Consider the following 57,452-nt stretch of genomic DNA (forward strand, 5'->3'; position numbering starts at 1 on the left):
ACCGGCTTGATAAGCAATGGCAATGATATCTGCCTCGCCTTTGACTTTATAAATCGCTTGCTGAGTTTGCACATCACGCAGCAGCGCCATACGATCACGATAAAACACCGCCTTTTCAAACTCCAAAGCTTCGGCCGCAGCTTCCATTTTCCCAATCAGCTCTTGATTAAGCTCTTTAGTGTCGCCTTGTAAAAACCGAATCGAGTTATTGACATCTTCTTTATAATCTTCGGGTGAGATCAACCCCACACAAGGCGCGGAACAACGTTTAATTTGGTATTGCAGGCATGGTCGTTTGCGCTGTGAAAAATAGCTATTTTCACACTGACGCACATTAAACAGTTTTTGCAGCACCACCAAAGTATCACGCGCGTTATAAGCACTCGGATAAGGCCCAAAAAACTTACCAGCTTGATGCTTACCTTTCCCACGTCCTGCGGCAATTCGTGGATAGGGTTTATCGGCAGAGATAAAAATATAAACATAAGACTTATCATCACGCAGCATGATGTTATACGGCGGACGATGCAACTTAATCAGGTTTTGTTCGAGCAATAGGGCTTCCGTTTCAGAACGCACCACCAAACTTTCAATATCATAAATACGGGCAACCAAAGCCTGCGTCTTGGGATGCTCAATGGTTTTCACAAAATAACTCGACACACGATTTTTTAAATTCTTTGCTTTACCCACGTACAGCAACTCACCGTCTTTACCCAGCATGCGGTAAACACCGGGTAGAGTCGTCATATTGGCAAGAATTTTTTCAATATGTTCGCGTGCGTTTTCGTTCACTTTTGCCTTGTTCCATCTTCGATATTGCTCTTTGACATGATGTGATGCTTTTATCTGCATTTTCAAGCAATCCCGCAAATTTATTGTTGCTCATAGCAATGATCTGATTGCTAAAATCTATTAATGCAAAATTCTAAATTTGCTATGCTCAAAACATCCCGCTTTAGGAACATGATGCATGACGAACGCCAATCCCGCCATCCATGTCGTACACCCGACAACTTCGACGCATAGCACTGCTGAAAAAAACCGTTTGATGGGTAAGCCGCGTTTTCATTTTGAACCGCATGACGTTATGCAACGCTTAAAGCAACGGATCATTGGACAAGAAGCAGCATTAGACGAAATTGAAAAAATGCTGCATGTGGTCAAGGCTGATTTTTCCAGTCCTGAACGACCACTCTCCGTAACCTTAATGCTTGGACCGACAGGTGTTGGTAAAACCGAAACTGTGCGTTTAATCAGTGAAGTGATTTATGGCCGACCTGATGCCTTTTGCCGTATTGATATGAACACGCTCGCACAGGAACATTATGCGGCTGCCATTACTGGCGCGCCTCCGGGCTATGTCGGTTCTAAAGAAGGCCATAGTTTATTTGATGAAGTTGCCATTGCAGGTAGTCATACCCGACCGGGCATCGTGCTTTTTGATGAACTGGAAAAAGCGTCAACCGAAGTGCTTCGCGGCTTAATGAATGTGCTGGATAGCGGAAAATTAACCCTAACCTCAGGTACAAAAACCATCGACTTTCGTAATTGTATGATCTTTATGACCAGCAATGTCGGTGCACAAGCGGCACAGCAATATCTAGATAAGTTAAATTTTTTACCCGAAAAAATACAGAAGGTTTGTCTCAAACGCGTGCCGGTCAGCAGCATTATTGAAAAAGTCATGCAACGTAAATTCGACCCTGAATTTATTAACCGTATTGACCGTGTACTGCAATATCAACCCGTTCAAGATGATGCCTTGCCCCGTTTGGTGGAGATTGAACTGGAAAAACTTAATCAACGCCTACAACATCAAAAACGCAGTATCAAACTCACAGATGCAGCCAAAGCACATTTTTATCAGAACCATGATATTCGTTATGGCGCACGACATTTAGCACGAAAAATACGAGTAGAACTTGAGCCAATTTTGGCGATGTATTTTTTACAGTATCCTGAACAAACTCAATTACACTTAGATGCACAACACGACAAGTTGGTGATCACCGACGAACTTAATTCATAAAAAAGCACGTGATCGCGTGCTTTCTATTGATTTTAAGCAACCAAATTGATAATCAACTTAAGTTGATGCCCAATGCCTGCGCAAAAGCTTGCTGGTCTTTGGGTGAAACCATGACAAATTTGGCTTTCCCCTCCTGCACATATTCGATTTTTAAACGTTTAATCGAAAGCGCAGGCGCAGCAGATAAATCCTGACTTGGACTAACGCGCTGAATCTCGACCAATGGAATACGCCAACGCACAAACATGCTGCGGATATTCAAATGTGTTTTCGTGATTTGATAACGCGTATTGAAAGGCCACCATAAAATCAGCACCGTCAACACGTACACGGCGGTATGAACAGGATATTGCTGCATGGTACCTTTAGCTTGCATCGTCAGTAATAATTGAATGAGCAAGCCACTCATACAAATAATAAATGCGACCACCCACCAATCTTTTTTTGAACGAAAAACTTGCATCTTATCCCCCATCAACAGCTTTTATTCTATACAAGATTTTGAAGGATGCATCTGCTATTTCAGCTTTATTTTTTGCAGGAAATAAGCGTATTTATCACATTATTTCCAGGAAGATTAAGACCCATTTAGCTCAAGTTTTGCAATTCATCCATTGTCATTTTTGACATTCTCTAGGCTCAGATCACGCTTCTTTCGACATGGGTTGTTCCTGCAAACGTTTATAATTCTTTTTCTCTTGATACATTTTAGCATCGGCTTGTTGTACTAAGCTCATCGCATCTACATAGCCTTGCTGATGGTCTGTTTGACACAACCCAATACTTAAACTTAAGCCTGCTTCCATTTCAGCCACTGCTTCTAATAAACGCGGGATAAAACTCCCTTCCACATGCTTTTCACTACATCCGGGCAAGACCAAACAAAATTCGTCTCCGCCATAACGGAAGCAATGATCATCCGAACGTGCAACCGACTTTATGGCCGCAGCAACCATTTGTAGTACCTGATCTCCACGTGGATGACCTTGTTCATCATTGATCTTTTTAAAATCATTGATATCAATAAACACTACTGTCACAGGTTCATGATTACGCTGTGCGGTATATAAAATACTGGTCAATAAGGTCGATAAATGCCGGACATTTAACAGTCCTGTTAATGGATCGCGCTGTGAAAGCTCTTCCATTTCTTGTGCACGAAACTCTAGCGCATGCGCATACTGTTCCATTTTTTCACGGGAGATCTTCACCTCATTAATCAAACTCCATACATAGGTTTCCACCACCAATGTAGTATCGAACATAAAGAGCTTTTCCAACGTGTTAATAATCCGCTGATATTGTTCCGTATCATTAAAGGTACGCTGAATTAAGCGAAACAACATGGTCTTTAGGGTATGTACCGCAGAGAGATACAACTTCGGCTCTACACCAATGCGCTTATGAACCAAACCAATCCGTAAACGGTTATTCACATACGCGCTGTCATAGCGCCCGGAAAATAAATCCAATAAATATTGATGCTGCGCGCGTTGCAAACGCTTCAAGGTATCAAGATCACCAATCAAAGTGGCAATTTCTGGAATTGAGGTCTGATTTTCATAAAATTCATCGACCATACTGTCGAGTATCGGCGCCACAATCCCACCAATCGAAGCCAATTCCGCCAGCTCTAAATCAGTCAAGCCAAGCAACTGTTTACGTCGTTCTATATCTTGCATCGAAATATGCATTTGATGCATCAATGTTTGGTTGGTTGCTTTCATGAATCGGATCCCCTTCCCGCCAAATCAATCCCTTCAGGCGTTTAAACAGGGTTTCTATGCAGTAGGTCTTCATGCCTGCATGCAAAGCTTCAACCGTTCACCTTTGGGTTTTGGCTATCATTGATGATGACGCTTTTCTTTCAGCTCAACGGTTTTGCATGGGCTTAAGTTCGGACGTCAACATCATATTCCTCGTCTATTGGCTCATTTTTTCTGGCTTATTCTGATTCTGGCTTATTTTGGCTAACACGATTCCTGTATTTAGCTGATTTGCTCTGCATAATTATTTTTATTCTGCTTCCACGATAACTGATATTTCACTGACTGTCAGCATAAAAAAACGCCCCTAAGGGCGCATTTTTTCGATATTTATTCCACTTTTAAAATAAATATGGACGTACAAAAATCAGGAAGAACAGCCCCAACATCAGGAACCACTTTAAAAAGTAATACAGTGAACGATTGGTTTTTTTCAAGGCTTTGGCTTTTATGCGAATTTGATAGACATAGCCAAATACTTTATTTAAACCACCTGTTTTATCACCGCTTTCATTCGGTGAACTTGCAGCAGTCATGACATTTTTACCAAACCAATGGTTAAAAGCTTCCATCCACTTTGACTTTAATGGCCGTTCAACATCTGCAAAGAAAATGATCCGGTTCTGATCCGTTTTATTTTCAGCATAGTGAATATAGGTTTCATCAAACACCACACTCTCGCCGTCACGCCATGAGTACCGCTGACCATCGACATCAATAAAACAACGGTCATCATTCGGCGTTAGTAAGCCCAAGTGATAACGCAATGAACCGGCATAGGGATCACGATGACGGACTAAACGACTGTCAGGCGCCAACTCAGTAAACATCGCGGCTTTAATCGTGGGTAGATTTTTTAACAAGGCCGTAGTTTTTGGGCAAAGTTCAGCAGCCGAAGGATGGGCTGAGTCATACCATTTTAAATAAAAGCGTTTCCAACCTGTTTTAAAGAACGAGTTAAATCCAAGGTCATCATAAGTACTCGATGCTTTGATGCCCCCTTTTTCATATAAGGCCTTGGCTTCATCACGAATCATTTCCCAGTTTTCATCTAAGACTTTTAAATCTTTAAAATGCTGCGTGTCGATATAGGGTTGGCTCGGCACTTTTGAAAACATGTACATGAGAAAATTGATCGGTGCGAGCAATGTCGAATGATCAAAAAACTGACGATAAAATGAATGACGGACTTTACCGCGTTGCTGGATATAAAACGCAGAAATGACAAAGACCGCCAGGATAATCCACTTAATCATATGAGGACCTGGTGCTAATAAGCATTGTGCTTAATGAAAAATTAACTTTTGAGAACGCGGCGAGTATAGCATAGTGCTCAGTGATGCCTAAATAAGCGGCATAGAACACTGTGTCTCAGCAAAGATGGATGACAATGTTAAAAGTGAATTGACCATTCTGCCGAAAAATATACTTGCTTTTTTCTTGAATTTTTCTTTTGCATCTCAATCTATAGCTTACATTTATAAAAAAATGTGAACTGAAACATAAGCTTCAACATATTTAATCAGAGCGATATCGTTTAAAGGCAGATCCGAAGGCTATTTCCAAAAGAAATTTTGATGACCCTAGCGTCACGGCTTGATACAACTTGTTATGTTCTTTTTAGATATAGTTATCGTAAGATTAGCGAGGCATAAAGTGTACGCAGGAACCGCGTACTCGCTTCACAACATCAACTTAGAAGTCCTCCAAAATAAAGGAGATCAGGCATGATCCACGCTGGCAATGCCATTACCGTCCAAATGCTTTCGGACGGAATTGCAGAATTCCGCTTTGACTTACAAGGTGAGTCGGTCAACAAATTTAACCGCGCAACAATTGAAGATTTTAAAGCTGCAATTGACGCTGTTAAAGCAAACGGTGACATCAAAGGTTTAATCGTTACTTCAGGTAAATCTACATTTATCGTGGGTGCAGATATCACTGAATTCGGTGAAAACTTCGCTCAAGGCGAACAAGCGATTGTGGATTGGGCATTGCCTGTTCACGACATCTTCAATGCGTTTGAAGATCTAAACGTTCCTAAAGTTGCTGCAATCAATGGTATGGCATTGGGCGGCGGTTTTGAAATGTGCTTAGTGTGTGACTATCGTGTGATGTCAGAAGCTGCACAAGTTGGCCTTCCAGAAATCAAACTTGGTATCTACCCTGGTTTTGGTGGTACGGTTCGTTTAAGCCGTGTGATTGGTATCGACAATGCGGTTGAATGGATGGCAATGGCTGCGCCGAAAAAGCCTGCTGCTGCGCTCAAAGACGGTGCTGTTGATGCAGTTGTTGCTGCAGACAAACTACAAGACGCTGCAATTGACCTTGTGAAACAAGCGATTGCTGGCCGTGTAGACTGGAAAGCAAAACGCCAAGAAAAATTAGATCCTGTTAAATTGAACATGCTTGAACAAATGATGGCATTCAATACAGCGAAAGGTGCAGTTCTTGCAAAAGCAAATCCTGCTCAATACCCAGCGCCAAAACTTCTTTTAGACTCATTACAAGCAGGTGCAAGCCTTCCACGTGATGAAGCATTGAAAATCGAAGCGCAAGGTTTTGCTAAAGCGGCTGTAACTCCACAAGCAGGTGCGTTAATTGGTTTATTCCTTAACGACCAAATTGTGAAGAAAACTTCGAAGAAATATGAAAAAGGTGCGCACCCTGTCAACCAAGCTGCTGTATTAGGCGCGGGTATCATGGGTGGTGGTATTGCTTACCAAGCGGCAAGCAAAGGCACACCAATCATCATGAAAGACATTGGTAACCCACAACTTGCTTTAGGTATGAAAGAAGCAAATGGCTTACTGACCAAACAAGTTGAACGTAAGAAGATGAAACCTGCTCAAATGGGTGAAACTCTTGCTCGCATCCGTCCTACATTAAGCTATGACGAATTCAAAGAAGTGGACATCGTGATTGAGGCAGTAACAGAGAACCCGAAAGTTAAGGGTATCGTACTTGCTGAAACTGAGAAAAATGTTCGTGACAATACGATCATTGCTTCAAATACTTCAACAATTTCAATCACACGTTTGGCTGAAAACCTACAACGTCCTGAAAACTTCGTAGGTATGCACTTCTTTAACCCTGTTCACATGATGCCATTGGTAGAAGTGATCCGCGGTGAGAAAACATCTGCTGAAGCAATCGCGACAACTGTGGTTCTTGCTCAGAAAATGGGTAAAACACCAATCGTAGTTAACGACTGCCCAGGCTTCTTGGTAAACCGCGTACTATTCCCTTACTTCGGTGCATTTGACCTTCTACTGAAAGACGGTGCTGACTTCCAGCAAGTTGATAAAGTGATGGAAAAATTCGGCTGGCCAATGGGTCCTGCTTACCTCATCGACGTTGTGGGTATCGACACAGGCGTACACGGTGCGGAAGTAATGGCGGAAGGTTTCCCTGACCGCATGAAGCCAGACTACAAAGGCGCAACTTTAACCATGTACGAAAACAAACGTCTTGGTCAAAAGAACGACGTTGGTTTCTACAAATACGAACTTGACCGTAAAGGTAAGAAAGCCAAAGTGGTTGATCCAGTGGCTTACGAACTTGTGGCTTCTGTTGCAACTGCGGAAAAACGTGAATTTGATGCTCAAGAAATCATTGACCGTATGATGCTGACGTTCTGTAACGAAACTGTTCGTTGCCTAGAAGACAACATCGTAGCGACTGCTGCTGAAGCAGATATGGCGATGATCATGGGTGTAGGTTTCCCTCCATTCCGTGGTGGTCCATGCCGTTACATCGACCAAACAGGTGTCGCTGAATACGTAGCGCTTTGCGACAAATATGCGTATTTAGGTAAGGCTTATGAAGCGCCACAAATGTTGCGTGACATGGCTGCTAACAACAAAAAATTCTACGGTTAAGGAGCAACGTGAATGGCTACTTTAAATCCACGTGACGTTGTCATCGTTGATGGCGTACGTTCAGCAATGGGTAAAACCAAAAATGGTATGTTCCGTAACGTCCGTGCTGACAGCTTATCTGCTGAATTAGTACGCGCGCTTGTTGCTCGTAACCAGTTTGATACCAATGAAGTTGAAGACGTAATCTGGGGCTGTGTAAACCAAACCCTAGAGCAAGGTATGAACATTGGTCGTAATATTGCATTGTTAGCAGACCTACCACGTACTGTTGCAGGTCAAACAGTGAACCGTCTTTGTGGTTCTTCTATGCAAGCAATCCACACAGCGGCTGCGCAAATTGCAACCAACCAAGGTGATATCTTCATCATTGGTGGTGTAGAACACATGGGTCACGTTGGCATGATGCACGGCATCGACATCAACCCTGAAGCGTCTAAGCACTATGCAAAAGCGTCTAACATGATGGGCTTAACGGCTGAAATGTTAGGTCGTATGAACGGTATTTCGCGTGAAGAACAAGATGCGTTTGGTGTTGAATCACACCGCCGTGCTTGGGCTGCAACACAAGAAGGCCGTTTCAAAAATGAAATCGTGGGCGTTGAAGGTCACGATGCAAATGGTTTCAAAATCCTGTGCGATATCGATGAAGTGATTCGTCCTGATGCAAACCTTGAAGCATTCCAAGCTTTACGTCCAGTATTCGATCCGAAAGGCGGTACAGTAACTGCTGCAACATCTTCAGCGTTGTCTGATGGTGCGTCTGCAATGTTGCTGATGTCTGCTGAACGTGCTCAAGCTTTAGGTCTTAAGCCACGTGCTGTCATCCGCTCTATGGCAGTTGCAGGCTGTGATGCTGCGATCATGGGTTATGGTCCTGTACCAGCAACGCAAAAAGCACTTAAACGTGCTGGCTTATCGATTGCTGATATTCAAACTTTTGAATTGAACGAAGCGTTCGCAGCACAAGGTTTGTCTGTTCTTAAAGGCTTAGGCATTTATGATCAACAAGACCGTGTGAACTTGAACGGTGGTGCAATTGCATTGGGTCACCCATTGGGTTGTTCTGGTGCGCGTATCACAACAACATTGTTGAACGTAATGGAACAGCAAGATACGCAAATCGGTCTTGCGACTATGTGTATCGGTTTGGGTCAAGGTATCGCGACCATTATCGAACGTGTTTAATTTTTAATTAAATACTGAGATAAAAGAAACCCCGTTTAGTGCGGGGTTTTTTATTTGTTAACTAAACTCGCATGAATAATACTAGAAGCCCCTTCTCCCTCTGGGGTGAGCAGCATGCACCACAAGAGGATGAGGGGAAATTTTTCATATAAATCCTATCCCTGAGCGGTATTCTGCGCAAGTCTCCTTAAAAGGAGAGGGAAATTTCATAGTGCAATAAATTTTGTTCAAAAATCTTCAACAAAAAACCGTGCTAAACAAACCGTAAAAACGCCTCAGCATATTTTTAAAGTTAATACGTTAATTCTCGATTTTCAGCGATTTTTGAATTATGGTAAGGCCTGAACCAAAACTTAAATATGCATAATAATGATAAATAAACGACTTCACTACCTCTTAAAGATGAGCTGCCTAAGCACTTTTATTTTTCTTACAGCTTGCGTTACAAATAATCAAATCGGTGAACTCTCCCGTGATCTGTTTCAAAAATACGAAACAAAATATGCATGGAGAACAATCCTTGAAGATGATGTGATCGCATTTGGCAAACCCGCTAAAGCAATACCCAATGAACCAATCGATAGCATCGTAGTCGCAGGCAATAAATACAGCTATGTGATTAATAAAGGCGGTGCTGATTTTATTAAACTGATTAGCCAACTCAATCCACAATATATTCGTCTCCATCGAGAACTTGACTTTAATTCTCCGAGCCCGAACAGCACTAAATTTAGCGGAAGCTTTAAATTTTATTATGCGCCTCCCAATGGAACACTAAGTCCTACGGAAAGGGCATTATTCAACCAATATGGCGTAGCACCATGTGATTGTTCAAAGGCAGAACAGCAAGATCATCTCTTTAACTTAGAAATTGCAGGTACGGTTTACCCAAAAGTTGCGAATGCCGCAGATTTAAAGCCCTTAAGCCATCCCTATAAGATCCGTATCCAGCATTACGAAGACCAAAGTGGCTATGTCAAAAAGTCAGGGCAGGAAAAATTGGCAGAATTACCACTATTGCCTTTAACACTCACAATCGACATCATTCAATTGCCTTTAAAAGCTTTAGGCTTTATTTATCAGCCTTAAATCAGAGTATGATCATATTCAATTGGTTGAATTTTCTAAGTACACATACACCCTGACTAGCTCAAAAATGGTTCCCTTTTTCCAATTTAAGTAAAGTAAGTGTTGAGTTGATCACCAATCCTTCAACTCAACATCCTACAATTCTTGGCTTAAATTTTCTGCGCCAACAAAGTCGCAAAATGCTGTTGAATCCGCTGCCCTTCAGCATCCACCCGATGCAGCTCACCGACATTTTCATTGTATTTCACAATATTCCAGCCTTCATACAACGCACTTAACTCTCCTGCTTTAAAGCTAAATGGAAAGTCAGGCTGCGCAGGTAAATCAGGTGTATCCATAGCGCAAACTATCAGGTTATAACCATTGATATTTGTGGCTTGCTGCATCTGCTGAATCAGCGGCTTGACTGTATTGGCCTCTAAAAACATCATCACCACGGTACAGCAAATAAAGTCGTATGTACCTGTAATGCTTGGGTCAGCGTTTAAATCACGCTGCTGTACATGAATATTTTCAATGCCTTCCGCAGCGATTACCTCTTGCAGCTTGTGCAAACTGTGTGGATTGACATCCCAAGCATCCACCTCAAAACGCTGCTCAGACAACTGACTTAAGTACAGCGAATTACGCCCCTGACCACAGCCGACATCCAAAGCTCGACCACCCTGCAAATACGGTGTTGCAGCCAAAATCTCTGAATGTGTTGGGCTGAGCTGATACTTCTTATAAAAATAATCCTGTGCTAAACAATAAAAACTTAACTGACATTGCACATCATCACTCGCAGAGATAATCTTGTGCCACGCCTGTGGTTCTATAAACGGCGGTGGTAGGTCTGGACTAAATACATGCATCGAGAGGACATTTCCAGACGCATCTAACATGGCAAAATTTACTTCACCTTGCAGCACGGTGAGTTTTGCCCATGTGCCTGCTTTGGTATTGTGCTGTTGTTTAAAACCTTGTGGAATCGACTGCTGCGTCCACACAGGGAGCTGTTTATAACAAATAAGCTGCTGCATCTGACGTTATCCCTCATGCGACGTTATTTTTATGCCATACCAATGGCGGAAATGTATATTCACCATAACGGCTTTAACAGTGATTTTAAATCAGCTTTGAATTGAAAATTTCGAATGCTGTGCAATGCACGCTGTTTTTGTTTGTTTTTCTCCGTAACACCATGTTATTCGTTTGTAACATTGGTGGAATATTCACACAATCAAATCACTCACTCTGTGCCGTGTAACCTAAGCGCTGTTGATAAGGCATAAAATTTACAATGCCTTATTTTAACTAAGTTTTATAGAGTGATGACTATGAACGCGATCAAAACTACTTTAGCTGTTGCTTTAGTTGCTGCTACAACTTCTGCTATGGCAACTACTGCTGTAGAACAAAAACCTGTGACTGCTGTTGAAGCTGTAAAAGCTCAAGCTGCACAAGCGAAAACTGCAACTGTAGCTACTGCTCAAGCAACTAAAGATGCTGCTAAAACTCAAGTGGCTGTTGCAGAAAAAGCGACTCAAACTAAAACTTTAACAGTGAAAGAAACTACTAAAGCAAAAACTGCTGACATGAAAAAAGCAGTTGTAGAAAAAGCAGCAGCAACTAAAGAAACTGCAGTTGCAGCAAAAGATGCAACTGTAGAAAAAACTGTAGCGGCTAAAGACGCTGTTGTTGCAAACACTGTTGCAGCAAAAGACGCGACTGTAGCAAAAACTGTAGCAACTAAAGATGCTGTCGTTGCAAAAACTGTTGAAGCAAAAGATGCAGCTGTAGAAAAAGCAACTGATGCAAAAGAAGCTGTTGAAACTAAAACTGAAGAAGTAAAAGCTGAAGCGAAAAAAGACTGCGCTAAAAAATGTGCAGAGAAAAAAGCTGAAGCAGCTAAAGCTGAGAAAAAAGGTTTCTTTTCTTGGTTCAAAAAAGCAGCTTAATCGTTGATTAAATGCAAAAAAAGATGCCTTCACGGCATCTTTTTTTTGCCCATTTAGACTGCAATACTGCTTTCTGCCAACGGAATAATCTTTTGATAAACAAACTGATTTTTCCCTTGTGATTTCGCCTGATATAGGCAGGCATCGACATGTTGTAAAGTCGTGGAGTAATTGGACAAACTCAACTGTTGAAACTCGGCCAAGCCCATACTAAAGCTGACATCTAGCCTTAATTGATCTTTTCGAAACGGCACATGTTCGCAGCGTTCCAAAATTGTTTCACACAACATTTTACCCTGCTCCAAATCGGCACCTTCGAGCAAAATTAAAAATTCTTCACCGCCCCAACGACTAATAAAACTCGCGCGTGGACTACAATTTTTTAAGATTTTTGCCAAATGCACCAAAACACTGTCCCCCATTTGGTGTCCATATTGGTCATTAATTTTTTTAAAATTATCGACATCGAGCAAAATGACACAGCCTTTATCAACCGCACCCTCTATAAATATTTGTTCTTTAAAGGCATGGCGATTTTTCAGTCCCGTCAACTCATCGCAAAAACTTACACGTTGCAAAGCCAAATATAGACGTTTATTTCGTGCATACAGCTCACAAATAAACAGAAAAATGATCAAATAAATACCCAATGCCAAACGATAAGAACTGATCCGCGAGAGCATATGTACCTGTGCATCCGACCAATATTCCCCAGCCAATGGCATGGCACCATACCAGCCACAGATCAGCGTCATTAAGCCAATCAGCCAGCAAAAGGTTTTGAAGTCATATTTGATCGCGTAGTAACACATCAATAAAGGCAAGACCATGCAAGCATAGAAGATCTGATCATTTGAGATCACATATTGGACGGCCAGTGCCACGATCAGATAGCCATAATCCACCCACGGCACATTTATCCAGCGCTGAACACCAAACAGTAAACACACCACAGCCAAACTTGTTGCAAATTGCTCTAGAAAATAATCAACAAAGGCAAAGTATTGGTTGTCCATCTGAAAGTACGCCACAAACAAGAGACTGCCTGCAAAAGCACTCACGATACTCGGAACAGCTAACATTAGGGTTCGCTTAAAGCGGCGTTTTTTTAAATGGCTCAGCGCTAAATAGGCTTTAATAAATACCCAAATCTGAAATGCCGAAATCGCACACAGGAGAAATTTATCTTCTAAGATTTTGGCAGGATCGACCATCAGCGAAGCCACAAAGATCGCACTAAAAGCATAGAGCACGATCAGTAAATCGTGGCTTAAATGCTTCCGCATTAAAATCATGCCATAGGCAGCAAATGCATTTACCACCCAAACAGGGCTAATGAATAATTCATAGGTATAGCCTATCGACACCAATGAAACCGCACATATGGCAAGCCATAGCAGTATTAATTTTTTCATACGCTAAAAAAATCATCTCTAAAGATGGCGATAAACCTTTCATTCAAAGCCAATCGGTCTAAGGTTAGAATGTTTGCAAGTTCAATACAGCTCAGCTTCTTATGAGTTATGGGCTGCTGGCTAAAAATTTATGTTTAAATTTTCGGCGTATTTTAAGTGATTTAAGTCACACTATTGGTTGATAGTTGTATTAAATTTGCAAATCCAATGCCTCAGGACAATTTTAGGGCTCACGTTTTCTGCGCCATTCATACTAGCTCAGACCACGCTCCCCCCAATTAAGTTCGCTAGCAACAAAAAAAGCCATCCGCTAAAGGATGGCTTTGAATTGCATAACATATCTCGAAGCTGTGCTGAATAATTTGAATGAAAAGGACTTATTTTAATATTTGTAATTGTTCCATCAACCAAGCCATGTATTTGTCTTGATCCATAAAGTCAGGCGCCATCCCTGTATCCAAACTATAAAATTGTTGATTAAATTCAATCACAATCTGTTCAGTCAGATGCCAATCTTCAATCATGCGAAAATATTGACTGAAGAAAAAACGGTTCTTACCCCAATTGTTTAAACTTTCCAACCGTGGATATTGGCGGTTCGCGATAAAGTCGATATAGACCTGCTGAATATCATCAAAAATCTGAATAGCTCGCATGAGCATGGACCTCTATATGATGTAAAACCCTGCTATAAGCCACTTTATCGCGCAAATTTGAAAGAGTGATGACAGTCAGTTAAAGCTTTTGTTTCAACTCTGAACGGTTCTTTTGGCGGATCTCATCCATTTGTGCATTGAGTGCTAACATCTCTGTATAAAGCTGATTAAACTGCTTTAAAGGCGCATCTTCATAGAACATAAATAATTTATTTTTCTTTTCCCATTTATTGGCTTTCAGCACAGCAAAGAGCTCATCAGCCTTCGCCAAGCTTTGCTTTTCTAACTCAAATAAAGCATGCGACTCATCACTATCACGACTGTCTCTTAAACTCTGCGCAATTTGCTGACGAAACACCTGTTTGACCGCCAACTGTTTGGCCTGCGCTAAACCATTTTCCTCTTGCTGTGTGGTTTTTTGTTCATAAGCATCGACCACTGCATGCACCTGCTGCAGCATTTGCTCAGTCTCTTGATATTGGTTTTTTTTATCTTTTAATAAGCGATCGATATCGAGAAATTTATCCCAATTCAGTGCTTTAAGATCACGAATATATTGATTCCGCGCTTCTGCACGCTGCAGCATTTGGCTCAAAATAAAATCCGACATGATTTTATAATCCCCCGTTAGCCGTGCATCTGTCACATTGAGTTGTATCGGCTCTTCCCAGTGCTGAGCTTGCTGAAAAATTTGCTCGGTTTTTTCACGCAAAACCGTTTCATAGGTCGAGAGTTGCACAGCTTCTTTTTGCTGTACTGAATATTGATAAAACATCCATCCAAAGACCAATACCGTAGCACTGGCCAAGACAACAAAGATACGCGGCATAATGAGCTCCGAATGCCCTTTTATTCAGTTTAACCAAAAGTTTGAAGATTGACGATAAAATAGCCATGCTTTTTAAGAAGGCTATTTGAAAACATCAATGTAAATAGACTTAAATTGCGCATGCCATCAAAACGAAAATTCATGGATAAAACATGAATTTTCGCCTTCAATGTACTGTAGAGATGTATTCGATTATGGGGTCTTAATCGGATTGGTATTTAACTGACGGTCGATGTTTCCGAGATTGATTTGCTCACGACTGATTTGCACATTGGTCGCATTACGGTCAATCCCAAAGGGTTGCAACATAATATATAAACCATTGCGTGGGTCAGAAGACTGCAAACCTGCGGCAATATTTAAAACATGCTGTTGCATCAAAGGCGATAAATTCGACATATCTGGCACTGCTGTGGCAGGTAAGATATCAATATTTGACACGATTGTTGCATCGACACCTTTGTTTTGAGTATCACGCTCAAGTTGCATCACCCGTTGCTGTAAGGCTTTACGGCGATCCACCTGCTCTTGATACTCAACAATGCCCGTCTCTGCACGCATTTCACGCTCTGCCATAATGGTTAAAGCAGGCATCTGAATAGCTTGTTGTTCGGTTTCATCAGCTTTTGTAGTGGCTTTTTCCGCAGCCAATGTACTCATAGCCGTCATTGCTGCACTAACAAAAACCAAAACGGAAACAGATTTAGGGAGATTCATCATGTTCATTCCAAGAGATTTAAAAATAGAAAATTGAAAAAATTTACACTGCTATTATTGTACAACAATTAATCAATTTACCAGATTTAACCCCGACAAACGGCAGGATAGCACAGCTAGTTTAAACCTCACGTTGCTCATTCTGGACTTGAGATATCATCCTTTACCTATCTGCATTACCACTGCTTTTTCTTTTTTATACTGTTCCAATTCTTAACAGCACAGGAAATGACAAAGCAAACTCTTGCTGCGGATGACGGCTAAAGAAGTCGTGCAAAGCTGCACATGGTTGAAGTATCGGATGTTGCTGTTGATAATGTTTTAACCCAGACCATGTTTGCAAATAGTCCAAAATTTGCTGTGAACTCCACCTGTAATTTAAAAACAGCTGAGGTGTCGCTAACTCCTGAAATGGAAACGGAATACTGCGATATTCTTCGTCGATGTAACAACGTTCAGTATCCCAATAGCCTTTTAACGTGACAAAATACAGATCCTGTAAAAGCTGGTTCAATTCCGCGTGTTCAAATTGAATCAGACCATAACCCACAATGGCGATATGACCTTGGGGTTTCAATACGCGTCGTACTTCTGCATAAAATGCAGCAAAATCGAACCAATGAATCGCTTGCGCGACTGTGATTAAATCCGCTGAATGGTCGGCAAGCGGACAATGTTCGGCGCTAGCTTGCTCATAACGCACATTGTCTAAATTGGGTGCTTGTGCCAATTGCTCAGCACTCAGATCTGTCGCTAAAACCTGTTGAAAATAGGGTGCCAAACCTTTGGTAAATTGACCTGAACCTGCACCGCAGTCCCATGCCAGTTCACGCACGGCAACATGCTGCAAGATGCTATCGACGACTTCAGCAGAATAACTTGGACGTGCTTGTTGATACAGCGCACTCCCTGTAGAGAAAAGGTCTTTCATTGTAGAAATTCATTGGTTATTTTTTATCAGTTTAATCGAATTTTTAGGGTCGGAAACTAGCACTTAAGTCATAGCTTCAGCGATAAAATTTGAGCTTCAAATATTTACTCAATCACATGCTGTATATAAAAACTGGTCTGCGCAATCGGGCTTAATTGATCATTCATTTGATAATATTTCACATCATAGTGCCCTGGCTTCCAGCCAGCGACAGGACTAAAACTGACCCAATTCTGTTCACGCTGAGCACTAATCCGTTGAGGCATAAAAAACAGCACTTCTCCAGTAGATTGATCGCTCCAACGTACAAAAACCTGCTCATTATTCGGAGTTTTTCCTAAAGTATCAAAGTGAGCAAACAACTGCTGCTCTGCATAAATGTCACGCGGCAGTACATTTTCAACCCCGTATTCTTGCTGTGCCATAACCGCGGCTCGTCCACTCATAGGCTCATGAGGATTATTTTTTGCATCAACAAATTCGCGTACAAGATGCTTCGCAAATTCGCGTTTGTTTTTTATTGCCGATAAATCATAGCTGGGAAAAGCTTGTTTTAAATATTGATCCAACTGTTGTGGTGTCGCCTGATCAATGACGGCATTCACCTGAGTCATTTGATTTTTAAGTTGCTGTTGTAATTCGATATTATTTTCAGACTGCTCAGGTATATTCTGCTGAAGGTTTTGAATAAACCTAATCCCTGTCTGATCTCTATTACTTTCTATAACTGTAGGATCATCAGATACAGTATTAGACGGGGCTATTAAATAGCCCAATCCAAAACAGACGAGTCCAATCAACATTGGCACAATGAATTTCATCAGCATTAATTACACGTAATCGTTTCAGTCACGTTATTCGCCAGCGTGATTTTCAAACTTCCATTTGTAAATAATGCCCCCTGATTCACTTCTTCTTTAGTTCGATTACTGCCTGACAATAATCTTAATCCTTCTGATGTACAGATTCCTGTCTGGGTATCATTTGTTAGCTTTAATACACAGCCTGCTGTTGTCACTTTATGGGTATTTGCTACAGGTTGAGTACATATTGCCGTGATCACATTTGTAGACGGTGTTTTAAGATCACACGCTGAACAATCTCGACTTGCACTACCGCATGCATTTGCTGCTTTTTCACTGCGGCAAATATAGGTTTGAGTACCAAAAGTAAATTCTTTTTCATAAGATGAATTAAAACTCCCACTGCTTCCACCACCACATGCTGTTAATAAAGCACTTGTCATTACAGTTAAAGCCATTAACATTTTGTTCATATGCATTGTCATACCTTTTATTTTTAAAAATTTTTTTAACTATTAGTCAAATTATATTCGGTAGATTGTAGCAGTTAAACTGTGCGAAATATCAACAACTAAAAAACAGCAGACGAAAAAAAACCTCAAACAATCGTTTGAGGTTTTTTTGAATATGGTGGCGAGACCCAGGATCGAACTGGGGACACACGGATTTTCAATCCGTTGCTCTACCTACTGAGCTATCACGCCGATGCGGTGTATTAAGCCGTATCTCAGTTAATTAGTCAATCATATTTATAAAAATATTTTTCGTATGCATATTTTTTAGGCAAAAAAAATCCCTGATGGGATCAGGGATTGATAAACTGAAAAATCAGTTTTGAATATGGTGGCGAGACCCAGGATCGAACTGGGGACACACGGATTTTCAATCCGTTGCTCTACCTACTGAGCTATCACGCCGATGGGGCGTATTAAACAATTTCAGTCTCATGGCGTCAAGCATCCGTTGCGATTTTTTATGCAAATGTTTATTTTTAAATCAATATTTCACATTATTTGCTTATTTTTTGAGTGATTTCAAATTTTCACAGCTGAAATCACTGTGACGACGATGTATTTATCCCAAAAAAAAGCAGCTCAATGGCTGCTTTATATTGGAGGGCAGGTTATTCTGCCGCAGTAATTTTTCCAATGTGTGCCAAACAGCGATGTATCGCGCCACAACCTGGTTCAAAAGTTTTCACCCCTTTTTCTTCTTCCATACGGGTGGCCTCACTGACTAAGCGCTCTGCAACACCACGCCCACGATTTGCAGGGTGTACCACAATATATTCAAGGGTTTTGCTTTCACCTTGGCCTGTACACCAAATCGCGCCAATCAATTTTGTATTAAATTCTGCAGTATAAACTAAGGTATACTGAGCTAAGTTCTGCTCAAGTTGTTCAATCGCATCGGAACCGTCGCTAAACTCAGGGCTGGTGTCATACAGTCGCTCAAGCTGGCTGCGCACTTCATCATTTTCCAAAGAAGTATAGGCATGTACGGTAATAGGCATTGATAAACCCTCCTGAGCAATCTAATATGCGGTGACTTTTCGTCACAGCGAAAATATTTTTACATCAATCATTTTGACGTATTTGAGGAACGTGTCTATGACAGATCGTATCAGTGAAGTGGTAAGAAACACCAACGAAACCAAAATTCGAGTTCGTGTGAATCTTGATGGTACTGGTCAAGGCACTTTAAACACTGGTGTTCCATTTTTAGATCATATGATTGATCAAATCAAGCGACATGGTCTGTTTGATATTGATATTCATTGTGATGGCGATCTTGAAATTGACGATCATCATACTGTAGAAGACTGTGGGATTACACTGGGTCAAGCTTTTGCTCAAGCACTGGGCAATAAAAAAGGTTTACGTCGCTACGGTCACTTCTATGCGCCACTTGATGAATCACTGAGTCGTGTTGTGGTAGATTTATCTGGCCGTCCGGGTCTTTGGATGGATATTCCATTCACTCGCGCGCGCATCGGGACTTTTGATGTGGATCTTTTCTCTGAATTTTTCCAAGGTTTTGTGAACCATGCGTTAATGACGCTGCACATCGACAACCTAAAAGGTAAAAACAGCCACCACCAAATTGAAAGCGTATTTAAAGCCTTTGCCCGTGCATTACGTATGGCGTGTGAAGTTGACCCGCGTGCCGAAAATACTGTTGCGTCTACCAAAGGAACATTGTAATGACCCGTATTGCCCTTCTTGACTATGGCATGGGAAATCTTCACTCAGCAGCAAAAGCCCTCGAACACGTGGGCGCAACTGTTGATGTCACCAATGATCCTAAGCTGATTGCACAAGCAGATAAAATTGTGTTCCCCGGTGTGGGAGCAATGCGTGACTGTATTCAAGGCATGCATGATGCAGGCATTGATGAAGTTGTCCGTAAAGCGGCATTTAATAAACCTGTGCTTGCGATCTGTGTCGGTATGCAGGCCCTAATGCAGCATTCCGAAGAAAATGGCGGTGCAGATGCATTGGGTATTTTTGAAGGTTCGGTTAAACGCTTTCCTGATGTAGAGGGATTAAAAGTGCCGCACATGGGCTGGAACCAAGTGCATCAGGCAGACCCTAGCCACCCGATGTGGAAAAACATTGAGCAAGATGCACGTTTCTATTTCGTACATAGCTTCTATGTAGAGCCGCAAGATTCAAGCATTGTCGCTGCAACCTGTGACTATGGTTTGGAATTCTGTACCGCAATTCACAAGGAAAACTTGTTTGCGACACAATTTCACCCAGAAAAAAGTCATACAGCCGGTCTGCAATTGCTGAAAAACTTTGTGGAATGGGATATTTAAAATTCCTTCACCGCAAAAAAGCCCGCTCCTTGTGGGCTTTTTTGTACAGTTTATTTTTCATCCTTTTATTTTCTACATATTCATTTTAGAATTTGCCTACTTATAAAAATACCAACGCCTAGGAATAATAATGAATACCTTCACATCTGACTCACCGACCCAAGCCAGTGGTCGCTTTAGCCGTCGCGCATATCTTGCATGGAATCTACTTCTCGGCATTATTTTTACGCTAATTGCTGTTGTGGTCGGCCTGCTCATACCCGGTGCGCAAAATGCGCTGACTGAGGGTGCTATGTCAACGCCACTCATGATTATTTTCTTTATCATGTATGCCATCGTCATTTATTACAGCGTCATTTTCTTAATCCGTCGTTTACATGACCGAGACCATTCAGGATGGCTTGCACTGCTGATCTTAGTTCCTGTAGTGAATATATTGTTTGCGCTCTATGTGTTATTTGCACCGGGTAATAGCGGTAGTAATAGCTTTGGACAACCACGCCCGACCAAAGGCTGGGAAACAGTGCTGGCTGTTTTGTATATCGTGGTGTTTATAGTCGGGATACTTGCTGCGATCATGATTCCGTCTTACCAAAACTAAGTGATCCGCTCTCAACAAGCCACGATTCAACAACAATAATGATAAATCATTAGATGCCGCCTAGATCGCTCTAAACAGCAATACATCTACTCAAACAAGCTCACACAAGTGGGCTTTTTTTGTACTTTACCTTTATAATCAACGCGCTTTTTTGGTACAGGATCAAATCCTGTACTTTTTCACATTTTTATGTCGTTTTTAGCTCAATTTTTGCGGCTAAAAATGAATGATAACAATACTTTTTACGATAATTTAAGATCATTTAATATGAATAATTCACCCAATATTAACTCTGGCTGGAACCGTGACGGTCGCTTTAATCGCATGTCATTTATCGGTTGGAATGTCTTCTATGGCCTCATGCTAAGCATACTGATGCTGCTGATTGTCAGCATGATGCCCAATACTCTCAATGCCCTAATAGCTCACGCTGAAAATCCAATGACGCAAGTGATTGGATTTATCCTAAATGTTTTAATGCTGATCCCTTTGATGATTTTTTCAGTGCGTCGTTTGTATGACTTTAATCTCTCAGGCTGGTTTGCACTCTTAGAGCTGATTCCGTTGCTCAATATCGTCATGTGCATTGCGCTGATGCTCATCCCCGGGTCTGCAAATGCCAATCAATATGGTGAGCCACGTGCATCCAAAACATGGGAGGTGGTTCTCGCCTTTCTCTTTATCGGTTTATTCTTACTGATCTTGGTAAATGTATTATTTACTGCGCGTTTTCTATTTTAAGTCGTCACTGACTTTAAGTCTCTTGGTCACTGTGTTTAAGTACCCTCGTCACTGTCATAGCAACGCGCTATGACAGGCCGATGAGTCAATCGCTCATGCTCAACGCCACATCTCGGTATTTGCATTTCCGACCTAAACGCTCTAGGCTGCAACAACAAGCCTTTGAATTGAATCACAATGACTGATGCTCTACTGACACCTATTTTGCCAACAAAAGAACAGATTAAAGATTTTCCATTGTTCCAAAATTTAGTGCCAGAGCAGATCCATGTCATTCACAATGCAGAACAATGCCAACACTGGGCCGATGAATTGCAGACGACTGCCTTATTCGGTTTCGACTCTGAATCTAAGCCGACTTTTCGTAAAGGTGAGGTCTCTACCGGTCCACATTTAATCCAACTTGCGACGGCGCAACAGGCGTGGTTGTTTCAAATGAACGAATGCACTTGGGATTTTTTAAGACCAATCTTGAGTAATCGGGATCAAATTAAAGTAGGTTTTGGCTTAAAAAATGATGCGCATTTATTTCGTAAAAAAGGCATCGAACTGAATAGTGTCTTGGAACTCTCCAAGTGCTTTGCTTCTTTTGGCTTAACCCAACCCGTCGGTTTAAAAAATGCCATGGCACTGCTTTTTCTTGTAAATTTTCCAAAATCTAAATCGGTCAGCACCTCCAATTGGGCCAAAAAGCGCATAAGTCCGGAGCAAATTCGTTATGCCGCTGCCGATGCTTATGCCCCTGTTTTGGTCTTTGAAGAATTATTACAACGTGGCTTATTACCTAAAACCATTCCCAATACCTCCCTCAAACTAAGAATTCGTCCGCACATGAAATTATAAACCCTTAATTATTTTAATGATTTAAATTATATTCAGCGATGTAACCGCTCTGTAACTGGATATTGCCCCAATCTATGGCATGACCAAGTGCAAAGGTCGGCTGAAGAGTGCCAATGAATTTGCAGTTTATTTGCACTAGAGATTTAAACAGTACGTTATTGCCTTAAAAACAGCCGCAGCACAGCCTAAAAACGATAAAATCGCCCCATTTAAACACATTTATACCTTTGATTTAGCTCATTTTAATTACATTAATATACATTTATATTTTTTATTTAACTAGGGTTTTGATCTCTCTGAGTTTTGTAGCAGAATTACATGACTTATCTCATTCTTTCTATGCTTTCATAATTTATTTTCATCAATCTCCTTTTGCTAAAACAAATCTGCCAAATACATAACACATCATAATTTAAAAGCTTGGAGAACCTGACATGTTGAACTTATTTACAGGAAAAATCAGCGGTGTACTCAGCCTGACTTTACAAGGAATCAGTAAAGCGATTGGACTGGTTTTAAATACTGTTTTGGATACTGTAGACAGCGTTTTAGAGACCGTGAGTAGCTTAACAGCCCCCTTAACGGATGCACTGACTGAGCTTCCACTCATTGGGGGGACCATCGAAAAAGTACTGGCAGTTGAAAATCAGTTGATCGGCACTTTAGGCGATGGCTTACATGCGGTAGCCGATCAACTCGCGACAGGTGATCTTCTCGGCGGTGTACAGACCGCTCTCAATGGCATAACTGGTGTGGTCGGTCAAACTGTGACTGAAGTTGCAGGTTTGGTTGATCATCTCAGTGGGGGGCTGCACCAATCACAGACGCACTTTCTGACCTGCCATTGCTGGGCGGTCTATTGGATGCAGTAGGCGAAACTACAGGCAATTTAACAGGCTTGTTGGCTGAAACGGGCGGCTATGTAGCCAGTATTGATCCTACCGAATTATTAACAGCTGTCCTGAATGCTCCTTTAACAAGTGTAGGTGGTGTCGTGCAAGATGTTTCAGGCACTTTAGATGCCTTACTGGATGACATTGCACCGATTACATCGATTGCCACTGAACTTCCTGTGGTCGGTGATCTTGTTCAAGTGGTCGGTGAAAGTACCACAGTCCTCAATCATGGCTTGTACGATGTCGGTAGCTTACTTCAGTCCGTAAACAGCGATTTATTACAAACAACCGCTTATATTTAATGACTCAAAACGCTAATACACAGCGCATTTTTATAGATCAAGAATAAAATCCAATCCTTTATTCGCACTAGCCTGACACATGTCAGGCTTTTTTAATTCATCAATTCTGATATTAGCATTTAGTGAATAGCCGTTTATTTGATAAGATTAGGCACAAATTCATTCTTAATTTGATTGAGCAAGGAGCGAAAGCATGCTGATCATCCCTGCAATTGACCTGAAAGATGGCAAATGTGTCCGTTTAAAACAAGGTCGTATGGAAGACGATACCGTATTTTCTGACGATCCAGTGGCAACTGCACAGCATTGGGTAAATGAAGGCGCGCGTCGCTTACATTTGGTAGATTTAAACGGTGCTTTCGCTGGTACACCGATTCATAAGCCTGTGGTTGAAGCGATTGCTAAAGCACAGCCTGAATTGCCAATTCAAATTGGTGGTGGTATCCGCTCTCTTGAAACCATTGAACACTACCTTGATGCAGGCGTATCGTTTGTCATCATTGGTACAAAAGCGGTAAAAGAGCCTGAATTTGTTGAAGAAGCGTGCAAAAAATTTGCAGGCCATATCATTGTTGGTATCGATGCCATGAACGGCATGGTGGCAACAGATGGTTGGGCAAATGTCACAGACGTGAAAGCTACTGATTTGGCAAAACGCTTTGCAGATGCTGGCGTATCAAGCATTGTCTACACCGACATCGCACGTGATGGCATGATGCAAGGTGTGAACGTTGAACAAACCGTTAACCTTGCAACGTATTCAGGCTTACCTGTTATTGCATCGGGTGGCGTGACCAACCTTGACGACGTGCGTAACTTAAAAGGCCAACCGGGTATTTTAGGTGCGATTACCGGTCGTGCAATTTATGAAGGCACATTGAACCTTCGTGAAGCTCAATTACTGCTTGATCAACAAAGCTTGTAATTTTCCCGAGCAGAAAAGAGGTCTTCGGGCCTCTTTTTTTATTTCTCCTCTTCAAACAATCAAATACACATGTCAACCGTCCAATCTGCTTGGAAAGCCAAGTTTCCGCAGCTCGCACTCATCCTGATTACCATGATTTGGGGCGCCAGTTTTATCACCGTGCAATACGGTTTAAATTTTAGCAGTCCAGTGCTGTTTGTCGGTCTACGTTTTGCCGCAGCTACACTGGCTGTGAGTCTGTTATCGCTCAAATATCTTAGACATTTTTCTCAATACGATGTCATTGCGGGCGCAAGTATTGGCGCGGTAATTGCGATCGGCTATGCGACGCAAACAGTCGGCTTGCAAAGCATCAGCAGCAGCGAATCGGCTTTTTTAACTGCGCTGTATGTACCGCTGGTTCCGATTTTTATGTGGCTCTGTTTTCGGCATAAACCACATGTGATGACATGGCTAGGTGTAAGTTTGGCTTTTGTCGGTTTGGTCTTTTTAACGGGTAATGGTTTTGGCGCTATTCAGCTCAATTTTGGACAAATCATTACGCTGCTCGGGTCGATTGCCATTGCCTTTGAAATTATCTTGATCAGTTATTTTGCACCCCGCGTCAATCTGCGCAGAGTGACGGTTCTACAGTTGGCATTTGCCTCTCTGTTCTGTTTCTGCTTCGCTCCACTGGTGGGTGAAACCACTTTGCCAACATTTGAATGGCCATTAATCGCTGTACTCTGCGGATTGGGGCTGGCCAGCGCCGTAATTCAACTGGTGATGAACTGGGCGCAGCGCATGGTCGATTCTGCACAGGCAGCAATCATCTATGCAGGTGAACCGGTTTGGGCCGCTATCATTGGGCGGCTTGCAGGTGAACGCTTAACACCGCTCGCTCTCATTGGCGGACTGTGTGTGGTGCTCGGTGTGATTGTGAGTGAATGGCGGCCGAAATGGTTAAAGAAACGCTAATTTCAGCTTCCTCTCTTAAATCAAAAAAGCGGCCCATACAGCCGCTTTTTTGATGCCAAGATTTTTATGCCAAAAAGTTCTGAACTCGCATTAGTCATACATCGGTCTGTTGTCATTGACACGGATTAAACCTTTAATCGCGCGATACACAATCCATAACCAAGACAGTCCGATCACCGTGACGCAGAAGGTACTCGCTCCCAGTGCCACACCCGCAAAGGCATTGGCATTATTGCCAGTAAAGAACAGAAAAATAAAAGGCACGAAAGCAATGATATTCCAAATGAGATACCACCAAAACGTACGGATCTGCCAAGTAAAATGGCTTTCAAAAATCGTACCACGCACATCACTGCGTTTGACGTAATTGATAATCAGCGCGAGGACCGCAAGCAAGCCGGCAGAAAAAATCGCCACAATATAAAGAATATACAAAATAATCGTGAGCAGGCGGTTTGGATCTTTATCAATAGAATAATTCATTTCGCTCTCCGTCATGATGATTTTGCGGATCGTTCCACCCTAAATATGTAGGATATTAAATGGTGAAATTAGCCATAAAATCAGTAATATGTTAAAGGCTATAGTACAGAAATATATTTTTCGAAACGGTTCTTTTTGTGTTTTATGCCGCAAACGTTGCTGAGCCAGCCATGCCGCTGGCCACCCACCTAAAAAAGACAAAAGATGCAGTGTATTTTCTGGCACGCGTCGATTCCCCATTTGCGCAGCTTCTTTATCCTGCGCATAGAACCAATAGGTCAGGACATTGATAATACTCACAAAAAGCAGCACCATGCCACTGAGTAAACCCGCCACAGACAAGCCCGCCAAGGCGAGGATATACATAATGCACAAGATTTGCATCGGCTCTGCCTGACGCGGCATCTGCACCACATTTTTTTTATTGGGACGTTGTGCAGCTTTGGTTTGTGAGGCTTTTAAATAATGCACTTGCTGCGCACGAAAGCGTCCGCGTTCGTCTAAGATCACAGCATAATCCAACGCGCAGCCCACGATTGGTCGTGGGCCGGGACGGGAAAAGTCTTTAATGTGCAAAAATACGCGATCTTTGGTGCTATCGTTCGGTTGAATGAAGCCGTAGCCCTTATCATCAAACCATTCTACTAAGCGTCCTTGATCACGCATGCTTTTCCCTCTCGTTGTTTTTAAAATTTATGCTGTGACGAATTTTAATCGTTCAATCAGCATATTACGCATTTCAGCAGGGTTTTTCTGCAAAATATCATCACCTGTACGGCCTTCTGCCGCATTTTTCTGTGCCACCTGTAAACGCATCATCCAGAAACGACCTGCAGCCATTGCCAAATATAACTCTAGACATGATTTTTCATCTGCGGTTAATGGGCGCACGCTTTCATAGGCATTTAAAAAGGCAATGGCTTTGTCTTCATTCAAATGCACATCCGGATATTCAGTACAAAAGTCATTTAAAGTAATAGCAATATCAAACAAGAGTTCGTCTTTATTTAACTCATAAAAGTCTAAAATGCCGTTGAGTTGATCGCCTTCAAATAGAGTATTGTCACGGAACAGATCAGAATGAATAAAACCGGTAGGACGGTCTGGATACATCGCCGTTAAGATGTCATATAAGCCCAACAGATTGTTAAGTAACGTGGTATCTGCTTCATTTAATATTGGACGAATATCACGTGAAACTTGTAACCAATAAGCATGATCACGATATTCTGCACGTTCCAAAGGGAAATCTTGTAAAGCCACATGCATTTTCGCTTGGGCTACAGCAATCGCTTCTGCTTGCGCTAAGCTCGCAGGCATGGGATGTTGACCTTGCATGCGTGGCGCAATCTGTGCAGGTTTATCCTTTAAGCTATGAATCGCTTTACCCGAATGATTCAGCGGTACAGGCACAGCTAGACCAGCCTGCCCCAAATGTTCAAGTACAGGGACCAGTTCCCCTGCACCTTGCTCGTCCATCTCTTCAAAAACAGTTAATACATACTGCGTGCCATTTTCGCAAACAATAAAATAGTTGGTATTTTGAATACCGCCTTGAATCGGAATCAGGTCAATCACCTCCAGTCCATAAGGTGCTGCAAAATCCTGAACTTCCTTTAAAGTCAAAGTGGTATAAACCGACATAGAAAACCTGCGAAAAAACTTACATATTTTTGATAGAATAACCGCTCCGACTACTAAGGTGTAGCATCTAAGTCGCGAAGTTTCATAATCGGCTGTTATTTTTGGAAAAAATTATGCTTGCTAAACGTATTATTCCTTGCCTCGACGTGGACAACGGTCGTGTAGTGAAAGGTGTTCAATTTCTTGATATTCGTGATGCAGGCGATCCAGTTGAAGTTGCACGCCGTTATAACGAACAAGGTGCGGACGAAATTACCTTCTTAGACATTACCGCAACCTCAAATGGTCGTGATACCACTTACCGTACGGTAGAGCGTATGGCTGAGTCTGTATTTGTGCCATTAACAGTCGGTGGTGGCGTGCGTAAAGTAGAAGATATCCGCCTGTTATTAAATGCGGGTGCGGACAAAGTTTCGATTAACTCTGCGGCTATTTATAACCCTGAATTTGTACAAGAAGCCTCTCAGCGTTTTGGCGCACAGTGTATTGTGGTTGCTATTGATGCAAAAAAAACTGGCGACAATAAATGGGAAATTTTCACCCACGGTGGTCGTAAAGAAACCGGTATCGATGCCATCGAATGGGCAGTAAAAATGGCGGACTTCGGTGCAGGTGAATTACTCATCACCTCGATGGATGCTGACGGAACCAAAGCCGGTTATGACCTTGAACTGATGCGTAACATCAATGACCGTGTGACCATTCCAACCATTGCTTCTGGTGGTGTCGGTAATCTCCAACATTTGGCCGATGGCATTTTAAAAGGTGGCGCAGATGCGGTGCTTGCAGCCTCTATTTTCCACTTTGGTCAACACACCATTCCTGAAGCGAAAAAATATCTTGCAGAACAAGGCATTGAAATGCGTCTTTAATTGATTCGTTTTCAATGAGGATTGAAAAAGAGCGATGATTCGCTCTTTTTTTGCTTTGGTGTTTTTGATGCAACGCCATGGAGTTGTAGCAGCGAATCGTCAATTTAATTCATCCACTATAGACATAAAAAAAGGAGCCTTGTCGGCTCCTATAAACCAAGAAAAACTACAGCACTTGGTCTGATACTTAAAACAAATGAAAAAATATACATAGCAACTTCATCAATCAACTCGTCGTGTACAAGCCTTTTGATGATTTAAATATAGGGCATTTGCACTGCATTTGATTGACAGTAGATTCATAATTTGTTGACAAATTGCGACAACTCAATTGGGTAGAAAAGCTTGTTGTCACAACGTACAACGCTTTCACATTAGACCGTTTCAAGAAGTGCAACTGGCTTTTCACGCTCAGCGACCCACTTTGCAGGAAATACCCGATTGACCCAGTGTGACAATGGTTTCGCAATCGCTGTCGGTAGTAACACACCCAATGGGTTCTGTTCCTGTAATTTTGCCGAGGAGATCACTCGAGTCCCTAAAATATAATCAAACCACGGCTTAGTCACACACCAATTGGCATCCTGATTTGAGTTCATATGGTGGTCATAGTGCCATGGAATCTTTTTCATCGCCCACTCTGGCTCAAGATGTGCGCGACGATGGATATAATAATAATTCCCTGCGCAATACAGCACAGACAAACTCATTCCTTTGGAAATGGGATAAAACAGCGGGACAAATACCGCTGAAACTGCCACCAGTGACAATATTTCATTTTTCGTGCGCCAGTTCTGTACACCTTCAACATAGCCATGATCATGAAAATCTGTTTTTCGAACTTCACGATGATGTTCCCAATGTGATTTCATGCTTTTCGGTACTGGACTAAAACGTGGCTTGCCTGACCGATGTGTCCCATGCAAAACATATTTATGCGCGACCCATTCAAAGGCATTGGCGACGACCAACCCTGCAATAAAACCTTTTAACATGACCAATATCTCCTTTTCTTAGCTCCACTATAGGTAATGAAGAGGGCTAGATATTGACCGTTTTTTTTAATATTATTGACAAAACACGACAAAATTTAGAATTAAAAAAATATGCAACAACTCAAGGACTATACAGGATCGGTCTATGGAGGACTGGGCCATTTGCTCTATGCTTATCACCAAGCTCAAGGCATTGCTATTCCTGAAAAACTGAATAAAGTTCAAAACTTAGAACGTTTTGATTATGCCGTTTGGCGTGATTTATTGATGGATTTAGATCAAAAGATCCAAAAGCCAGCGCTGGGTTTAGAAATTGCAGAACATGTGCAACCCAAACATATTGGCATCATTGCGTATATTGCCCTGTCCTGTGAAAACTTAGGCGAAGCGCTGCTCCGCTACCATGATTTTCATCGCTTAATCTTCGATGGTAGTCCATTGCTGATTGATATTCAAAATGATTTTTTCTCGATCGGTTGGAATGATTTACCCATGAATATGGCCAATCAATTGACCGATGAAATTGCGATTGCCTTAATGCTGCAGTTTCTAAAATTATTCATGCGTTTTGAAGATATCAATTTACACGAAGTGCATTTTCATAATCCTGCACCGAAAAATGTCGCTCAGTATGAACAATATTTTCGCTGTAAAGTTCGATTTTCCCAAGAAAAGTCGAAGGTTATTATTCCCATTCAAGAACTGTCTCGCCCCTTTTCCCAAGGCGATCAGACCTTACAAAAACTGTTAATGCAACAGGCACAGTCTTTATTGGAAAAGCTGCCGAATACCACGCAAATCGACCAACGCTTACAGCAAGCCATCTTAATGGGTTTACAAAAAAATCAGTTCCAAATTGAACATGTCGCTACTCAACTGAATCTGTCCGTCCGACAATTACAACGCCATTTACAACAACAAGGCAGCACCTATCAGCAACGTATGCAGGAGGTCCGCTGCATGATGGCAGAAGAATTTTTAAGAGACCCGCATTTAAGTTTGCAGGAAATTGCTCTACTGCTGGGTTATTCAGAACAGAGTGCGTTTCAACGCGCTTTTAAACAATGGCGAAACTTGACCCCACAGCAATGGCGCTTATCGCAAATTGAAGCAGTAAGTTAAAAATGTGACACAGTTATCATTTTATATATTGTGATTTTCAGCAAAATCCATTAAATCTATGCATATTCGATAAATGAATAAATATTTAGCAGAACTGATCGGTACATTTTGGCTGGTCTTTGGTGGTTGTGGTAGTGCGGTCTTGGCTGCGGCCTTTCCTGAACTTGGCATTGGCTTCGCAGGCGTGGCACTGGCCTTCGGTTTAACGGTGTTAACGGCTGCTTATGCGCTGGGTCATATCTCAGGGGGACATTTTAACCCTGCCGTGAGTATCGGCTTGTGGGCCGATGGTCGTTTTGAAGCCAAAGAACTAGCACCCTATATTATTTCTCAATTGCTGGGTGCAACCCTCGCCGCATTTATTCTATTCATCATTGTACAAGGTCAGGCCGGATTTACAGGAGTCGGCGGTTTTGCCACCAATGGCTATGGTGAATTATCTCCAGGTAAATACTCTATGCTCTCAGCGTTAGTCATTGAAATTGTGCTGACGGCTGGCTTCCTGATTGTGATCATGGGAGCAACGGATAAACGTGCTCCTGCCGGATTTGCCCCAATTGCGATTGGTCTTGCGCTTACATTGATCCATCTGATCAGCATTCCCATCACTAATACTTCGGTCAACCCAGCGCGTAGTATGGGTGTGGCATTCTTTGCTGAAACTGCTGCGCTATCACAAGTTTGGCTATTTTGGGTAGCCCCAATCATTGGCGCGGTGATTGGTGCGGTCATCTATAAACTGATGGCAAAAGACGCATAAATAGAAAAATACGCCACAAAAAAAGCTCACAATCTGTGAGCTTTTTTCATTCATCCCGAATTGAGTTTTGCTTCCTTCGACAGCCGGTGAAACAACATTAAAGAAATGGATTTTCCACTTCGTTGTCTTCACCGCCCTGCACTATTTTTTCAGCTAAGTTGGTATCCGCCTCAAGCGTTGTCACCACATCATTGAAAAATGCCTGTAAAGCTTTCGCTGCAGCTAAACCTGCTTGGTCTTTCGTCACCTGTAAGTTGCCATAAATATTAATTCGATCTTGGCCATTTTCTAGTGTTAAGTCATGAATTGCATGCGACGCAGTGTCATTTTCAAATGCTTTGAACATGATGGATATCCTTCTTTTTTGTTGTAGTGATGCAGCAATAGAAATACGTGAAAAAGATTTCAACTGCAAGCAATGATCCTCTTCATCGCTCGCAGTTCAGCGCTATTATCTACTCAATTATTTCAAAATCTGTAGCAGATATTGCAGAATTTCTTCAATCAATTGTTTGACCAAGGCATCTTGATTGTTGTCATTTTCACTGCTTGCCATGGATGTCTCTCCCACAGAACCACCACTCGATTTAAACTCTTTTTGCAAACTTAAAATCTTGTCTTCTGCGACATCTGCAGCACACTGGCTTTCAGCATCCCAATGCAAATAAGCGATATCTTGATTTGCTTTTACTTGGGTGGCTTTGAGTGGCAAACGGTAGGTATTACGCTTTTGGTCTTCAGTTAATTCTGGAAAGAAATTAATTCCAGTCAGTTCTTCTAGCGCACAAATACTCATGACTTTGACTGTCGGTGCCGTATCACGCAAGGTATTGTCCGCATAGTACACGCCTGCAACACCTTTTTTCGGCAAATAGATCGCCTTATAAGTAGCGGTCGGCACGATGACCCCTTGCCCGATGGTTTTTAATTTTTTCGCACTATATACCGGCCCCGTTACCACATAGACATCTTGCTTTTGTTTGGTCACTATCGCCCGTGTGGCTTCTTCTAACTCACGCCACACTTGCTGATTATTTTTTGGAGCTTGCGGCACCATATTGGCCAAAGAAAAACTATCTAACTGCGCAGCTTTATTGGGCATATCGGCATTTGGCGCCATGTGTCCACGGTCATAGCCTGAAGATTTATAGTCTGACAGCAAAGCCCGATATTCAGACGGCACGCGAGTCTCTTCATGAAAGTTATCTTCACGCGGAATTTTTTGACTCAGGCGTGCGGGGGTTAATGCTTCTGCAACCCAAAGCGGTGTCTTGGATATCCCTGAATACATGACATTAAAGCCATTAAAACACAGTGGAAAACTGTTTTTATGTAGGCTTTCACGGACCAAATAAGGTGGCACTTCACGGTAAAACTGGTCCAAACAGGCGCTATTTGAAGTGCTGCTCATAGAAACAAGTTGTTGAATTTTTTCTTGCCCGAAAGCAATAGCAAAGCTTCCTGTTGCCACCAGACCCAACAGCACTTTTATGCCATTTTGCCCAAATAACTGTGAAAGTGGATTTGCTGAATTGCGTTTCTTTTTGACCATGACTTACAACAATGACTTTTAAAAGGACTATTTTTCCGCAGCTTAGCAAGGGTGCATATTTTAGTACACTTTTCTTTTTTAATTTGCTTAACAATCACACAAATATTGTTTAACAAAGCAGCAGTTGATGTAACTTTATGTCGCAGTTGTGCAGTTCTTTATAGGAGGTCATGAAGCAGTTGCGTATGTTTCATTGAATTCGCCTCAAGAATTATGACAAGGTAAAAATACGAAAAATTGCGATAAAAATATACGGAGTGATTATGCATTCTAAAATTTTAGGTTTAGGTTTAATTTCAGGTTTAATGAGCGCAGCAGCATTTGCAGAGCCGCCGATTCAACCCGGTGACACTTTAGAAAGCTTGTCTAAAGTCAGAATTGTGACCACTGTGAATGGTCAACCCGGTTCTATTCAGGACTTGGTATCAAGTGGTCAAGTTCAATTGCTTGAAGCACCTGCCGGACAAGTCAATGCCGCTGCAACAGAACAGCCCTTAAACCCTGAACAGGCTCAGGCAAACCAAATCGATCCGAATGCCCCTGCAGTCCCTGCAAATGCTGAACAAGCCGTGACTGAAGCGGAAAATGCACTCGCAAATGAACAACAAAGTGTAGCTGCTGCACCTACAGAGCAGTCCGTTCCAACTGAACAAACAGCAGTGGCCAATACACCTGAAGCCGCGGTAACTGAAGCACCTGTGGAAACAGCACAGCAAGCACCTGAAGCCGTATCAGCGGATAACAACGCTGCACCCGTCATTGCCTCTTCTGCAGAAGCGCCAGTGAATGCCGATAGCGCATCGGCTGCATTGCCTGAAGCTCCTCAAGCACAACAAGATGCTTTTATGGCAGCACCTGAGACTCAAAGTGTAAATCCTGCAGATGCATCAATTCAAGCCAACCCAGAAGCACCTGTTGCTGACGAAGCCATCCAAGCTGCGCCTGAAGCCTCTGCAGATGTAGACGCGACAATCAACTAATCAGCGTATTTTCAAGGATCAAATAACGCAACATCTTCATTCTGTTGTTTTGCTCGCATACTCCTCCCAGGAAAAAGCAACAGAATGATCTCTATGTCTTTGGACTAAAAAGTTTAATTATTACAGATAAAAAAAAGCCAGAATTGATCTGGCTTTTTCGTGTCTAACTTTTAAATCTATGCCTAAAAGTTCAATCTACGTCTTAAATTTCAATCTGACTGCCCAACTCAACCACACGGTTGGTTGGAATTTGATAAAAATCGCTGACTGGACTGGTATTTCGCTGCATAGAGATAAACAGCTTTTCTCGCCAAGGTGCCATGCCTTCACCCAAGGTATGAATAATACGGTCTCTGGAAATAAAGAAACTGATTTGCATTAAATCAAATTCAAATCCCAATTCACGATACGCATGCTCCAAAGCGGCAGGAATATTCGGCTGATCTTTAAACCCATAAAACATCGTGATTCGATAGAATCGATCATCTAGTTTTTCCGTGATCACCCGCTCATTTTCGGGTACAAATGGCACATCTCGGGTGTTGACCGTAACCATAATATTGCGTTCATGCAGAACTTTGTTGTGCTTGATATTATGTAACATAGCATGAGGCACGATCTCAGGCGTTCCTGTCAAGAATACGGCATCACCTGGAACAAACTTGGTTTCACTACCCATGCTAACACTGCGAATAAACAGGTCAATAGGCAAAGCATCTTTACCGAGCCGATTGAGCACCAATGCCCGTCCATCTTTCCACGTCATTAAAATCGTAAACAATACCGCACCAATCAGGATTGGAACCCAACCGCCCGCTGCGATTTTTAATGATGTCGATGCAACAAAAATCAAATCAATCAATAAAAATGGAACTGCAAAAATCGCCACTTTCCAAACCGGCCAACGCCATAAACCATAAGCTAAAACTGAGATCAAAATCGTACCGCAGAGCATGGTCATGGTCACAGCTACGCCGTACGCACTGGCCAAATTCGCACTGTTTTCAAACAGCAAGATCAAGATCAGCACCGAGATAAACAATGCCCAGTTAATAAATGGTAAATAAATCTGACCACGTTCAACTTCAGAGGTATGTTTCACTGTCAAACGCGGCAAGTAACGCAATTGAATCGCCTGATTGACCATAGAGAATACCCCTGTGATCACCGCTTGAGAGGCAATCACCGCGGCCGCAGTTGCCAAAGCAATCATTGGATACAGTGCCCATTCAGGAATCAGCATATAGAATGGATTGGCTAAAGCTTCAGGATTACGCAGTAGCAAAGCACCTTGACCCGCATAGTTCAACAGCAAGCACGGCATCACCACAATAAACCATGCCAAGCGGATTGGGAGTCGGCCAAAATGTCCCATATCGGCATAGATTGCCTCACCACCCGTCATCGTCAAGATAACCGCACCCATAGTCAAAAATGCAACATAAGGCTGCTGTACCACAAAATTGAAAGCCCAATGCGGACTGATCATGGTCAACACAAATGGCGTTTGCGAAATACTCCATAATCCAAATCCGCCAATGGATAAAAACCACATGAGCGTCAATGGACCAAAGAATTTACCCATCGTGCCTGTGCCATGGCGTTGCACTAAAAATAGCCCCGCCAAAATACCAATCGATAAGGGTTGCAGCCATTGGTTAAACATCGGCGTCGCAATACTTAAACCTTCAATCGCAGATAACACGGAGATTGCGGGGGTAATGATCCCATCACCAAAGAACAAAGATGCCCCAATAAAGCCAAGGGCGATCAGGTAGATTTTTTTGTTTTCGGCAATTCGTGTGGTTCGTAGATTCAAGGCCAACAGCGACATAATACCGCCCTCGCCATTGTTATCTGCACGCATGATGATGCTGACGTATTTAAAACTAATCGTCAGCATGATGCACCAGAAAATCAGGGACAGAATACCCAGCACAGACGCTTCGCTAATCGCCAAGTGTGCTGTGAGGAAACATTGGCGCAGCGCATATAACGGGCTCGTCCCAATGTCTCCGAATACTACGCCCAAAGCTGCCAAGGTGATGGCAGGCAATGCGGCTTTTTGTGCAGTACTTTGCATATAATTGTCTTCAATTTAGACAGGATTTTTGCGAATCATAGCACCGCTCAAGATGTTTTTGTCTAATTCAATTGTTTCTCTTGGCAGAATATATTTTTTTCGCTATTATCCACCGCGCAAAAGGTGAAGTGTCCGAGTGGCTGAAGGAGCACGCCTGGAAAGTGTGTAAACGTTTATAGCGTTTCGAGGGTTCGAATCCCTCTTTCACCGCCAGAATAAACTGCAATGCCAAGCAGAACGAAGGTCTAAATTAATAAAATTTAGGCCTTTTTTAATTTTATTGTTCTCAATATTAAATATCCCCCCTAATTGATCTTCTATTTGTTTAGCTCAATAACTTCACAGTATTTGAGTCCTGATTGATGGATTTAAATCACACGTTTTTTTCCTAATGCATGACTTATGGATATTTTATTGGCAGCAAGAAAGACACGTTTATTTACAAATACAAATTTTATATTCTAAAGACAATTCCTTAAGCCTATGCTAAAAATAAATCATCCTCTCAATATAAGTGCTATTCAAAAAATTATTCATTAATTTAAACATCATAGAACTGAAACGCGATTACGGTACTTTTTACTTGATCAACGAAAAACTTAAAAAAACACCTTTCATATATCACTGCTATTCCGGAGAGAACATGAATAACAGCCAGAATTATGTTAAGCAGATCAAGAACGCCAAACGTGGTGGCTATACCCCAACCCTTGCCAAAGATATCAATAAACATAAAATTCAAAAAGCACAGCGTCTGATTGACGAATGGCGAAAGCTCGCCAATGAACTCCGCCCCCAAATGCAACTGGAGATGGCATATACACTTGAAGAATGCGCACAGGATCTAGACCAAATTTTAAGAATGAAATAGCACACAACGTTCATCCATCCTATTTTTTCGCCCACATCTTGTGGGCGAAATATTACCTAATTTTATTTCTCTGGTTTTTAGAGCCAAACATCGGTCGAATACTGAATAAATCAAACGTATAAATTACATTCGATTTGCTGTTTTTTTAACTTGCGCCGCTTCAAAAAATCTGTAGAATGCATTCCACAACGCCGGCATAGCTCAGTTGGTAGAGCAACTGACTTGTAATCAGTAGGTCCACAGTTCGAATCCGTGTGCCGGCACCATTTCTTAGCCTCGCTTTTTTAGTGAGGCTTTGATGTTTTTAGAGCCGCTCTTTTATGGCTTCCTCGCGCTAATCTGCACATAACGAATCAGTCCGTCTCGATACAACTTTTCGCACAATTTTGCCGTCATCTTGATTTTGAATTGATCCACATGACTCAGGCTCATCTGACTTTGTTGTTCTTGAATATAATCGGCAAAACCCTGAAATACGAATTCGCTGATATCTTCGATCTGGATATTTTCGAAACCTGCCTGTTGCACTTGGTGTTGTAAATTTTGCTTTGAATTTAAATTTTTCAAATTCACATCTGCTGCTTTCAACAGACTTTGATATTTCAGTCGCTGTAATGAATTTAAATTCAAAAACGCATCGGACAACATTAAATAGTGAAAAGCAAAGCGCCCTTTTGAATTCAAAACATCAACGACTGATAAAAGCAATGAATTCAAATCACTATGATAAGCCGCATCAATACACAGCACCGCATCCATAGCGTTTTGTGGATAAATATTTTTTAAATTCAAAAATGTATCTTGCTGGATTTTAATCTTTGAATTTAAATTTTTTTGGATTTTTTCCACACATGCGGTTTGCAATTCGACTGCGGATAAGTTTTGAATTTGAAAATGTTCCATCCAAAAAACCAAGCTCGCACCCTGCCCACAACCGAGGTCTAAAACACGATCTGTAGATTTTAATTGAATGGATTCGGCAAGATGGAAAGCGAGTTTTTGACAGGCCGCAGGATAGGATGATTTTGCATCATCCCAATAGCCCAAATTGCTCCAAGCAAGTTCCGCATCATCTCCGAGTAGTCGACTGTTAATCGCATATTTATGGCTAGGGATGTGCTGACGAATTGCTTGAAGCCATTTCATGTTAGTAACCGAGTTGAGGGGCTACCTCCACTTTAGGTTTTAAACCCACAAACGGCAATGGTGCACCAAAAATTTCTGCAATATGCATAGCAGACGTTACCGCAGACTCTAAAATCGGCAGACCGTCACAAGACCATGAACCACAGAAGAAGACTTTACGTTCAGGGGATAAATGTCGTTGCTGTAACTCTTTATTCAGCGCCACGGTATGTGAATCCACCACTGCACGTGTCAAACTGACCGAAGAGATCACTTTTTTAGGATCAATCGGTGTCACTGGCTGCCAAGTTTGGAACACAGGGGTTTTACCCACCAAGCTCGGCTCAATGGAGTTGAGCCATACGGTAAATTGCTGACGGGTAAATTTACGGTCCATCATATAACTTAGTACAGACCAATCTTTACGCTTCGGTGGCATCACGGTTTGATCAGTGTGAATCACCAATTGACCTTGCTCAAATTTAAATTTCTTTAAGAGCTCAATATCGTCAGCAAACTGGGTTGAATCTAAAAATTCTTCCGTTTTGGTGGTTGGTGTCGCGACTACCACACGATCGAATAGATGATGTGCTCCGGCCTCAGTTTCCACCAAGACCTTATCGTTTTGCTCGTGCACTTTGGTAATTGCCGTACCACTTTGAATATTTAAACCTTCAATCAGCTTATCAACCAACGCAGGTGTACCACCTTGGATACGCAACAAGGCATCGCCATTGGTCAATTGACGCAAGAAAATCAACAACGGTTTCGCAGGCCATTCCCCAATCGTTTTCGGGTTACAGGTGCAAATGGTATACAACACAGGCATGACCGCACCATGCCAAAATACTTCTTCAATTTCATTTTTATTAATGAACTCGGCAAGCGTGATGTCCTGATTTTTTGATTTAAAAAATCGAGTGATCGCGGCTTTAAGTTGCAACATTCCTTTGACTAAACGCCAGCCATATTGTTGTAAGCCTTTACGGTTATTAATAATTGGGAAATTACCAATACGGCTACGACTGGTGGTCAACCACGTTTCTGTACGATCTTCAAATAGCCAACTGCATGCCATATAGGTACGGACTGGGAAAGTTTTAATCCCTAAATGGGTCGCCAAACTTAAGGTATTTTTCCAGAGGTGTGGATTCATCACACGCAAAGGGGCATCGATCAAGCCGCCTTCAAACTCAGTGCTGTGGCTATCCATACCACGACCCGGCAGAGCTTCGAAAATTGTAATGTTATGCCCTGCGTCTTTAAGAATTCTTGCGGTAGCCAGCCCAGCCATGCCACTACCGATGACTGCAATTTCCAATTTTCTTTTCCATCTATAAAACACAGTTTAAAAGTATGACTGATCAGAAGTTAAAAATAGCTATTAAAAAATACCAGATTCGCACTTTTTGTATGGATTTCAGTGCAGCCGTTTTTAAGTTAAATTTACAAATATTTACAGTCAAAAAGCACATAATTTAAGCTTTGTTTTTTAAACATATTTTTCTTTAAAATTTTAATTACCCTATAAAACCAAACAATTAAATTAACCATTTTTATAACTTTCGGTTTACTTTAAAGCCAAGTCTCGCTAAGATGCGCCACATAAGAAAGTGATAAATTCATCACAATTTATAAAAAGTAAAATGATATTTAAATCATGACAACTATAAATACTACAGAGCTCAATAAAAAAGCCTCTGACTGTTCAGAGGCTTTTTTTTCGGCTATTTCAATGTCATGAATTTCGCTTAAGCTTCATGCGCTAGCGCAATTTCACCAAATTTTCCGTTATTGAAATCATCAAAGGCTTGAATAATTTCAGCTTTGCTATTCATCACAAATGGGCCATAACCTTGAATCGGCTCATTTAGTGGCTCACCGCTAAGTAACAGAAATTGTGTGTCCTGCAACGCTTGTAGCTGAATGGCGATATCATCTTTGGCAAACATGACCATCGAACTGTCTTGAACTTTATGGCTTTCATTCACCACAACCTCACCCTTCAAGACCACCAAAATGGTGTTATGCCCTTCAGGTACATGTAAGGTGGTTTCATATTGAGCTTTCAATTCACCATCCCAGACATTCACTGGACTAAAGGTTTGTGCAGGCCCAAGGTGACCACCCATTTCACCAGCAATCACCCGAATATGCCCTGCACCTTCATCCATGTCTATGCGAGGAATATCTTGGCGTGTGATCGCTTGATAACGAGGCTGGGTCATTTTGTCTTTTGCCGGTAAATTCACCCACAATTGAACCATTTCAAAAAGACCACCTGCTTGAGCAAATTCAGGCGAATGAAATTCTTCATGCACCAGACCCGACCCTGCGGTCATCCATTGCACATCGCCTGTTTGAATTGTGCCGCCACCACCACTTGAGTCCTTATGAGTCACTTCACCGCTGTAGGCGATAGTCACCGTTTCAAAACCACGATGTGGATGTGAACCTACACCATGCCGTGCAGTGGTGGGATCGAACTGATAAGGTGCCGCATAATCCAAAAGCAAAAATGGGCTAATCGCCTGACCTAGACGATCATAGGAAAATAAGCTTTTGACTGGAAAACCATCGCCCACCCAGTGCATTTGCTGATTACGATAAACACCAATTACTTTTTTCATTTCTTAGCTCCTATATTCATACGATAGGATGAACATAGCGCTTATTTTAAGCTTTGAAATACTTACTGACCATCTTCCAGATAGCATTCTATATCTCAAAATTAGAACAATACTCAGACATAAAATCTGCACCTCACTCAAAACCAAGCATTAATTTCGAAATTCTAAGCTTTAAGTCATATACAACGATGAATTATCCCAATTTTATGATTGAGCTTCTCATTTAAACCCATTTCATTGTCTCATTTTTACAACTATTCTAAATCTAGTTAACACGCAGATTTCATCTGATCCTGCGTAGTTGCAAACAGGAAAGAGGACAATAAAATGGGGCAAACCTTACGTTCGTTTAGACAAAGATAATGCCGCGGTACTTTTAGTTGACCATCAAACAGGTCTACTTTCATTGGTTCGCGACATTGATCCAGATAAATTTAAAAATAATGTGCTCGCACTGGCTGCAGCCGCAAAATATTTTAATCTTCCAACGATTCTCACCACCAGTTTTGAACAAGGTCCAAACGGTCCATTGGTTCCAGAACTCAAAGAGATGTTCCCTGACGCACCTTATATTGCACGCCCAGGTCAAATTAATGCTTGGGACAATGAAGACTTTGTGAAAGCCGTCAAAGCAACAGGCAAAAAGCAATTGATTATTGCCGGTGTAGTGACTGAGGTTTGTGTTGCATTTCCAACCTTGTCTGCTTTAGAAGAAGACTTTGACGTCTTTGTGGTGACCGATGCTTCAGGTACATTCAACCATTTAACCCGTGACTCAGCTTGGCAACGTATGACGCAAGCGGGTGCGCAGCTTATGACGTGGTTTGGTACCGCGTGTGAATTACACCGCGACTGGCGTAATGATATTGAAGGTTTAGGTGCGCTTTTCGGCAACCATATTCCAGACTACCGCAACCTCATCAACAGCTATACGCAAAATACTGAAAAGAAATAATCCTTCAGTAGTAAAAAGCGGCTCCGAGCCGCTTTTTTTATACCTGATATATAAATTGACGTATGATGATTTGAATTGAAATAATTTTTCACTGCATAAGGTGATCCATGCATTCATTTGATGACTATTACTACTTTTACTTGGTGGTGAAACATGGCGGTTTTAGCGCTGCAAGTGAAGCATCGAATATTACAAAATCAAAATTAAGCCGACGCATTTTAGATCTCGAAGCCAAATATAATGTCACCCTTATTCAGCGTTCTACCCGACACTTTAAGGTCACGACATTAGGCCAAGAATTGTATGAAGAATGCATAAAAGTAATCGAACAAGTTGAATGTGCGCATCAGGTGCTCCTGAAGCAAAAAAGTGAACTTGAAGGCTTGGTTAAAATTAGTTGTCCACCGGTCATGATGGAACATCAAATTCGCCCCTTGTTAAATCAATTTTTAAAAGATCATCCCAAAGTTCAGGTCGAACTTGAGCTGTCTAGCCGCCGTGTAGATGTCTTGCATGACGACATTGATTTAGCGATTCGTACCAATTTTAGTAAAAATGAAGACTCGAGCATTATTGTACGTGACGTGATTAAAACCGTGCATTGCTTAGTGATTAGTCCTGAACTTTTACAAGGACGCGAGTTAAAGCATATTTTCGAATTGACAGAATTTCCGAGTATCGTTTTGGGTACACAGAAAAACCGCTATCAATGGCATTTGCATCATACGGGACAGCAAGAGCAGATTGAAATTGCCTTACAACCTCGGATTAAAAGCAATGACTTAGCCGGTGCTTATTATGCGGTACTCGATGGTTTAGGCATCGCAGACTTACCGTATTTAACGGTACAAGCAGATATTGAGGCAGGTCGTTTAATTCACCTCTTCCCCGAATGGTGCTCAAATGTCGGTACGGTACAATTGGTATATGCTTCGCGAAAAGGTCAGCGCCTAGTCATGGAAAGATTAATTGACTATTTAGTCGCTGGAATTCGTGACTATGCTCCGGAGCTTGATGGCTATTTAGTTTAATGTTCTAGACCACAAAAAAGCCAGAACTGAGTTCTGGCTTTTTTAAATCTACGGTTGGATCACTAAATTAGATTTTACCCACTAGGTCGATCGATGGTGCAAGCGTCGCTTCACCTTCTTTCCATTTTGCAGGACATACTTCACCTGGGTGTGCATGTACATATTGAGCAGCTTTTACTTTACGCATCAATTCAGAAGCATTACGGCCGATACCACCTGCGTTGATTTCAACGATTTGGATTTTACCTTCAGGGTCGATCACGAAAGTACCACGGTCAGCAAGACCATCCGCTTCAATTAAAACATCAAAGTTTTTCGCAAGTGTCCAAGTTGGATCGCCAACCATTGGGTATTCGATTTTCTTAATTTCTTCAGAAGAATCGTGCCAAGCTTTATGCGTGAAGTGTGTATCAGTAGATACTGAATAAATTTCTACGCCCATTTTTTTGAATTCAGCATAGTGATCAGCAAGATCGCCTAATTCTGTTGGACATACAAAAGTAAAGTCAGCAGGATAGAAAAACACCACAGACCATTTACCGTAGAAGTCTTTTTCTGAAACTTCAATAAATTGACCGTCTTGGTAAGCGGTAGCGTTAAATGGTTTTACTTCAGTATTAATTAAACTCATTTGATATTCCTCTAACTCATTTCAGGGATTGCTTATCTGTTGAAGCTAGAATACGACTTATCAAATCATAGGTAAAACCGAACTTTTTTATAAAAACTATCGGATTTTTAGATTTATTATTTAAATCAATCTTTGCCTTTCCATCGAGCAAACCAATCAATTTCAATGAGAGCAAGGCTTTATATCCATACAGAGGGCCTGCCAAGCAGCCTGTATAAACTGTTGTTTATAGTGTGATGGTGGCGTTTTGACTTTATGTGATAACCATGCCCGACAATAATTTTCCGTTGCCCCTAAGACCAATGACATCATTAATTCTTTGGGTAAATGCTCAATCAAATGCCAATCGGGTTGTGCGGTCAACCAATCCAGTAGTGCGCTATTGCGTTGCAAATTATGTTTTTTTAACTCGGCTTGTAGCGTTTCCTTACGCATACTAAACCCTGCCGCATACAAGAATCCTGCAAAATCTGGATAGGCTTCGACCCAGTCTATATACGAGCACAAAATGGCTTGAATGCCTTCCTGCAGCGATTGGGCCTGTGTCAATGCATCTGCCCTTTTCACAAATTGATCTTGCAACGCCGCAAAATACAATGCCGCCACTAAACCATCTTTATTTTTAAAATGATGGTAAATCGCGCCAACACTGGTCTCTGCACGGTCTCTCACATGTTCAATCGTCGTCGTTTCAATCCCTTGCTCTAAAAAACATGCAAGGGCTTCTCCTAAGATCTGCCGTTTAAGTTCCGCTCGGCGACCACTGTAAATTCGTTGCAATAATGCTTGATTTGACGACATCGATACCTTCCCTTTGATCGGGTCATTTTAAAACAATGTTGGCTTTTTTTAATAGCTGTGACGTCATTTACGCCATTAACAGAACAATATTCTGTATTAGAATTATATTCTGAATAATGACGGATAATTAAGCATGAGCCAAGCATTAAAATTATGGAAGACCTTCCAAAACAAACCCGCAGGGAAATGGACTTTTTCAAAATTGCTGTGTTTGAAAGCACCGTATTTCAGCAGTATTTCGCCTGTTTTTGATGAATTAAAGCCCCAATACTGTGAACTACATATAAAAAAACAGCGCAGCGTGCTGAATCATATTGGCACTGTCCACGCGATTGCCATGTGTAATATGGCTGAATTGGCTGGCGGAACCATGACCGATGTGACCGTTCCGAGCAGCCATCGTTGGATTCCCAAAGGCATGACTGTGGAATATTTGAAAAAAGCCGATACAGATTTAACAGCCATTGCCACGCCTGTCGATGTTAATTTTACGTGGAATGCAGGGAGTGATTATTTGGTGAATGTCGTGGTGAACAACACACGTAATGAAGCAGTTTTTAAAGCCGTGATTACCATGTGGGTTTCTGAAAAAAAATAAGTCGTCGACTCAATTGCAAAATGAAACTGATCTTTCAAGATGAGACATGCGAAAAAAACCCTCAAGATTGAGGGCTTTTTTTGATGATGATCTACCGTTTTAAACGCTGTGTTTAAGGTTCATTAGAACGGTAAGTCATCATCTAAATCTGCTGCTGCAGGAGCCGGTGTCGGTGCAGGCTGTTGTTTTGGCGCAAAACCACCTGGGTTGTTATTGCCATAGCTATTGCCTTGAGCCGGTTGGTTATTGCCATAACCGCCTTGGTTTGAGCTATTACCGTAGCCACCTTGGTTTTGGTTATTGTTATAACCACCTTGTTGATTATTAAAACGAGGCTGACCAAAATCACCGCCTTGACCTTGTTCGCCTTGTTGGCGATTATTGTCAAGCATTTGCATTTGTTCACCACGAATTTCAGTCGTGTAACGCTCTTGACCGCCTTGATCTGTCCACTGACGAGTACGTAATGAACCTTCAATATAAACTTTAGAACCTTTGCGCAAATATTGCTGTGCAATTTCACCTAAGCGGTTATGTAACACAATACGGTGCCATTCTGTTTGCTCTTTACGTTCACCTGTATTTTTATCTGTCCATGAATCACTCGTTGCAATTGAGAACTGAGTGAGAGAACCACCATTTGGGAAAGTTTTTGTTTCAGGGTCACGACCCAAAGTACCAACTAAAATGACCTTATTTACACCACGCATCAGACGTATTCTTCCTATTTGTTTCTATTATTTACTTTATAAGAGTTATGGTTAAATGGCTACCTCTTTCCCTAACAAGTGCGTTAAATGTTGTCGCGCAGATTCATCCATCTGCTGCTTATCCACTTTTACATAAGCCACTTGCTGGTCAGACATCACCACAACTTCTTCAATACCACGAATTGCTAAAAGCTGAGAAGTCCATTCATCCGTTTCTTTATCTTCAGGCAAACTGAAAACCATAGACGATAAATAACGCGGCTGAGCCAACCCAAAACTAATGATCAACCATAAAATGGCTAGCCCTGTCAGGATGCCCCATCCCATTGCCGTATCATTTAGCAACAAAAGTTGCCCGCCAATCATACCACCAAAAAATGCCCCCAGAAACTGACTGCTGGCGTTCACCCCCATGGCAGTCGCTTTGGATTGAATTGGAGCTGCTTTCGATAACCATGACGGTAATAATGCCTCCATCACATTAAATGCGATAAAGAATAATCCTAAGCCAGTAAGCAGAATATATTTTGATTCGAAACCAAAAATTAAGATGCCCAATCCTAAAATAATGCCACCAATGGCGGTCAAGAAAATGCCGCGCATTTTGCGATATTTTTCCGCCAAAATAATACTTGGAAAGGCAAAAAACAGGCTCACGACCAAAAGCGGCAAATACACCAAACCATGTGAATGTAATGGAATATTGGCAAAGTCAATCAACTGAGACGGTACATAAATAAACATCGCGGTGAGCAGTAAATGCAATGAAAAGACTGAAACATGTAAACGATTTAGATCAGGCATTTTCAGTACTTGCTTTAACTGCGTCAGATAACCTTGTTGAAAATTTTTATGATGACGCGTTACTTTCGGTACCAATAGCAACATCGCAATCGCGGCAAGTCCCATGATGGTGGTCACCCAAAATAAACCCGAGATGCCGACTAAACCTGTGAGCCAAGGCCCAAGGCTGAACGCGACCACAAAGGACAAACCGATACTCATCCCCATCATGGCCATGGCTTTAGTACGCTGTTCTTCACGTGTGACATCGGCTAACAAAGCCATCACTACGGCAGATACAGCACCACCACCGGCAATCGCACGCCCGATAATTACGCCGTAGATGCTATCGGACATCGCCGCAATTGCACCGCCTAAAGCAAACAACAGCAGCCCGATCACCACCAACGGTTTACGGCTATAACGGTCTGCAATCAAACTAAACGGAATCTGTAAAATCGCTTGGGTCAACCCATAGACACCCACCGCTAAACCAATGAGTGCCGGTGTTGCCCCTGCATATTGCTGACCTGCCACAGAGAAAACAGGAATAATCATGAACAGCCCCAGCATACGTAAGGCGAAAATACTACTCAAAGCAAAAGTTGAGCGTCGTTCAAGAGCATTCATCATAGCTGGTTAAAAATTCATTAATCTTGGAATGGGATTATAGGACATTCAGCTTAAAGCGAAGCAGGATTTTTATTGATTTTAAATATCCTGATGATTGGACAAATAAAAAGCGCAGCTGACGCTGCGCTTTTTGGGAGATTTTAGGCAAATTTAAATTAGCCTAGACTTTCTTGACGCTTTTTATATTGAATTGAGGCAATCACAGCCCAAACAATAAATGCCACACCAATCAGACCCGTTACCACTTCAGGGACATGCAGACCTGTGCCACTCGCCAACATAATGAAGGCCAAAGCACCAATCGCATAATGCGCACCATGTTCAAGGAAGATATAAGCATCTAAGGTGCCTTTATCCACCAAGTATATGGTCATCGAACGCACGAACATAGCACCAATAGCAAGACCGAGCATAATGATTACCACATCAGAGGTAATCGCAAATGCACCAATCACACCATCAAAACTGAATGAGGCATCGAGTACTTCAAGGTAAAGGAAACCACCAAAACCTGCTTTGATCACGCCCGTCGGTACGCCATTTGCGTCATGTCCAACCGCATTACCGTTTTCATCAACTTCAGGTTCACCACCCAATAAATGACTCAGTACTTGGACACCGATATACACCACGATCCCCCAGATACCCGCCATCACTACCGCTAGACGAGAGGCTTCGGCCACGTTTGCTGCCATTACCAATAACGCAATTAGGGCAATAAACACGGACATCGCAGGAACGTTTGCAAGATTAGCTAAACGGCGCTCTAGCCAACGGAACCAATGGGTATCTTTCCCTTCATCTAAGAAGAAGTTCAGGAACACCAACAATAAGAAAGCACCACCAAAGGCCGCAATTTCTGCATGATGTGCCATCAATTTTGCAGAGTATTCAATTGGATTATTCAATGCCAATTGCACCACTTCCATAGCGCCCATGTCAGCCGTTACAGCAACAATGACGATTGGGAAAATCAAACGCATACCGAATACAGCAATCACGATCCCGACAGTTAAGAAAATCATTTTCCAGAAATGATCCCAACCACGGAGTACCGATGCATTCACTACAGCGTTATCAAATGACAATGATACTTCCATCACTGCCAAAATTACAGTAATGGTCAGTGCTGTCAGCATGGCTTGCACACCTGCATTTGGGCCATGATTCAGACCCCAATATGCAGAAATGGCAAGACACACGATTGTAAAGACGATTGAGAAACCAAAATGTTTCATCATGATAGATCGACCTATTCATTCAATAAGATTTCAAAATGAGGGAATACCCAGTTTGAAGCTAAGTTTATGGCGCAATTATGCCGCTTTTCAGGATTGAAACCAAAAATTATTCGTTACATTTTGAATAAACACTCTAAGATGGAGTCTCTCAATTACATCGCATCATGGTGTAGACCCGTCTTTCATTTTTAACGACAGGAATGTTCAATGCGTTTTTCTGAAGAAGTTTGGCAACGTAATACCGCGTTATATCAGCAGATACTCCATCTACCGTTTAATCAGGAATTGGCTCAGGGCGGCTTAAGCCGCGACGCCTTTTGTCACTTTGTCATTCAGGATGCCCATTATTTATTGGCCTATGGTCGTGCACTTGCAGTGTGTGCAGCCAAGGCATTTGATGCCGACGATGTGATTCAGTTTTCTGAAGCGGCAAAAATTGCCATCGTGGTGGAACGCAGTCTGCACAATGACTTTATGCAAGGTTTCAACATCAGCAAAGAACAGTTTGAAAATACTCCACTGACCCTTGCCTGTCATCATTACACTTCGTTTCTAACGGCAACAGCATGGTCAGAAAGTTACCCTGTGGTCCTTGCCTCACTCCTGCCTTGCTTTTGGATCTATGCGGAAGTCGGCAAAGCCATTGTCAGCCAATCTGTACCGAATAACCCTTACCAAGCATGGATCGATACCTACTCAGGTGAAGACTTCAATACTGCTGTGCAAAACGTGATTCAAACTATTGATCGAGTGGCGGCTCGCTGCGATGCAGATACACGTGAAAAAATGCATGCGGCTTATACGAACGGCGCAAAATTAGAATGGATGTTCTGGGACAGCGCGTATCAACAGCGGACATGGCCTGTAGAATAAACCTTTGATTTAAACTGTATAAAAAATTAAGGATCTAAAATTGCTTTTAGATCCTTTTTTAATATGGTTAGATTCGGTTTTTAGAATGACCATGCACGATCATTTCAGGCATTAGCGTTTAAAACGATACCATCCGAGAAAAATCCCCATCGCGATAATCACCAAAAAAATCGCAAAACGTGCTTCACGCAACTCACTGCGTGCTGCTTTGCGTTCCTGCATCTCTTCTGAATGAAATTGTGATTTGACCATCGGATCTAGTTGAGCAATAGCCAATAAATCTTTGGGCTTTTCACCTTTGCCTAAAATGAAATAAAGCCCTTTGACTTGCATTTCATTGAGTTTTCCCAGTTCAATATTCAGTTGAGTAGCTTGTGCATTATAGTCAGGCACCCAATCTTCTACGCGGGCATATACATGGGCACGACTAATATCAAAGATTGATGCATCCTGCACTTTCTTGCCAGTTTGATCTTCCAGTTGTTCACTCAAATCTGAGAATTGGGACAGTACATAGTCTTTTTTCTGTGCCAACTGTACACCATCAAAAGCATACTCTTGTATTTTTTGTGCAGGATTATTTTTCAACAATAAACCTTGCGGAACGACTTTAAAGTCCAGAACAGTATTGTCAGGGACTTGGTTGGTTTGCAGTACCATATAGACCACAGACCATAGCTGTTCATTTTGCCCGACCGCAGGCACGCTCACGCTATAACGCTGCTCGGCTACCGGGTCAATAAACTGTTCAAACGCGAGGATTTGACTGTCTTCAGCCCACAGGATTTGACTTGAAAACATGAGGCAGATGATCACCCAAAATTGTTTTAACATTATTTGCTCTTATCATGATTATTTGCTGTTCTGGCAGAATTATAATTAATTATTCAAATACTTACATTTTAAATCACACATTTAGTGATTGGAAATTCATCATAATTTAAAGCAAATCTATTGTTTTATAAATGATCTAGAACCGATAAAAAGTTAATCTGAAACAGCATCGATATAGGCTTTTGATGCTTACTGAAAACTCTGCCATGCATAAATCAAAACAGCCGCAGCAAGCACCCAACTCAAAGTTGCTACACTCAAACATGCCGTTAAGCTCAAACGTGTTGCGAGCAGGTACACCATCAATAAATAAATGAAATATGGGATGAGAGACCAGAGTCCAAACAGCGCAGTTTTTTGTAATGCGGCTGCACCCTGATCATTTGCCACAATTACATGAGCAATCAACGCAAAAGTCGGAAACAATGGAACCAAACCTGCAATATAAAACACCTTACTTTTAGACAGCAAAGCAATTAATACCACAACAAAGGCACCCATTAAGCTTTTGAGAAATAAGGACAACATGGCATTCTATGGTTTCGATAAAACTGCATTTTACGCCTTTTCTGCGATAGTCCTGAGATTTTCTAATGCATTTTTATGCGCATAGCACAGGAGATTTAAACGATGAACTTAAAACAGTCATAGTGCCGTGATCTTTATGCACCTTTACACCATAGGCTAGATGTAAAGCGCGCTTTTTGTTGCTCAGCCATTTGCTTAAACTGCGCTTGAACTTTTAAATCTTCAGCACTCATCAAATGTTGATTGTTTTCAACAATTGCCAAAACCAAATCAAACTGTTGAGGAATTTTTTCGCAAGCCAGATGCTTTTTTTCAGCTTCTGTTTTGGCTTGACCTAATTTTGCAATATACAGATCAATTTTTTCACTTTCGGTATTCAGCGCCAAAGTTGCTTGTTCTAAGCTGTCATAATTTTGCGCTTTCGGTGTTTGGTTCGGGGTACATGCACTCAAAAACACACTACACATCAATAAACCCATCACACCTAATGTTGGATTGAGATGAAGTTGCCATTTCATGTTAAAAGTCCTAGATTGCTGATTTGCGGATGTTTTAGGGCATCGGCACAGACAGCTATATTTTGATTCGGCCATTTTTCTCACAAAGTCACGCATAAATCTAGGTTTAAATTACACTTGAACATTTTTCATGCGCTATCATATATAGGTTTTTCGATGAATATTTTAGGACCCCTTGCATGAGCCAAAGCCATATCCGTATTCGAGGCGCACGTACCCATAACTTAAAAAATGTGTCACTCGATATTCCACGCGACAAGTTTGTGGTCATTACGGGTCTTTCTGGTTCAGGGAAGTCCTCTTTGGCTTTTGATACCTTGTATGCTGAAGGTCAACGTCGCTATGTTGAGTCCTTATCTGCCTATGCACGCCAATTCCTTTCGCAAATGGAAAAGCCCGAAGTTGACTCGATTGAAGGCTTAAGTCCCGCGATTGCCATTGAACAAAAATCAACCAGCCACAACCCACGCTCGACGGTGGGAACAATCACCGAAATTTACGACTATTTACGTCTACTCTATGCACGTGTCGGCACGCCGTATTGTCCTGAACATGACCTCCCGATGGTAGCTCAGACTGTGTCTGAAATGGTCGATACCGTCAAAGGTCTAGAAGAAGGTACGGCGCTTATGTTGCTTGCCCCTGTGGTCCGTGACCGTAAGGGTGAATACACCAACTTATTTGAACAATTACAAGGTCAGGGTTTCGTCCGTGCCCGTGTCGATGGTGAAGTTATTGATATCGACACACCACCCGAATTAGACAAAAAGAAAAAGCACACCATTGAAGTGGTGGTCGACCGTTTTAAAGTACGTGATGATCTTGGCAACCGGATTGCAGAAAGTTTTGAAACGGCTTTACGCATGGGCGGTGATATTGCCATTTTGTCGTGGATGAAAGGCGAACAAGAAGATCGCGTATTTTCTGCGAAACACTCTTGCCCTGAATGTGAACGTGCCGTTGGTGAACTTGAACCACGGCTATTTTCCTTCAACAATCCATTCGGTGCATGCCCTGTTTGTGATGGTTTAGGCACACGCAGCCATTTTAGTGCTGACAAATTGATTCCCAATAATGAAGTTTCGATTAGCCAAGGGGCAATCCGTGGTTGGGACCGTCAACGTCCGTATTACTACAGCATGATCCAAAAAGTTGCCGATCATTTTGGTTATTCTCTAGACACACCGTGGAATGAACTCGATGCCGAGACCAAAAAGAAATTCCTTTATGGTACAGGCAAGGAAAAAGTTGACCTCAGCTATATTGATGAACGTGGTCGTTCGCACAAACGTGTGCAAGCCTTTGAAGGGATTCTACCTCACCTAGAGCGTCGCTATCGTGAAACGGAGTCGAACTATGTGCGTGAGGATTTAGCACAGTATTTATCCAATGCCGCATGTGATGCTTGCGGTGGCTCACGTCTCAATGAAATTTCACGTCATGTTCGAGTTAAAGATAAAACCATCGCGCAAATCACCAAGATGTCGATTGGCGATGCTGAAAGCTATTATCAAGACCTCAACTTAAGTGGTGCCAAAGGCGAAATTGCTGACAAGATTTTCAAAGAGATTCGTGAACGTTTGCACTTCCTAGTCTCTGTCGGTTTGAACTATTTAAGTTTATCGCGTTCGGCAGAAACACTGTCGGGTGGTGAAGCTCAGCGTATTCGTTTGGCTTCGCAAATTGGCGCGGGCCTGATGGGCGTAATGTACGTGCTGGATGAACCCTCTATTGGTTTGCATCAGCGTGATAATGACCGCCTATTGGAAACCCTAGTACGTTTGCGTGACTTAGGTAATACCGTATTAGTTGTAGAACATGATGAAGATGCGATCCGTGCCGCCGACCATATTATTGATATTGGCCCCGGTGCAGGTGTGCATGGCGGTCATGTGATTGCCGAAGGGACGTATGATGAAATTTTGGCAAATCCAGATTCATTAACTGGTCAATATCTATCAGGAAAGCTCAGTATTGATGTGCCGAAAACACGCACACAACCGCCAAAACCTGAAGAGCAAATTAAGTTAATGGGCGCTGCGGGTCATAACCTGAAAAATGTCGATTTGACTATTCCTTTAGGTGTGATGACCTGTGTGACAGGTGTATCAGGTTCAGGTAAATCGACGCTGATTAACCGGACATTATTGCCGCTTGCAGCGACTCAATTGAATGGTGCAACCACATTAACGGCTGAGAAATTTGATTCGATTGATGGCTTACAGTTCCTCGATAAAGTCGTTGATATTGACCAAAGCCCAATCGGTCGTACACCACGTTCAAACCCTGCAACATATACCGGTTTGTTTACCCCTATTCGTGAACTGTTTGCGCAAACCCCTGAAGCCAAAGCACGTGGCTATGCTGCAGGTCGATTCTCGTTTAACGTGAAAGGCGGTCGCTGTGAGGCCTGTGAAGGCGACGGTATGATTAAGGTTGCAATGCACTTCTTACCTGATATGTATGTGCCTTGTGATGCCTGCCACGGCAAGCGCTATAACCGCGAAACGTTAGAAGTTGGCTATAAAGGTCGTAACATTTCTGATGTCTTAGAAATGACGGTTGAAGATGCGATGCATTTCTTCGATGCCATTCCTGTGATCCACCGTCGTTTGGAAACCTTGAACCAAGTGGGCTTGGGCTATATCCGTTTGGGTCAGTCTGCAACCACACTTTCAGGTGGTGAAGCGCAGCGTGTCAAATTGGCTCGTGAGTTGGCGAAGCGCGATACAGGCAAAACCTTGTATGTGCTTGATGAACCAACAACTGGTCTACACTTCCATGATATTGCCAAGTTGCTCGACATCCTGCATGAGCTGCGTAATAAGGGCAATACCATTGTAGTGATTGAGCATAACTTGGATGTGATTAAAACTGCCGATTGGATTGTGGACTTAGGCCCTGAAGGTGGTGCGGGTGGCGGTATGATTATTGCCGAAGGTACACCTGAAGTTGTTGCGAAGAATAAAGTGTCGCATACAGCGAAATTTTTAAAGCCGATGTTGAAATAAGATTCTCTTTCCTTTAAGTGCATGATAAAACGGTGATTCATTCACCGTTTTTTATTTATATGACTTTATTAGAGATAATTGATACAGCCGTAAAAATTGGTTTAGGAGCACTGATAACTGGCGTAATTACCTACTTAAATCAAAAGGCAAATATTTCAGCATCAGTAGCAAAAGATAACCTTCTATATAATCGTAATTTATTGACCAATATTTCCAAAGATCTCGAGGAAATAAATCATCTCGTTTTAAAAATTTGGGCAATTTTTGAATTTGAAACAAAACAATCTCAACCAGCTCTTAATGAGATTTCAGACAGACTTAAACCTCTAAGACACGCACTTTTTAATGACTTTAATTTACTTAGCAAAAATGAAGGTTTACTTCTTTTACATGGATATATTGAACAACAAGAAAAGCTAAGAATTTATGGCGAATTACTCAGAAAATTTAACGCTTATACACTTTGTAAAAATGGATCTATCAATGTTGAAACAACTGCTCAATATAGATTTGAAATTTTAGAAGCTAGAAAATCACTTTATACGAGCTTAAACAAAGCCATTTCTAAATAAATTCTTGTTCTTCACAACATTCAATCACATGACGGCGACATGGATGTCGCCCGTTTGACTGGGACAGCACGGATGTGCCCTCAGTCAAACAAAAGCATTTTGCCTACTTTTGTGCTTTCAAAAGTGGGAATCTCCTACGCAATGGAAACTCAGCCCCAATGCAAAGTGAGGACGTTTAGAAAGCATATTTTTTGAAAATAATCTTAACTAAATCCATCCACAAAATTCGTACCATCATTTTATACATTCAACAGCAACCGTTCGGACTTACCTTCAACCAAACAAAAGCATTTTGCTTATTTTTGTGCTTTCAAAAGTATGAATCTACTACGTAATGGAACTCAACCCCAATGCAAACTCAAAACTCAAAACTCAAAACTCAAAACTCAAAACTCAAAACTCAAAACTCAAAACTCAAAACTCAAAACTCAAAACTCAAAAAATTAACGTAAATAATGAAACACACCTAACTTATCCAACACATCCAACGTCAACTGCTTACGCTCCGCCACATCATCCCCTGCAGCCATCTGCATATTCAAACTAAACGCTGTAATCTTGCCATGACCATCATCTACCCAACCGGTATACCACCCAACTTGCGGCTCTACATCCATACCCCAACCACTTTTGGCATATAACTTCGCATCCCCACGGCTTTCAATATAAAGCATGTCTTTGACTTGCTTCTGTACAACAACATCAAAAGGCAAGGTTTGTGTGGCAAGTTGATAAGCAAATTGGACTTCTTGCTCGGGCGTGATTTTCAGCGGCCCGACCAACCAGAAGTTATCAACTTGCTGGCCAATATTACGATTTCCAAAACCTAACCGTTTAACTTCCTGTTGCATTAACGCCAAGCCAATTCGCCTTGCCAGTTCCTGATATACAGGAACCGCAGACGCTTGCATGGCTTCACCCAAAGTCAGGTCTTTTTCCCAAGTGGGAAACGCACGCTTTTCGCCATTCCATTTAAAAACTTCATTGGCTGTCGCCTTCTGATGCTGCAAACCAATTAAAGCATTTAACATTTTAAAGGTAGATGCAGGAATGTATTCAGTGTGGGCGCGCTGTAAGTCATTGCCATAATGGCTCATGCGCTGACCATCAAATGTGACAATTACCGCCTGTGTCTGTGCTTGATTAAATAAAGACGGAATTTCACTCACCCGTGAATTTGCTAAATTGGCTTGAGCGGTTTGTTTTAAGTGTTGAGATGAATCCAACATGCCTTCATTTGCTGTACATGCGGACAAACTCAGGACAGTCATCAACGATAGATATATTTTTTTCATTGCACTATTTTTATGGTATTTAAAGCCCATAGTATAAGATGAAGTTCAAATCTGAATTGTTTACTTTTCAACAGTCTTCTATCTGTTGCAAACTTAGCGCATCCACTATTTATTTTTAAACAAAACATCCTTATGATGACGCCTATCGTGGACTCAACAACGAATAATTTTTAATTTTTTAAATATAAAAGCATACTAACAATGAATAAATTTATCTTAAGTTTCAGCCTCTTATTATGTCCAATATATAGCTTTGCCGATGGCTATCTAAACGAATACATGGTGCTGTTTGTCTCACAAGAAGACCCCGATCTTAGCCCATGGAAAGATAAGCCGCAATGTAAAGCCCTCAGTACCCCGACTCAACACAAAGGAATCTTTGAAAATCAATATGTCTATGCCAATGGCAATGCCCTGACCACCATCTTTCTGAGTAATAGCAAAATTAAAAACGGTGAATGTGAACATTTAATTCACTTTCCAGATGGTATTCAAGGCTCAGGCGTATTTGAAAGTTTCTTCCCCAACGGCAAACCCCGTAGCCGCATTGCTTATAAAAATGGGGAGTACGAGGGCAAACTTGAGTTTTGGTTTGCCAATGGGATAAAAGAGCAAGAAAGTAGCATCATCAATGGTGAATCTCAGGGGGATTACAAAATTTGGCATCCGAATGGCCAACTGGCTTTTTCTCAAAATTATAAAAATGGTCTCGAAAATGGCCTGCGCCAACGCTGGTATAGCGATGGTAAACCATGGACTTATGCCAATTTTCAAAATAATAAACTGATTGGTGAGCTGAAAATGTGGTTTGAAAACGGCAAACTAGAACGCCAAGGTTATTATCGTAATGGCGTTCGTCATAACAGTTATAAAATTTGGTATGACAATGGGCAACCTGAAGCGGTGCTTCAGTACAATTTAGGCAAAATTACCCAAGCCCAGTGTTGGAATGTAGATGGTAGTCAAATGAACCAACAAGCCTGCAATAAATTATATAAAGATGAAGATTAATTCATTTGTCTGGCTAACTTTATGAATCTGCCAAGCTGCGTTTAGACTGAAACACGGTCACGCCCCGCAGCTTTGGCTTTAAATAATGCTTGGTCTGCGCGCTCTAATAAATCGATCCAGCTTTTGGCACCCACTGCAACACCAATACTCACCGTCACCATGAGATCTGCTTCGTCTTCTGCCAAATTGAAATTCACATGCTGAATATCATGCCGTATGGTTTCGGCAATGTGCTGGGCTTTGAGCATATCAATCCCCTCGATCAGGACTAAAAACTCATCTCCACCATATCGCACCACCAAGTCGGATGAACGAATATGTTGTCGTAATTGATTGGCAACATGTTGAATCACCAAATCGCCGACAATATGCCCATAGCGATCATTCACCTGTTTAAAGTGATCAATATCAATCACGATCAGTGCTGTATGTAAAAAGCCTGAATTTTGGCTGTCGCGAAATTTAATATATTCATCTAAGGCAAAACGATTGGCGACATTGGTGAGTGAGTCAGTATTGGCAATATGTTTAAGCTGAAATTCAAAGGCATCACGTTGTTCTAGCATATTTTCAATATGCTGAATGGCATCAAATAAACTGAGATAACCTACTTTGGCAGGTTCAATCACGCCTTGATCCATTTGTCGGTGCCGAGCCAGTTTAAATAACTGATTACGAGCACGAATTAAAGGTTCAAACACCCATTTCTTGGCATAGAACATCGTTAATAATGCAGTCAGTAATGACACGAGCGAGACAAAAAGCGTGAAAATCAATTTATTTCGCGCTTCACGTTGTTCATCCGCAGCTACTTTGAGACTGTAATCTAAAATATAACTTTGCAATTCCACCACTGTGACAAATTTATTGACCATTGCATCAGTGAGCTGGGTGCCATCCATGTGATAACGCTGATGTTGAAGAATTTTTTGAGCCAAACCATCAATAATTGGCAAACCTTTATCTAAAAATTCCGTTCG

General features: G+C 41.8%; 59 protein-coding genes and 4 tRNA genes (2 of these 63 cut by a window edge). 28 read left to right on the forward strand and 35 right to left on the reverse strand.

All coding sequences use genetic code 11. The features are described from left to right. Positions 1-795, reverse strand: the 5' end (the start) of a protein-coding gene (gene uvrC / locus MST17_RS14845; protein ID WP_078193131.1) for an excinuclease ABC subunit UvrC. The gene continues 1,005 nt to the left of window position 1, outside the view; the window shows 795 of its 1,800 coding nt (coding positions 1-795); the start codon lies at positions 793-795; its stop codon lies off the left edge, out of view. Between the two features lie 178 nt (positions 796-973). Between uvrC and MST17_RS14850 the strand changes: the two genes are divergently transcribed. Beyond that, complete coding sequence (locus MST17_RS14850) at positions 974-2,032, forward strand: AAA family ATPase (protein ID WP_180025936.1); 1,059 nt, start codon at positions 974-976, stop codon at positions 2,030-2,032. Positions 2,033-2,084: 52 nt separating this feature from the next. On the opposite strand, the gene MST17_RS14855 is transcribed toward MST17_RS14850, so the two are convergent. From MST17_RS14855 to lpxO, 3 genes are all read right to left on the reverse strand, one after another. Further along, positions 2,085-2,495, reverse strand: coding sequence for a PH domain-containing protein (locus MST17_RS14855; protein ID WP_180025935.1), 411 nt, complete (start codon positions 2,493-2,495; stop codon positions 2,085-2,087). 181 nt (positions 2,496-2,676) lie between these two features. Further along, the gene (locus MST17_RS14860) at positions 2,677-3,759 is read right to left on the reverse strand and encodes a diguanylate cyclase domain-containing protein (RefSeq protein ID WP_180025934.1); all 1,083 of its coding nucleotides are present in this window, start codon (positions 3,757-3,759) and stop codon (positions 2,677-2,679) included. A gap of 380 nt (positions 3,760-4,139) precedes the next feature. Next, positions 4,140-5,054: a lipid A hydroxylase LpxO gene (gene lpxO / locus MST17_RS14865; protein WP_078190472.1), complete on the reverse strand. Its 915-nt coding sequence runs from the start codon at positions 5,052-5,054 to the stop codon at positions 4,140-4,142. A gap of 471 nt (positions 5,055-5,525) precedes the next feature. On the opposite strand from lpxO, the gene fadB reads away from it, so the two are divergent. The 3 genes from fadB to MST17_RS14880 all read left to right on the forward strand — a co-directional run bounded on the left by fadB (position 5,526) and on the right by MST17_RS14880 (position 9,953). Then, positions 5,526-7,679, forward strand: coding sequence for a fatty acid oxidation complex subunit alpha FadB (fadB, locus tag MST17_RS14870; protein WP_078190473.1), 2,154 nt, complete (start codon positions 5,526-5,528; stop codon positions 7,677-7,679). A 12-nt stretch (positions 7,680-7,691) separates the two neighbouring features. Continuing rightward, positions 7,692-8,864 carry an acetyl-CoA C-acyltransferase FadA gene (gene fadA / locus MST17_RS14875; protein WP_180010561.1) on the forward strand — a complete coding sequence of 391 codons (1,173 nt, stop codon included), beginning with the start codon at positions 7,692-7,694 and terminating at the stop codon, positions 8,862-8,864. 369 nt (positions 8,865-9,233) lie between these two features. Further along, on the forward strand, positions 9,234-9,953 hold the full coding sequence (locus MST17_RS14880; RefSeq protein WP_180025933.1) for a hypothetical protein: 720 nt from the start codon (positions 9,234-9,236) through the stop codon (positions 9,951-9,953). A 149-nt stretch (positions 9,954-10,102) separates the two neighbouring features. On the opposite strand, the gene tehB is transcribed toward MST17_RS14880, so the two are convergent. Beyond that, the gene (gene tehB, locus MST17_RS14885) at positions 10,103-10,975 is read right to left on the reverse strand and encodes an SAM-dependent methyltransferase TehB (protein ID WP_180025932.1); all 873 of its coding nucleotides are present in this window, start codon (positions 10,973-10,975) and stop codon (positions 10,103-10,105) included. A 297-nt stretch (positions 10,976-11,272) separates the two neighbouring features. Here tehB and MST17_RS14890 point away from each other — a divergent pair, with 297 nt between their 5' ends. Then, the gene (locus MST17_RS14890) at positions 11,273-11,893 is read left to right on the forward strand and encodes a hypothetical protein (protein WP_180025931.1); all 621 of its coding nucleotides are present in this window, start codon (positions 11,273-11,275) and stop codon (positions 11,891-11,893) included. Between the two features lie 53 nt (positions 11,894-11,946). On the opposite strand, the gene MST17_RS14895 is transcribed toward MST17_RS14890, so the two are convergent. From MST17_RS14895 to MST17_RS14940, 10 genes are all read right to left on the reverse strand, one after another. Next, on the reverse strand, positions 11,947-13,308 hold the full coding sequence (locus MST17_RS14895; protein WP_180025930.1) for a GGDEF domain-containing protein: 1,362 nt from the start codon (positions 13,306-13,308) through the stop codon (positions 11,947-11,949). Positions 13,309-13,685: 377 nt separating this feature from the next. Further along, complete coding sequence (locus MST17_RS14900) at positions 13,686-13,964, reverse strand: hypothetical protein (protein WP_180009286.1); 279 nt, start codon at positions 13,962-13,964, stop codon at positions 13,686-13,688. A 79-nt stretch (positions 13,965-14,043) separates the two neighbouring features. Further along, positions 14,044-14,793, reverse strand: a complete 750-nt coding sequence (locus tag MST17_RS14905; protein ID WP_111885958.1) for a hypothetical protein — start codon at positions 14,791-14,793, stop codon at positions 14,044-14,046. Positions 14,794-14,985: 192 nt separating this feature from the next. Next, positions 14,986-15,513, reverse strand: a complete 528-nt coding sequence (locus tag MST17_RS14910) for a hypothetical protein (RefSeq protein ID WP_373683023.1) — start codon at positions 15,511-15,513, stop codon at positions 14,986-14,988. A 193-nt stretch (positions 15,514-15,706) separates the two neighbouring features. Further along, positions 15,707-16,441, reverse strand: a complete 735-nt coding sequence (locus MST17_RS14915) for a class I SAM-dependent methyltransferase (protein ID WP_180025929.1) — start codon at positions 16,439-16,441, stop codon at positions 15,707-15,709. Positions 16,442-16,545: 104 nt separating this feature from the next. Continuing rightward, entirely contained in the window at positions 16,546-17,268 is a 723-nt protein-coding gene (locus MST17_RS14920) for a hypothetical protein (protein WP_180025928.1), read from the reverse strand. After that, the gene (locus MST17_RS14925; RefSeq protein WP_257246874.1) at positions 17,268-17,723 is read right to left on the reverse strand and encodes a hypothetical protein; all 456 of its coding nucleotides are present in this window, start codon (positions 17,721-17,723) and stop codon (positions 17,268-17,270) included. Before MST17_RS14925 ends, MST17_RS14920 begins: the two co-directional genes overlap by 1 nt. Positions 17,724-17,872: 149 nt before the next feature. Further along, positions 17,873-17,948: transfer RNA gene (locus tag MST17_RS14930), tRNA-Phe, on the reverse strand. A 137-nt stretch (positions 17,949-18,085) separates the two neighbouring features. Continuing rightward, positions 18,086-18,161, reverse strand: a tRNA-Phe gene (locus tag MST17_RS14935). 206 nt (positions 18,162-18,367) lie between these two features. Then, positions 18,368-18,757, reverse strand: coding sequence for a GNAT family N-acetyltransferase (locus MST17_RS14940; RefSeq protein WP_078190486.1), 390 nt, complete (start codon positions 18,755-18,757; stop codon positions 18,368-18,370). A 97-nt stretch (positions 18,758-18,854) separates the two neighbouring features. Here MST17_RS14940 and hisB point away from each other — a divergent pair, with 97 nt between their 5' ends. From hisB to MST17_RS14985, 9 genes are all read left to right on the forward strand, one after another. Further along, the gene (gene hisB / locus MST17_RS14945; protein WP_078190487.1) at positions 18,855-19,448 is read left to right on the forward strand and encodes an imidazoleglycerol-phosphate dehydratase HisB; all 594 of its coding nucleotides are present in this window, start codon (positions 18,855-18,857) and stop codon (positions 19,446-19,448) included. Then, the gene (gene hisH, locus MST17_RS14950; RefSeq protein ID WP_180025926.1) at positions 19,448-20,065 is read left to right on the forward strand and encodes an imidazole glycerol phosphate synthase subunit HisH; all 618 of its coding nucleotides are present in this window, start codon (positions 19,448-19,450) and stop codon (positions 20,063-20,065) included. The genes hisB and hisH overlap by 1 nt, the downstream gene beginning before the upstream one ends. A gap of 130 nt (positions 20,066-20,195) precedes the next feature. Beyond that, a complete protein-coding gene (locus tag MST17_RS14955) occupies positions 20,196-20,666 on the forward strand; it encodes a DUF805 domain-containing protein (protein ID WP_168378999.1) in 471 nt (156 codons plus the stop codon). Positions 20,667-20,933: 267 nt separating this feature from the next. Further along, positions 20,934-21,407, forward strand: coding sequence for a DUF805 domain-containing protein (locus MST17_RS14960; RefSeq protein WP_180025925.1), 474 nt, complete (start codon positions 20,934-20,936; stop codon positions 21,405-21,407). Positions 21,408-21,584: 177 nt separating this feature from the next. Further along, positions 21,585-22,250, forward strand: coding sequence for a 3'-5' exonuclease (locus MST17_RS14965; RefSeq protein ID WP_180025924.1), 666 nt, complete (start codon positions 21,585-21,587; stop codon positions 22,248-22,250). A 434-nt stretch (positions 22,251-22,684) separates the two neighbouring features. Further along, positions 22,685-23,122: a hypothetical protein gene (locus MST17_RS14970; RefSeq protein WP_257220775.1), complete on the forward strand. Its 438-nt coding sequence runs from the start codon at positions 22,685-22,687 to the stop codon at positions 23,120-23,122. Then, positions 23,110-23,448 carry a hypothetical protein gene (locus tag MST17_RS14975; protein ID WP_257223971.1) on the forward strand — a complete coding sequence of 113 codons (339 nt, stop codon included), beginning with the start codon at positions 23,110-23,112 and terminating at the stop codon, positions 23,446-23,448. Before MST17_RS14970 ends, MST17_RS14975 begins: the two co-directional genes overlap by 13 nt. Before the next feature lie 193 nt (positions 23,449-23,641). Next, positions 23,642-24,373, forward strand: a complete 732-nt coding sequence (gene hisA, locus MST17_RS14980; RefSeq protein ID WP_078190493.1) for a 1-(5-phosphoribosyl)-5-[(5-phosphoribosylamino)methylideneamino]imidazole-4-carboxamide isomerase — start codon at positions 23,642-23,644, stop codon at positions 24,371-24,373. 69 nt (positions 24,374-24,442) lie between these two features. After that, positions 24,443-25,330 carry a DMT family transporter gene (locus tag MST17_RS14985; RefSeq protein ID WP_180025923.1) on the forward strand — a complete coding sequence of 296 codons (888 nt, stop codon included), beginning with the start codon at positions 24,443-24,445 and terminating at the stop codon, positions 25,328-25,330. A gap of 90 nt (positions 25,331-25,420) precedes the next feature. On the opposite strand, the gene MST17_RS14990 is transcribed toward MST17_RS14985, so the two are convergent. From MST17_RS14990 to MST17_RS15000, 3 genes are read right to left on the reverse strand one after another with little or no spacing between them, the layout of a single operon-like run. Further along, on the reverse strand, positions 25,421-25,813 hold the full coding sequence (locus tag MST17_RS14990) for a hypothetical protein (protein WP_078190495.1): 393 nt from the start codon (positions 25,811-25,813) through the stop codon (positions 25,421-25,423). Between the two features lie 39 nt (positions 25,814-25,852). Beyond that, complete coding sequence (locus MST17_RS14995; protein WP_180025922.1) at positions 25,853-26,479, reverse strand: DUF1294 domain-containing protein; 627 nt, start codon at positions 26,477-26,479, stop codon at positions 25,853-25,855. A gap of 27 nt (positions 26,480-26,506) precedes the next feature. Further along, positions 26,507-27,457: a homoserine kinase gene (locus tag MST17_RS15000; RefSeq protein ID WP_180025921.1), complete on the reverse strand. Its 951-nt coding sequence runs from the start codon at positions 27,455-27,457 to the stop codon at positions 26,507-26,509. A 110-nt stretch (positions 27,458-27,567) separates the two neighbouring features. On the opposite strand from MST17_RS15000, the gene hisF reads away from it, so the two are divergent. Beyond that, positions 27,568-28,329: an imidazole glycerol phosphate synthase subunit HisF gene (gene hisF, locus MST17_RS15005; RefSeq protein WP_306674445.1), complete on the forward strand. Its 762-nt coding sequence runs from the start codon at positions 27,568-27,570 to the stop codon at positions 28,327-28,329. A 374-nt stretch (positions 28,330-28,703) separates the two neighbouring features. On the opposite strand, the gene MST17_RS15010 is transcribed toward hisF, so the two are convergent. After that, positions 28,704-29,324 (reverse strand): hypothetical protein, encoded by a 621-nt coding sequence (locus MST17_RS15010; RefSeq protein ID WP_180025920.1) that lies wholly within the window; start codon positions 29,322-29,324, stop codon positions 28,704-28,706. Between the two features lie 111 nt (positions 29,325-29,435). Here MST17_RS15010 and MST17_RS15015 point away from each other — a divergent pair, with 111 nt between their 5' ends. After that, positions 29,436-30,446, forward strand: coding sequence for an AraC family transcriptional regulator (locus MST17_RS15015; protein ID WP_168378986.1), 1,011 nt, complete (start codon positions 29,436-29,438; stop codon positions 30,444-30,446). 73 nt (positions 30,447-30,519) lie between these two features. Continuing rightward, positions 30,520-31,206, forward strand: a complete 687-nt coding sequence (gene aqpZ / locus MST17_RS15020; protein ID WP_180025919.1) for an aquaporin Z — start codon at positions 30,520-30,522, stop codon at positions 31,204-31,206. A 97-nt stretch (positions 31,207-31,303) separates the two neighbouring features. On the opposite strand, the gene MST17_RS15025 is transcribed toward aqpZ, so the two are convergent. After that, positions 31,304-31,552, reverse strand: coding sequence for a hypothetical protein (locus MST17_RS15025; protein ID WP_180025918.1), 249 nt, complete (start codon positions 31,550-31,552; stop codon positions 31,304-31,306). Between the two features lie 117 nt (positions 31,553-31,669). Beyond that, positions 31,670-32,758, reverse strand: coding sequence for a DNA/RNA non-specific endonuclease (locus MST17_RS15030; protein ID WP_078193159.1), 1,089 nt, complete (start codon positions 32,756-32,758; stop codon positions 31,670-31,672). A 263-nt stretch (positions 32,759-33,021) separates the two neighbouring features. Here MST17_RS15030 and MST17_RS17245 point away from each other — a divergent pair, with 263 nt between their 5' ends. Beyond that, the gene (locus MST17_RS17245; protein ID WP_180025917.1) at positions 33,022-33,738 is read left to right on the forward strand and encodes a hypothetical protein; all 717 of its coding nucleotides are present in this window, start codon (positions 33,022-33,024) and stop codon (positions 33,736-33,738) included. A 202-nt stretch (positions 33,739-33,940) separates the two neighbouring features. On the opposite strand, the gene MST17_RS15040 is transcribed toward MST17_RS17245, so the two are convergent. After that, entirely contained in the window at positions 33,941-35,821 is a 1,881-nt protein-coding gene (locus MST17_RS15040) for a potassium transporter Kup (protein WP_078193161.1), read from the reverse strand. 122 nt (positions 35,822-35,943) lie between these two features. Between MST17_RS15040 and MST17_RS15045 the strand changes: the two genes are divergently transcribed. The 3 genes from MST17_RS15045 to MST17_RS15055 all read left to right on the forward strand — a co-directional run bounded on the left by MST17_RS15045 (position 35,944) and on the right by MST17_RS15055 (position 36,958). Next, positions 35,944-36,034 (forward strand) — tRNA-Ser (locus tag MST17_RS15045). Positions 36,035-36,464: 430 nt separating this feature from the next. Next, positions 36,465-36,692 (forward strand): hypothetical protein, encoded by a 228-nt coding sequence (locus tag MST17_RS15050; RefSeq protein ID WP_078190515.1) that lies wholly within the window; start codon positions 36,465-36,467, stop codon positions 36,690-36,692. Between the two features lie 190 nt (positions 36,693-36,882). After that, positions 36,883-36,958: transfer RNA gene (locus MST17_RS15055), tRNA-Thr, on the forward strand. 52 nt (positions 36,959-37,010) lie between these two features. Here the strand turns inward: MST17_RS15055 and MST17_RS15060 are convergent. From MST17_RS15060 to MST17_RS15070, 3 genes are all read right to left on the reverse strand, one after another. Next, on the reverse strand, positions 37,011-37,838 hold the full coding sequence (locus MST17_RS15060) for a cyclopropane-fatty-acyl-phospholipid synthase family protein (RefSeq protein ID WP_180025916.1): 828 nt from the start codon (positions 37,836-37,838) through the stop codon (positions 37,011-37,013). A 1-nt stretch (position 37,839) separates the two neighbouring features. Further along, on the reverse strand, positions 37,840-39,138 hold the full coding sequence (locus MST17_RS15065; protein WP_111884505.1) for an FAD-dependent oxidoreductase: 1,299 nt from the start codon (positions 39,136-39,138) through the stop codon (positions 37,840-37,842). A gap of 430 nt (positions 39,139-39,568) precedes the next feature. Continuing rightward, a complete protein-coding gene (locus MST17_RS15070; RefSeq protein WP_180025915.1) occupies positions 39,569-40,447 on the reverse strand; it encodes a pirin family protein in 879 nt (292 codons plus the stop codon). A gap of 322 nt (positions 40,448-40,769) precedes the next feature. Here MST17_RS15070 and ycaC point away from each other — a divergent pair, with 322 nt between their 5' ends. Beyond that, positions 40,770-41,402 carry an isochorismate family cysteine hydrolase YcaC gene (gene ycaC, locus MST17_RS15075; RefSeq protein ID WP_180025950.1) on the forward strand — a complete coding sequence of 211 codons (633 nt, stop codon included), beginning with the start codon at positions 40,770-40,772 and terminating at the stop codon, positions 41,400-41,402. Between the two features lie 107 nt (positions 41,403-41,509). Next, positions 41,510-42,433, forward strand: coding sequence for a LysR substrate-binding domain-containing protein (locus MST17_RS15080; RefSeq protein WP_180025914.1), 924 nt, complete (start codon positions 41,510-41,512; stop codon positions 42,431-42,433). Positions 42,434-42,500: 67 nt separating this feature from the next. Here the strand turns inward: MST17_RS15080 and ahpC are convergent, their stop codons facing one another. Continuing rightward, positions 42,501-43,064, reverse strand: a complete 564-nt coding sequence (gene ahpC / locus MST17_RS15085; protein ID WP_180025913.1) for an alkyl hydroperoxide reductase subunit C — start codon at positions 43,062-43,064, stop codon at positions 42,501-42,503. Between the two features lie 162 nt (positions 43,065-43,226). Next, entirely contained in the window at positions 43,227-43,865 is a 639-nt protein-coding gene (locus MST17_RS15090) for a TetR/AcrR family transcriptional regulator (RefSeq protein WP_180025912.1), read from the reverse strand. 133 nt (positions 43,866-43,998) lie between these two features. On the opposite strand from MST17_RS15090, the gene MST17_RS15095 reads away from it, so the two are divergent. Beyond that, positions 43,999-44,463, forward strand: a complete 465-nt coding sequence (locus tag MST17_RS15095; RefSeq protein WP_180025911.1) for a hotdog fold domain-containing protein — start codon at positions 43,999-44,001, stop codon at positions 44,461-44,463. A gap of 122 nt (positions 44,464-44,585) precedes the next feature. Here MST17_RS15095 and ssb read toward each other — a convergent pair whose 3' ends face one another. The 3 genes from ssb to MST17_RS15110 all read right to left on the reverse strand — a co-directional run bounded on the left by ssb (position 44,586) and on the right by MST17_RS15110 (position 47,830). Further along, entirely contained in the window at positions 44,586-45,173 is a 588-nt protein-coding gene (ssb, locus tag MST17_RS15100; RefSeq protein ID WP_078193176.1) for a single-stranded DNA-binding protein, read from the reverse strand. A gap of 51 nt (positions 45,174-45,224) precedes the next feature. After that, positions 45,225-46,589, reverse strand: a complete 1,365-nt coding sequence (locus tag MST17_RS15105) for an MFS transporter (RefSeq protein ID WP_111884498.1) — start codon at positions 46,587-46,589, stop codon at positions 45,225-45,227. 155 nt (positions 46,590-46,744) lie between these two features. Further along, positions 46,745-47,830 carry a DUF475 domain-containing protein gene (locus MST17_RS15110; protein WP_180025910.1) on the reverse strand — a complete coding sequence of 362 codons (1,086 nt, stop codon included), beginning with the start codon at positions 47,828-47,830 and terminating at the stop codon, positions 46,745-46,747. 207 nt (positions 47,831-48,037) lie between these two features. Between MST17_RS15110 and tenA the strand changes: the two genes are divergently transcribed. Continuing rightward, positions 48,038-48,703, forward strand: coding sequence for a thiaminase II (tenA, locus tag MST17_RS15115; RefSeq protein WP_180025909.1), 666 nt, complete (start codon positions 48,038-48,040; stop codon positions 48,701-48,703). A 111-nt stretch (positions 48,704-48,814) separates the two neighbouring features. On the opposite strand, the gene MST17_RS15120 is transcribed toward tenA, so the two are convergent. From MST17_RS15120 to MST17_RS15130, 3 genes are all read right to left on the reverse strand, one after another. Next, the gene (locus MST17_RS15120; protein ID WP_180002745.1) at positions 48,815-49,537 is read right to left on the reverse strand and encodes a hypothetical protein; all 723 of its coding nucleotides are present in this window, start codon (positions 49,535-49,537) and stop codon (positions 48,815-48,817) included. A 189-nt stretch (positions 49,538-49,726) separates the two neighbouring features. Next, positions 49,727-50,065, reverse strand: coding sequence for a GlpM family protein (locus tag MST17_RS15125; RefSeq protein ID WP_180002743.1), 339 nt, complete (start codon positions 50,063-50,065; stop codon positions 49,727-49,729). 134 nt (positions 50,066-50,199) lie between these two features. Further along, positions 50,200-50,583, reverse strand: coding sequence for a hypothetical protein (locus tag MST17_RS15130; protein WP_180002741.1), 384 nt, complete (start codon positions 50,581-50,583; stop codon positions 50,200-50,202). Positions 50,584-50,762: 179 nt separating this feature from the next. On the opposite strand from MST17_RS15130, the gene uvrA reads away from it, so the two are divergent. Further along, entirely contained in the window at positions 50,763-53,594 is a 2,832-nt protein-coding gene (gene uvrA, locus MST17_RS15135; RefSeq protein WP_180025908.1) for an excinuclease ABC subunit UvrA, read from the forward strand. A gap of 59 nt (positions 53,595-53,653) precedes the next feature. Then, on the forward strand, positions 53,654-54,166 hold the full coding sequence (locus tag MST17_RS15140) for a hypothetical protein (protein WP_180025907.1): 513 nt from the start codon (positions 53,654-53,656) through the stop codon (positions 54,164-54,166). A gap of 443 nt (positions 54,167-54,609) precedes the next feature. On the opposite strand, the gene blaOXA is transcribed toward MST17_RS15140, so the two are convergent. Further along, complete coding sequence (gene blaOXA / locus MST17_RS15145) at positions 54,610-55,461, reverse strand: class D beta-lactamase (protein ID WP_180025906.1); 852 nt, start codon at positions 55,459-55,461, stop codon at positions 54,610-54,612. Between the two features lie 201 nt (positions 55,462-55,662). Here blaOXA and MST17_RS15150 point away from each other — a divergent pair, with 201 nt between their 5' ends. Continuing rightward, entirely contained in the window at positions 55,663-56,472 is an 810-nt protein-coding gene (locus MST17_RS15150; protein WP_180025905.1) for a toxin-antitoxin system YwqK family antitoxin, read from the forward strand. Positions 56,473-56,513: 41 nt separating this feature from the next. Here the strand turns inward: MST17_RS15150 and MST17_RS15155 are convergent, their stop codons facing one another. Further along, positions 56,514-57,452, reverse strand: the 3' portion of a protein-coding gene (locus MST17_RS15155; protein WP_180025904.1) for a GGDEF domain-containing protein. It continues 768 nt past the right edge of the window; 939 of the gene's 1,707 nt are visible here — the last part of the coding sequence; its start codon lies beyond the right edge, outside the window — the gene reads right to left on this strand; its stop codon occupies positions 56,514-56,516.

The sequence above is a fragment of the Acinetobacter sp. YH16056_T genome, assembly GCF_024605895.1.
GTDB lineage: Bacteria > Pseudomonadota > Gammaproteobacteria > Pseudomonadales > Moraxellaceae > Acinetobacter > Acinetobacter amyesii.

What these genes read in the sequence shown, in the direction of transcription:
- MST17_RS14850 (WP_180025936.1), top strand. Translation starts at nt 974, where the DNA reads ATGACGAACGCCAATCCCGCCATCCATGTCGTACACCCGACAACTTCG.
- MST17_RS14855 (WP_180025935.1), bottom strand. Translation starts at nt 2,495, where the DNA reads ATGCAAGTTTTTCGTTCAAAAAAAGATTGGTGGGTGGTCGCATTTATT.
- MST17_RS14860 (WP_180025934.1), bottom strand. Translation starts at nt 3,759, where the DNA reads ATGAAAGCAACCAACCAAACATTGATGCATCAAATGCATATTTCGATG.
- lpxO (WP_078190472.1), bottom strand. Translation starts at nt 5,054, where the DNA reads ATGATTAAGTGGATTATCCTGGCGGTCTTTGTCATTTCTGCGTTTTAT.
- fadB (WP_078190473.1), top strand. Translation starts at nt 5,526, where the DNA reads ATGATCCACGCTGGCAATGCCATTACCGTCCAAATGCTTTCGGACGGA.
- fadA (WP_180010561.1), top strand. Translation starts at nt 7,692, where the DNA reads ATGGCTACTTTAAATCCACGTGACGTTGTCATCGTTGATGGCGTACGT.
- MST17_RS14880 (WP_180025933.1), top strand. Translation starts at nt 9,234, where the DNA reads ATGATAAATAAACGACTTCACTACCTCTTAAAGATGAGCTGCCTAAGC.
- tehB (WP_180025932.1), bottom strand. Translation starts at nt 10,975, where the DNA reads ATGCAGCAGCTTATTTGTTATAAACAGCTCCCTGTGTGGACGCAGCAG.
- MST17_RS14890 (WP_180025931.1), top strand. Translation starts at nt 11,273, where the DNA reads ATGAACGCGATCAAAACTACTTTAGCTGTTGCTTTAGTTGCTGCTACA.
- MST17_RS14895 (WP_180025930.1), bottom strand. Translation starts at nt 13,308, where the DNA reads ATGAAAAAATTAATACTGCTATGGCTTGCCATATGTGCGGTTTCATTG.
- MST17_RS14900 (WP_180009286.1), bottom strand. Translation starts at nt 13,964, where the DNA reads ATGCGAGCTATTCAGATTTTTGATGATATTCAGCAGGTCTATATCGAC.
- MST17_RS14905 (WP_111885958.1), bottom strand. Translation starts at nt 14,793, where the DNA reads ATGCCGCGTATCTTTGTTGTCTTGGCCAGTGCTACGGTATTGGTCTTT.
- MST17_RS14910 (WP_373683023.1), bottom strand. Translation starts at nt 15,513, where the DNA reads ATGATGAATCTCCCTAAATCTGTTTCCGTTTTGGTTTTTGTTAGTGCA.
- MST17_RS14915 (WP_180025929.1), bottom strand. Translation starts at nt 16,441, where the DNA reads ATGAAAGACCTTTTCTCTACAGGGAGTGCGCTGTATCAACAAGCACGT.
- MST17_RS14920 (WP_180025928.1), bottom strand. Translation starts at nt 17,268, where the DNA reads ATGCTGATGAAATTCATTGTGCCAATGTTGATTGGACTCGTCTGTTTT.
- MST17_RS14925 (WP_257246874.1), bottom strand. Translation starts at nt 17,723, where the DNA reads ATGCATATGAACAAAATGTTAATGGCTTTAACTGTAATGACAAGTGCT.
- MST17_RS14940 (WP_078190486.1), bottom strand. Translation starts at nt 18,757, where the DNA reads ATGCCTATTACCGTACATGCCTATACTTCTTTGGAAAATGATGAAGTG.
- hisB (WP_078190487.1), top strand. Translation starts at nt 18,855, where the DNA reads ATGACAGATCGTATCAGTGAAGTGGTAAGAAACACCAACGAAACCAAA.
- hisH (WP_180025926.1), top strand. Translation starts at nt 19,448, where the DNA reads ATGACCCGTATTGCCCTTCTTGACTATGGCATGGGAAATCTTCACTCA.
- MST17_RS14955 (WP_168378999.1), top strand. Translation starts at nt 20,196, where the DNA reads ATGAATACCTTCACATCTGACTCACCGACCCAAGCCAGTGGTCGCTTT.
- MST17_RS14960 (WP_180025925.1), top strand. Translation starts at nt 20,934, where the DNA reads ATGAATAATTCACCCAATATTAACTCTGGCTGGAACCGTGACGGTCGC.
- MST17_RS14965 (WP_180025924.1), top strand. Translation starts at nt 21,585, where the DNA reads ATGACTGATGCTCTACTGACACCTATTTTGCCAACAAAAGAACAGATT.
- MST17_RS14970 (WP_257220775.1), top strand. Translation starts at nt 22,685, where the DNA reads ATGTTGAACTTATTTACAGGAAAAATCAGCGGTGTACTCAGCCTGACT.
- hisA (WP_078190493.1), top strand. Translation starts at nt 23,642, where the DNA reads ATGCTGATCATCCCTGCAATTGACCTGAAAGATGGCAAATGTGTCCGT.
- MST17_RS14985 (WP_180025923.1), top strand. Translation starts at nt 24,443, where the DNA reads ATGTCAACCGTCCAATCTGCTTGGAAAGCCAAGTTTCCGCAGCTCGCA.
- MST17_RS14990 (WP_078190495.1), bottom strand. Translation starts at nt 25,813, where the DNA reads ATGAATTATTCTATTGATAAAGATCCAAACCGCCTGCTCACGATTATT.
- MST17_RS14995 (WP_180025922.1), bottom strand. Translation starts at nt 26,479, where the DNA reads ATGCGTGATCAAGGACGCTTAGTAGAATGGTTTGATGATAAGGGCTAC.
- MST17_RS15000 (WP_180025921.1), bottom strand. Translation starts at nt 27,457, where the DNA reads ATGTCGGTTTATACCACTTTGACTTTAAAGGAAGTTCAGGATTTTGCA.
- MST17_RS15010 (WP_180025920.1), bottom strand. Translation starts at nt 29,324, where the DNA reads ATGTTAAAAGGTTTTATTGCAGGGTTGGTCGTCGCCAATGCCTTTGAA.
- MST17_RS15015 (WP_168378986.1), top strand. Translation starts at nt 29,436, where the DNA reads ATGCAACAACTCAAGGACTATACAGGATCGGTCTATGGAGGACTGGGC.
- aqpZ (WP_180025919.1), top strand. Translation starts at nt 30,520, where the DNA reads ATGAATAAATATTTAGCAGAACTGATCGGTACATTTTGGCTGGTCTTT.
- MST17_RS15025 (WP_180025918.1), bottom strand. Translation starts at nt 31,552, where the DNA reads ATGTTCAAAGCATTTGAAAATGACACTGCGTCGCATGCAATTCATGAC.
- MST17_RS15030 (WP_078193159.1), bottom strand. Translation starts at nt 32,758, where the DNA reads ATGGTCAAAAAGAAACGCAATTCAGCAAATCCACTTTCACAGTTATTT.
- MST17_RS17245 (WP_180025917.1), top strand. Translation starts at nt 33,022, where the DNA reads ATGCATTCTAAAATTTTAGGTTTAGGTTTAATTTCAGGTTTAATGAGC.
- MST17_RS15040 (WP_078193161.1), bottom strand. Translation starts at nt 35,821, where the DNA reads ATGCAAAGTACTGCACAAAAAGCCGCATTGCCTGCCATCACCTTGGCA.
- MST17_RS15050 (WP_078190515.1), top strand. Translation starts at nt 36,465, where the DNA reads ATGAATAACAGCCAGAATTATGTTAAGCAGATCAAGAACGCCAAACGT.
- MST17_RS15060 (WP_180025916.1), bottom strand. Translation starts at nt 37,838, where the DNA reads ATGAAATGGCTTCAAGCAATTCGTCAGCACATCCCTAGCCATAAATAT.
- MST17_RS15070 (WP_180025915.1), bottom strand. Translation starts at nt 40,447, where the DNA reads ATGAAAAAAGTAATTGGTGTTTATCGTAATCAGCAAATGCACTGGGTG.
- MST17_RS15080 (WP_180025914.1), top strand. Translation starts at nt 41,510, where the DNA reads ATGCATTCATTTGATGACTATTACTACTTTTACTTGGTGGTGAAACAT.
- ahpC (WP_180025913.1), bottom strand. Translation starts at nt 43,064, where the DNA reads ATGAGTTTAATTAATACTGAAGTAAAACCATTTAACGCTACCGCTTAC.
- MST17_RS15090 (WP_180025912.1), bottom strand. Translation starts at nt 43,865, where the DNA reads ATGTCGTCAAATCAAGCATTATTGCAACGAATTTACAGTGGTCGCCGA.
- MST17_RS15095 (WP_180025911.1), top strand. Translation starts at nt 43,999, where the DNA reads ATGAGCCAAGCATTAAAATTATGGAAGACCTTCCAAAACAAACCCGCA.
- ssb (WP_078193176.1), bottom strand. Translation starts at nt 45,173, where the DNA reads ATGCGTGGTGTAAATAAGGTCATTTTAGTTGGTACTTTGGGTCGTGAC.
- MST17_RS15105 (WP_111884498.1), bottom strand. Translation starts at nt 46,589, where the DNA reads ATGATGAATGCTCTTGAACGACGCTCAACTTTTGCTTTGAGTAGTATT.
- MST17_RS15110 (WP_180025910.1), bottom strand. Translation starts at nt 47,830, where the DNA reads ATGATGAAACATTTTGGTTTCTCAATCGTCTTTACAATCGTGTGTCTT.
- tenA (WP_180025909.1), top strand. Translation starts at nt 48,038, where the DNA reads ATGCGTTTTTCTGAAGAAGTTTGGCAACGTAATACCGCGTTATATCAG.
- MST17_RS15120 (WP_180002745.1), bottom strand. Translation starts at nt 49,537, where the DNA reads ATGTTAAAACAATTTTGGGTGATCATCTGCCTCATGTTTTCAAGTCAA.
- MST17_RS15125 (WP_180002743.1), bottom strand. Translation starts at nt 50,065, where the DNA reads ATGTTGTCCTTATTTCTCAAAAGCTTAATGGGTGCCTTTGTTGTGGTA.
- MST17_RS15130 (WP_180002741.1), bottom strand. Translation starts at nt 50,583, where the DNA reads ATGAAATGGCAACTTCATCTCAATCCAACATTAGGTGTGATGGGTTTA.
- uvrA (WP_180025908.1), top strand. Translation starts at nt 50,763, where the DNA reads ATGAGCCAAAGCCATATCCGTATTCGAGGCGCACGTACCCATAACTTA.
- MST17_RS15140 (WP_180025907.1), top strand. Translation starts at nt 53,654, where the DNA reads ATGACTTTATTAGAGATAATTGATACAGCCGTAAAAATTGGTTTAGGA.
- blaOXA (WP_180025906.1), bottom strand. Translation starts at nt 55,461, where the DNA reads ATGAAAAAAATATATCTATCGTTGATGACTGTCCTGAGTTTGTCCGCA.
- MST17_RS15150 (WP_180025905.1), top strand. Translation starts at nt 55,663, where the DNA reads ATGAATAAATTTATCTTAAGTTTCAGCCTCTTATTATGTCCAATATAT.